This window comes from Microbacterium sp. KRD172 (assembly GCF_017168295.1).
GTDB classification, from domain to species: Bacteria; Actinomycetota; Actinomycetes; order Actinomycetales; family Microbacteriaceae; genus Microbacterium; species Microbacterium profundi.
Genome location: NZ_JABFAS010000002.1, coordinates 1,907,261 through 1,962,788 on the forward strand (window position 1 = coordinate 1,907,261; position 55,528 = coordinate 1,962,788).

The window sequence follows — 55,528 nt, forward strand, 5'->3', positions numbered from 1 at the left end:
CGACCGAGACCCCGTTGGCCTCGGCTGACAGCCATCCTCACGGTCCAACCGCCCCCGGCGCTACCAGACCAACCCACGAGTGCTACCAGAACGACCCACCCGCGCTACCGAACGACTCGGCTAAACACAGCACCTTGAGAACGCACTGCTCCTCCACGGTGAGGTACTTGCGGGGCCGCATCCGGCTCATCGCTCGGTGGACCGCGGGAATCGTCACGCCGTCCTCGAATGCGGCGAAGACGCGCGGGTCGATGTACGAGTCCTTCGTCACCGCAGGAGTGTTGCCGAGTCGGTCGGCCACCCGCTCCACGACGTCGCGGACCACCGCGGTGTCTTCTCCCGCGTCGCCCCGTTCGCGCTCGACCGCGAGCAAAGCGGAGGTGGCGAGCAGCGTGCCTCCCCACGTGCGGAAGTCCTTCGCAGAGAAGTCGCGGCCCATATGCCTCTTGACGTACGCGTTCACTCTCCTGCTGTCGATGTCGTGGATGGTCCCGTCCTCATCGAGGAAGCGGAAGATCTCGTGCCCCGGCATCTCGTTGAGTCGGCGTATCACGTTGACGAGCTGCGGATCGCGGACCGTCTTGACGTGGCGCTTACCGCTCTTGCCGATGAAGTCGAAGGTCACGCTGGTCGAGGAGACGTCGGTGTGCTTGCGCCGGAGCGTCGTGATCCCGTAGTGCTCGTACTTCCGGGCGTACTCGGGATTGCCGACACGGAAGAACTCCTGGTCGATCAGTTTGACGATGCAGGCGACGACCTTGTCCTCGCTGAGTCTGCGCCTGCGCAGGTCGTGGTCCAGCTGCTTCCGCAGCCGTGGTAGTCGTTCGGCGAACTGCAGCACGCGCGCGTACTTCTTCTTCTCCTGGTGGCGGACATACGCGGGGCTGTATACGGCCTGGTGGCGACCGGCCTCGTCCACTCCCCTGGCCAGCACCTTCGCCGATGATGAGCGCGAGATCTCGACGTCCGTCCACGCCGGCGGTATCGCCAGCGCCTCGATCCTGGCGATCTCGCGTGCATTCCTGATGCGACGCCCCGCATTGCGGTAGACGGTGTTCTCGCCATCCTGCTCACGGGTGACGGGCAGTCGTGACATGGGATCCTCACCTGTGAAGACGGCGCTCCGGATGCTTTCGCGATGGTGCTGTAAACCAAGAAAACCCCCGCACGAGCGGGGGTTTTTCTTTGGCTGGGGTACCTGGACTCGAACCAAGAACAACGGTACCAGAAACCGCCGTGTTGCCAATTACACCATACCCCAAGGGCAAAACCAGAGCCTCGCACCGAGAGACAACTCTACCCGATGTTCACGGTGCAGCCAAAACGCGAGGGGCTGTCCGGCGCGTCTTCATGACATCGCCTGGCTCCGCTTCGGTCGCGCTACGCGCCGAGCGCCTGCACAAGGGCTGCAAGACGCTGCAGCGTGATCTCCTTGCCGATCAGTTCCATCGATTCGAACAGCGGCGGCGAGATGCGGCGACCTGTGATCGCGACGCGCGGCGGCCCGTAGGCCACCCGCGGCTTGAGTTCGAGCTTCTCGACCAGTGCCGTGGCGAGAGCATCCTGGATCTTCTCCGGGGTGAACTCCGTCACCGGCTCGAGCGCTGCGATGCACGCCGCGAGCACCTCCGCGGCGTTGGCAGGCAGACCCTTGAGCGCGTCCGCGTCGTACGAGATCTCGTCCGTGAAGAGGAATCCGAGCATGCCGGGCACGTCTCCGAGGAGCTGAACGCGCTCCTGCACCAGCGGTGCTGCGCGGAACGCCAGCACGAGCTGTTCGTGAGTCGGCTCATCGAATAGTCCAGCTGCGGCGAGGTACGCGATCGTGCGCTCGGCGAAGTCCTTCACATCCAGCATCCGGATGTGGTCGCCGTTGATCGACTCGGCCTTCTTCTGGTCGAAGCGCGCGGGGTTCGGGTTGACATTCTCGATGTCGAACGCGGCGATGAACTCGTCGAGCGAGAAGATGTCGCGGTCCGGTCCGATCGACCAGCCGAGCAGCGCGAGGTAGTTGAGCAGTCCCTCGTGGATGAATCCGCGGTCGCGGTGCAGGAACAGATCAGCCTGCGGGTCGCGCTTGGACAGCTTCTTGTTGCCGGTCTCTCCCAGCACCAACGGCATGTGCGCGAAACGCGGGACGAAAGTGGTGACGCCCGCATCGATCAGCGCGGCGTACAGCGCAAGCTGGCGTGCCGTCGACGGCATCAGGTCTTCGCCGCGCAGCACGTGCGTGATGCCCATCAGGGCATCGTCGACAGGGTTCACGAACGTGTACAGCGGCACGCCGTTCGGACGCACGACCACGAAATCGGGGAAGGACCCTGCCGGGAAGGTCACTTCCCCACGGATCAGGTCGACGTACGTCAGATCCTCTTCCGGCACCCGCAGGCGCAGGGCGGGCTGACGGCCCTCCTCACGGAAGGCCGCCTTCTGCTCGTCTGTGAGGTCGCGGTCGAAGTTGTCGTAGCCGAGCTGCTTCGCGCGTCCGTTCGCCTCGTTGCGTGCGTCGATCTCCTCAGCATTCGAGTAGCTCTCGTACAGAGCACCTGACGCGAGGAGCTTCTCGATCACGCCGCGGTAGATGTCGTGACGCTGCGACTGGCGATACGGCTCGTGCGGTCCCCCGACCTGCACGCCCTCGTCCCAGTCGATCTTCAACCACGTCAGAGCGTCGACGAGCTGCCGGAAGCTCTCCTCGCTGTCGCGCGCCGCATCGGTGTCTTCGATGCGGAAGATGAGCTTGCCGCCGTTGTGGCGTGCGTACGCCCAGTTGTAGAGAGCGGTGCGCACCATCCCCACGTGCGGAAGGCCTGTCGGCGAGGGGCAGAAGCGGACGCGGACGTCGGCACCTGAAGCGGTCGTGGTGAGGGGATGCGGAGTAGCCATATCCCCTCAATCCTACGCGTGCGGCCGCCCGACGCTGAGCGGTCAGACGAGACGCCCCCTGTCGTGCGTCGGTCGAGAAACCCTGGTCCGCCCGAGCGGCGCGAGCACCACGATCACGAGGACGAGGACCGATGCCGCGATCCCCAGACCTGCGTACTGGAAGTTCGACAGCACCACGCCTGCGAGCACGGCGCCGGCCGCGGCGGAAAGGCTCATGAGCGAGTCGCTGCGCCCCTGGCGCCGTGTGCGCAGCTCTGGCGCACTCGCCTCAGTGAGCAGCGCCGCGCCCGCGACGGTCGCGGCACTCCAGCCGAGTCCGAGCAGGATCAGCGCCACCATCACGCCCCATGGCTGATCGTTCACGAAGATCGCGAACGCGAGTGCTGCAGCCAGCAGACCCTGTCCGAGCAGCACGACGCGCAGCCGACCCCACCGGTCGGCGAGGATGCCGAAGATCGGCGAGAGGCCGTACATTCCGGCGACGTGCAGAGCAATCGTGAAGCCGACCAGCAGCGAGACATCGGCTGCCGATGCGTTGCCGGCGTGCATCCCCTGCGCCATGTGCGACAGGTGGATGGGCGTCATCGCCATCACGGACGCCATGACGACGTGCGAGCCGGCGATCGCGAAGATCGCGTAGCGCGCGACTGTGGGTCGGTCGAGCACGATCAACGGCGCGGCAAGCGATGCCGCGGCATCCTTCGCGAGCCTCTGCGCGGTGAGAAGCGGATCCGGGCGCAGCGCGACGAGGTAGAGGATGAATGCCGCCGTCTGGGCGACCAAGGAGAAGAGGTACGAACCGGTCTGCGGCGGCATGCCGATCGCCTGGCCGACGATCTCTCCTGGCCCGAGCAGCAGAGGGCCCGACACGCCGCCGATCGTCGTCGCCCACACGACGACCGACAGGTCGCGTCCACGATGCTTCGGCGCGGCGAGATCGGTGGCCGCGAACCGCGACTGCAGGTTGCCGGCGTTACCCGCACCGATCATGAGGATGCCCACGAGCAGCAGCGGGAAGATCCTCAGCGCCGCGGCGAGGATGACGACGGCGATTCCGACGAGTGCGAACAGATTCCCGAGGGTCAGGGCCCGCCGCCGCCCGACGCGGCTCGCAAGTCGTGCGAGCGGTATAGCGCACAGTGCGGCGCCGAGCGTGACAGAAGCCGTCGCCAGGCCGGAGAGCGCATCATCGCCGGACAGATCCGCCGCGAGCAGCGCACCGAGGGAGACCGTCGCTCCGAACGCGATACCGCCGAGCACCTGTCCCAGCGACAGCACGAGGACCGTGCGGCGCTGGATCGCCGCCTGGTCCAGCGCCGGGAGAGTCGTCATGCCAGGGGTATCGCGTCGCGCACCGAGTTGCGCAGGATGCCGAGACCGGTGACCTCGACCTCGACCGTGTCGCCGGCCACGAACGGGCCGACACCGGCGGGCGTTCCGGTGAGGATCACGTCACCGGGGAGCAGCGTGAAGACGGCCGAGGCGTACTCGATGATCGCCGGGACCGAGTGGATCATGTCGCTGAGCGGCGCACTCTGGCGCACTTCGCCGTTCACGCGGGTCTCGATCGTGGCATCAGTCTGGTCGAAGTCCGTCTCGATCACCGGACCGAGCGGGCAGAAGGTGTCGAAGCCCTTCCCGCGCGTCCACTGGCCATCCTTCTTCTGAAGGTCCCGCGCCGTGACGTCGTTGCCGACCGTGTATCCGAACACGTAGTCGAGCGCGTTCTCCGCCTTGACGTTCTTCGCGATCCGTCCGATGACGACGGCGAGTTCACCCTCGTGCTCCGTGCGCTCCGAGATCGTCGGACGGACGATCGTGTCGCCAGGACCGATCACTGAGGTGTTGGGCTTGAGGAACAGCAGCGGCTCTTCGGGCGCCACTCCCCCCATCTCGGCGGCGTGATCGTGATAGTTCTTGCCTACGCAGACCACCTTCGACCGAGGGATCACGGGTGCGAGCAGCGCAGCATCCGCGAGCGGAACACGCTCACCGGTGGTCTCGTACCCCGCGAACATCGGGTCACCGGCGAGGACGACGAGCTCCTGCTCGTCGACGATGCCGTAGCGGATGGCGTCATTGTGGCTGAACCGAGCGATCTTCACCGCTCCAGCCTAGCGATCCGGCCCTCCATCCGCCGAGACCAGTGAGTCGGGTCTCGGCAGGGAGGTGGGGTCTGTGCGAAGGGACGGCGTCAGGCGTCGAGACGGTAGAGCCAGCCGTGCTTGTCCGTGGCGCGGCCGTACTGGATGTCGGTGAGCTCCTCGCGCAGCGACAGGGCGAGATCGCCGAGAGGCTGGACGTCCTCGTAGTCCGCCGTCACCAGCGCACCGATGGGCGTCACGACCGCAGCGGTGCCGCAGGCGAACACCTCGACGATGTCGCCGGAAGCGACACCGTCGCGCCACTCCTGCAGCGACACCGGACGGCGCTCGACGGTGTGGCCGCGGTCCTCGGCGAGCTGCAGCAGCGAGTTGCGCGTGATGCCCTCGAGGATGCTGTCGGATTCGGGGGTGACGATGCGACCGTCCTTGAACACGAAGACAACGTTCATTCCGCCGAGCTCTTCGACGTTGCCGTCCTGGTCGAGGAACACGACCTGATCGCAGCCCTTGTCGTACGCTTCGGACTGCGGCAGCAGACTGGACGCGTAGTTGCCTCCGGTCTTCGCCGCGCCCGTGCCGCCTCTGCCCGCACGGGCGTGTGTCTCGGAGAGCCAGATGCGCACCGGCTTCACGCCGCCCGTGAAATATGAACCGGCCGGGCTCGCGATCAGGTAGTACGCGACCTTCTGCGCAGGACGCACGCCGAGGAACGCCTCTTTGGCGAACATGAAAGGGCGCAGGTAGAGGCTCTGGTCCTCCCCTGACGGCACCCACGCCCCGTCGACTGCGATGAGTTCGCGCAGCGACTGGATGAAGTACTCGGCAGGGAGTTCCGGCAGCGCCATCCGGCGAGCACTGCGCTGGAGCCGGGCCGCGTTCTGGTCGGGACGGAACGTGTGGATCGAGCCGTCGGCATGGCGGTACGCCTTGATGCCCTCGAATATCTCCTGACCGTAGTGCAGCACCGCGGCCGCAGGGTCGAGCGAGATCGGACCGTACGGCTGCACGCGCGGGCGATGCCATCCGCCGCGTGCCGACCAGCAGATGTCGACCATATGGTCGGTGAAGATCGTCCCGAAGCCCGGGTTCGCGAGAGCTTCGTCGCGCTGCGCGGCGGAGCGTGCAGCGAGGTTCTTGGTCACAGAGAACTCGAGAGGAGCGAGTTCGGTCTCAGTCGTTGTCATGTCACATCCTGCGTTCGTTGCGGGCGGCGCGCGCGTGGTCTCAGACTACGCCTGGAGCGCTACGCCTGGAGTCTGGCGATGATGGCGTCGCCCGTCTGGCTTGTGGTGCGAGAACCGTCCCTTGCGGCGATGTCCGCCTCGACCGCGCGGGTGACGCGGATCGATTCCTCCGGGAGCCCGAGATGATCGAGCAGGAGCGCGATGGACAGGATCGCCGCCGTCGGGTCGGCTTTCTGCTGGCCTGCGATGTCGGGCGCTGAACCATGAACAGGCTCGAACATCGAGGGGAACGTGCCGTCGGGGTTGATGTTGCCCGATGCGGCGAGGCCGATGCCACCGGTGACGGCGCCTGCCAGATCCGTGAGGATGTCACCGAAGAGGTTGTCGGTGACGATCACGTCGAAGCGGGAGGGGTTCGTGACCAGGAAGATCGTGGCCGCGTCGACGTGGAGATAGTCTACGACCACGTCGGGGTGCTCCTGCGCCACCTCGTTGACGATGCGCTGCCACATGCCACCCGAGTGCACCAGCACGTTGGTCTTGTGCACCAGCGTGAGCTTCTGCCGACGACGCCCAGCGAGCTCGAACGCGTAGCGGACGACGCGCTCGATTCCGTAGGCCGTGTTCACACTCGTCTCGTTCGCGACCTCGTGCGGCGTGCCGACACGGATCGCCCCTCCGTTGCCGACGTAAGGACCCTCGGTGCCCTCGCGGACGACGACGAAATCGATATCGCCGGGCGCGGAGAGCGGCCCCGGAGCCCCGGAGTAGAGCTTCGAAGGACGCAGGTTCACATAGTGATCGAGGGTGAAGCGCAGCTTCAGCAGCAGTCCGCGCTCGATGTTCGCATCCTTCAGTCGCGGGTCGCCGGGTGTGCCGCCGACGGCTCCGAGGATGATCGCGTCGTTCGCACAGATCGCGGCGAGGTCGTCGTCGGTCAGCGTGTCGCCGGTCTCGAGGTATCGCCCGGCACCGAGCGAGAAGTGCTTCTTCTCGAAGGTGACATCGCTGTGGGCGGTGACGGCCTCGAGGACCTTCTCCGCCTCGGTGACGACCTCTGGTCCGATGCCGTCACCGGGGATGACGGCCAGCTTCACGACACGCGACATGACACTCCTTGCACCGGGATCGCCCATGGCGCGACTTCGCGCGGGCGCGTACTCACCAGCGTACTGGTCAGCGTGCGGCCTTCATGCGCAGTGTGACGGCCGCGATCGTCCCGGCCCCCACGACCAGCACGGCGCCGATCAGCGACGTCACCAGCACACCGGAATCGAATGCGGATGCCGCGGCCTCCCACAGCGCGGATCCCAACGGGGCCGGCAGATCCTGGGCTGCGGTGTAGGCGCCGGCGAGCGTCTCCCGCGCGGCTGCGGAGACGTCAGCAGGAACACCGTCCGGAACCACGAGCGCCGAGCGGTAGAACGCGGTGATGATGCCGCCGAGCACCGCGGTTCCGAGCACCGCGCCGAGTTCGTACGCGGTCTCGGAGACGGCACTCGCCGCACCCGCCTTCGCAGCCGGAGCGCTGGAGAGGATCAGCTCGTTCGAGATGGTCTCCGCGGCCCCGATGCCGATACCGAGCACGACGAAGGCGAGTATCAGCGGAAGGGCGCCGTGCCCAGCGGTCGTGAAGGCGACGAGCAGGTACCCGACGACGGAGAAGGCCAGGGCGGAAGGAACCAGCACATGAGGCGGAACCCGACGAGAGATCGGGACGACGCTCAATCCTGCGACGATCACCGCGAGCATTCCCGGTACGAGGGCGAGCCCCGCCATCATCGGCGAGAGCCCCAGAATCAGCTGCAGGTGCTGCGGCACGAAGTACAGGAACCCGACGAGCGCGACCACACTGAGCAGATTCACCAGGATCGCCCCGGAGAACGACCCCCGACGGAACAGCGCCATGTCGAGCATCGGCGTCTTCGCGCGCACCTGTCGGCGCACGAACAGCCAGCCCATCCCGACGCCCAGCAGAGCCCAGAGCACCGCGAACACCGTGACGCCGTCGACAGCCACCGCCTTGATCGCGTAGACCACCGGGATCATCGTCGCCATCGACAGCGCGATGCTGATGGGGTCGATCTTTCCCGGAGCCGGATCACGACTCTCGGGGACGAGCAACGGCGCCGCGATCAGCAGCGGGATCAGCACCGGCACGGCGATGAGGAACACCGAGCCCCAGGCGAAGTGCTCGAGCAGGAACCCGCCGACGATCGGCCCCAACGCGGAACCCGCTGAGAACGCAGAGGCCCACACGGCGATCGCCATGCGTCGCTGGTCGCGATTGAGGAAGATCGAGCGCAGCAGCGACAGGGTCGACGGCATCAGCATCGCTCCGAAGAACCCGAGCAGCGCTCGCGCGGCGATCAGAAGAGCGGCAGTCGGCGCGAATGCGGCGAGCACGGAGACCGCGGCGAATCCGGTGGAGCCGATCAACAGCATCCGGCGCCTGCCGAAACGGTCGCCCAGGGTACCCATCGTGACGAGCAGCCCCGCCAGCACGAGCGGATACACATCGATGATCCACAGTTGCTCCGCCCCCGACGGCGCGAGGGCGATCGCGATCTCGGGCAGCGCGAAACTCAGCACCGTGTTGTCGACTGAGACCAGCAGCACCGGCAGCATGAGCACGACGAGCGCGAGCCACGCCCGTGCGCCCGCACGCGGCGCATTGATCCCGCTCGTCTCGACCCCGATCTGGGCCATCGCATCCTCTTCCGATAGTAAACCGTCCAGATGGTATAGTAACAGACATGGCCCGACCTCCCCTCGCGCGCGAACGCGTGCTCGACGCCTTCGAGGAGATCCTCATCTCATCGGGCGAGCGCACCGCGACCCTGGATGCCACGGCGAAGGCCGCCGCTGTGTCCAAGGGTGGCCTGCTCTACCACTTCGCGTCGAAGGACGACCTCGCGGACGGAATGATCGAGCGATTGAAGCGTCTCGTCGACGACGACCTGTCGGACATGATCGAGGCACCGGATGGCCCCGTGGCGTACTACGTGCGCACCTCGGTCATGGAGAATGCGCCGCTCGACCGTGCGCTCATCGCCGTCTCACGACTCGCGCAGGGCGGCTCGAGCTCCGCAGGCGATGCGCTGCGCGAGACGCGAAGCAGTTGGGCGGAGACGATCCGCCCGCACGTGCGCGATCAGGCGTCGCTCGACCTCGTACTGCTCGTCGGCGACGGGCTGTACTTCAACAACTCGCTGGACATCAACGGTCCGGACCGGCTGGTCCCGCGAGACGACGAGCTGCGCGCGCTCGTGCAGCTCGTCGTGCTGGCGACGTCGTAACTCCGGCCCCGGCACGCCGAGAACGGCGCCCGCCGGTCAGACCTCGGTGATCTCGATCGAGCGCATCACCTTGGCGTCGATGGCCTCGCCGACCTCGGCCAGCAGCTCCTCCGGCACACGCGAGTCGACGGTGAGCACGGTGAGCGCCTGGCCGCCGGCCTCACGACGCGCGACCTGCATGCCGGCGATGTTGATACCCGCCTCGCCGAACTTCTGGCCGTAGACGGCCACGATGCCGGGGCGATCGGTGTACTGCATCACGATGTGGTGCGTCTCGATCGGCACTTCGATGTCGTGACCGTTGATTCCGACGATCTTCTGCACCATGCGGGTGCCGGCGAGCGTGCCGGCGACGGTGAGCACAGTGCCGTCGGCGAGAGCACCGCGAAGCGTGGTCAGGTTGCGGTACTCGGGGCTCTCCTTCTCGACGATCAGGCGGGCTTCGATGCCGCGCTGCTCGGCGAACAGCGGCGCATTCACGTACGAGACGTTCTCACTGACGACGTTGGAGAGCACGCCCTTGAGCGCGGCCAGGCGGTACACGCTGACGTCGTAGTCGGCGAGTTCCCCGCGCACCTCGATGTCGAGGCTCGTCAGGGCCGAGGTCGTCAGGCCGCTGAAGATCTGTCCGAGCTTCTCGACGAGCGCGATGCCGGGGCGGACGAACGGATCGATCACACCGCCTGCGACATTGACGGCATCCGGAACCAGGTCACCCTCGAGCGCGAGCTTCACGGAGCGGGCCACGGAGATGCCCGCTTTCTCCTGCGCCTCGTCGGTCGACGCCCCGAGGTGCGGGGTGACGACGACGTTGGGCAGATCCAGCAGCTCCCGCGCCGAGCCCCCCTCTGCCGGAGGCTCGGAGGTGAACACGTCGAGGCCGGCACCGGCGATCTCGCCGGCCACGAGCGCCTCACGCAGAGCCGCCTCGTCGATCAGGCCGCCTCGCGCGACGTTGACGACGTATGCCGTCTTCTTCATGGCCTTGAACTGCTCGGCGCCGATCATGCCGGTCGTCTCGGGCGTCTTCGGCATGTGGATGGTCAGGAAGTCGACCTCGGCGACGAGCTCGTCGAGAGTGCGCAGTTCGACACCGAGCTGCTGCGCGCGTGCGCCGGTGACGTACGGGTCGAACGCGACGATCTTCATGCCGAAGCCCTGCATACGGGCGGCGACGAGCGCGCCGATCCGGCCGAGGCCCACGATGCCGAGGGTCTTCTCGTACAGCTCGGTGCCCGTGTAGGCGCTGCGCTTCCACTGGCCGGCGGCCAGCGAGGCGTGCGCGGCCGGCACGTGGCGGGCGAGGCTGAGGATGTGGCCGCAGGTGAGTTCAGCGGCGGAGATGATGTTCGAGGTGGGCGCGTTGACGACCATGACGCCGGCCTTGGTGGATGCCTGGATGTCGACGTTGTCGAGTCCGACACCGGCGCGCGCGACGACCTTCAGCTTCGGAGCGTGGCTGAGCGCCTCAGCGTCGATCTTCGTCGCGGAGCGCACGAGCACGGCATCCGCGTCGGCCAGCGAGGAGAACAGCGCCTCGCGATCCGTGCCGTCGACCTGACGGACGTCGAAGTCCGGCCCGAGGGCCTCGATCGTGGCGGGCGAGAGAACTTCGGCAATGAGCACGACGGGCTTCGGCGCGGTTGTCTTCGGCACGGTTGTCTGCGGCACAGAGGATCCTTCGGGGTGAGCGTGGGTACGCGCGGGTGGGATCGATGCGCCGCACACCGTCGGGGCGCGATCGTCTCCACCCTACCCGAGGGCGCGCGCCGCCCCGTGCCGTGTGACGGGGATGATCAGAGCGGGAGGAACGAGGTGGTCAGCATGCTCAGCGCCGCGACGTTCATCCAGAACACGGCGACGAGGGCCAGCCCGGCGATCATCGCGATCGTCAGCTCGGCCGCGGTGCGCCGGCGCGCCAGCACGTACACGATGACGAACACGAGGATCGGGAACAGCACCGAGAAGATGAGCACGAACCAGCCGTACGCATTGATCCCGGCGGGAGCGACCGTGAACGTGTACGACAGGGCATTCCAGACCGCGTAGGCGTAGAAGAGGCCGGCGATGCCCACGATGATGCTCTTCCACAGCCCGAGCGGCTGCTTCGCTGCGACGATGTTCTCGGTCATGCGCCCACCGCCCCTGTCATCACGAAAGGCCACGGCACGAGCAGCAGCACCCCGGCGAGAAACCCCGCAACGCGCACCCAGGTCGCTGAGCGCCTCGTCAGCAACCACACAGCGCCGAACCAGAGCGCCGGCGCGAGCACGGCCGCCCACAGGGCGACCTGGTACATCACATCGGGGATGAGGAACATCGCGCTGCTCTGCAGCGTCAGCCCGCCGACGATCCAGCCGACCGTGTACAGAAGGTAGATGCCGCCGACGATGCCGACGAGCAGCAGCATGGGCGTACTGAGGGGTGGCTTCTCTGCAGGATCAAGGACGGTCCCGTCCTCTCGGATGCGGCCCACGGTCTCGCTGCGCTTGCCCACCGCGTTCCAGCCGCGCGGCAGCGCCGCTTTCTGCTCCGGCTCCGCAACAGGCTTCTGCGTCGGCCGATCGTCATCGCCCTCCCAGGAGAGGGCGTCGTCAGCATCCGATGTCATGACCCCAGCGTAGCGAGGCCTCGTCACGCCCGATATGCTCAGGGCGTTCACAGAAAGAGGGGAACTCACCGTGGCTGAGCGCAATGAGAAGTCCGTCGCATCGCCGGCGGCGGACGCCGACGGCGCGGCCGCAGCGGACTGGAAGCCGACTGCAGGCTCGAAGCAGAAGGCCACGACGCTGCGCTGGATCGCGGCGGTGCTCTGGTTCGTCGCCATCGCCGCCGAGGCCGTCGCGATCTTCTGGCTTCTTCGTCAGCGTGAGTTCGTCGGCGAGGACGGCGGACTCGTCCGCAACCCCGACACCGGCCTTCTGGAGGAGCAGAACGTCACAGCGGTGTTCCCGCAGTGGGCGTTCATCACGCTCATCGTGGCGCTCGTCGTCATCGCGGCACTGTCGATCACCGGATCCTTCCTCTGGAAGAAGGCGAACCGACTCGATCCCGCGAAGAAGTCCGACAAGCTGCGCTTCTTCGTGCAGAACCAGCTCGGCGCCATCATCGCCGTCGTGGCATTCCTTCCGCTCATCATCCTCATCTTCCTGAACAAGGACATGGACAAGGGCCAGAAGACCACGGCCGGGATCATCGGCGTCGTCCTCGCCGTCGTGGCCGTGGCGCTCGGCATCGACTACAACCCGCCGTCCGTCGAGCAGTACACAGCCGACCAGTCGACCGTCATCCAGCTGCTGGGTCAGGACGAGGTCGTCTGGGTCGACGGAGGCGCCGTCTACCACGTGTGCGACCAGGTCTCCGACATCCAGACCGGCAGCGAGAAGCGCACCGGCACCACCGCCGAGGCAGTCGAGGCGGGCAAGATCCGTCTGACGCTGAAGTTCGCCTCGGAGCTGAAGACCTGTGGCCTTGCCGTGCCGGAGAACGCCGACGAGATCGCCGACGCCCTGCGCGAGATCCAGGCCGGCGCCACCGACACGCTCCTGCCTGCGCCGGTGTGGGCCGACCCGGCCGACGCTCCGATTCAGGTGGAGGATGCAGCGCCGGAGTCGGACTCCGAGTAGCCCTACTCCCCCAGCAGTGCCTCGACGAGACGCTCTTCGACCGAACGCAGGTGGGCTGGCCCTACCGCCACGTGGTCGAGGTGCTGGAGGAGCTCACCCGGTGAAGTGACCGTTTCGACTCGCTCCGCTCGCTCAACGCGTTTCGTCTCGCTCCGCTCGCTCAACGACCCGCAGTGGCGGAACACGCGGGGCGTTGAGCGACGAGCGAAGCGAGGAGACGAAACGGGCTGAGCGAACGCAGTGAGTCGAAGCCGACTTCCCCCATGCAACAAGAACGGGCGCCCCGCAAGGGGCGCCCGTTCTGTGTGACGAAGGTCGGTCAGCGCGCAGCGCTGCCGTCGACGTAGTCCTCGTCCTGCTGCTTCCAGGCGAAGAGCGAACGCAGCTCCTTGCCGGTGACCTCGATCGGGTGCTGCTCTTCCTTGGCGCGCAGCTCCTGGAACTCCTTGGCACCGTTGTCCTGGTCATCGATGAAGCGCTTCGCGAAAGCACCCGACTGGATGTCGGCGAGCACGCCCTTCATGCTCTCCTTCACTGCCGAGTCGATGACGCGGGGGCCGGAGACGTAGTCGCCGTACTCGGCGGTGTCGGAGATCGACCAGCGCTGCTTGGCGATGCCGCCCTCCCACATGAGGTCCACGATGAGCTTGAGCTCGTGGAGCACCTCGAAGTAGGCGATCTGCGGCTGGTAGCCCGCTTCGGTCAGCGTCTCGAAACCGGCCTGCACGAGGTGGCTGACGCCACCGCAGAGCACGGCCTGCTCGCCGAACAGGTCGGTCTCGGTCTCTTCCGTGAACGTGGTCTTGATGACGCCGGCGCGGGTGCCGCCGATGGCCTTGGCGTACGAGAGCGCGAGCGCCCAGGCCTGGCCGGACGCATCCTTCTCGACGGCGATGATGTCCGGGATGCCACGGCCGGCGACGAACTCGCGGCGCACGGTGTGACCAGGCGCCTTCGGTGCGACGAGGATGACGTCGACACCCTCCGGCGCGTCGATGTAGCCGAAGCGGATGTTGAAGCCGTGCGCGAACGCGAGGGTCTTGCCCTCCGCGAGGTTCGGGGCGATCGATTCGGAGTAGATCGTGCGCTGGTGCTGGTCCGGCGCGAGGATCATGATCAGGTCGGCCCAGGTGGTGGCATCCGCGACGGACTTGACGGGGAAGCCCGCCTCCTCAGCCTTGGCTGCGGACTTCGAGCCGTCCTTCAGCGCGATCGCGACCTCGACACCCGAGTCGCGCAGGTTCTGCGCGTGGGCGTGACCCTGCGAGCCGTAGCCGACGATCGCGACCTTCTTGCCCTGGATGAGGGACAGGTCGGCGTCGGCGTCGTAGAAGATCTCAGTACTCACGTTGTGTTTCTCCTTGATTGTGGTTCGTGAAGTTCAGATGTGGTCAGCCGCGCAGGACGCGCTCGGTGATGCTCTTGCCGCCTCGGCCCATGGCGAGCAGCCCGGACTGTGCGAGTTCCTTGACACCGAACGGCTCGAGGGCTCGCAGGATCGCTTCGACCTTGCCCTTGTCGCCGGTGACCTCGATCACCAGCGCATCCGAGGCGTAGTCGACGACCGAGGCGCGGAACAGGTTCACGATCTCGATCACGTTCGAGCGGGTCGCGTTGTCCGTGCGCACCTTGACCAGCACATGATGACGCTGCACGGACGTGGCGAAATCGAGTTCCACGATCTTGATCACGTTGATCAGCTTGTTCAGCTGCTTCGTGACCTGCTCGAGCGGCAACTGGTCGACGTCGACGACGACCGTGATGCGGGACACACCCGGCACCTCGGTCACGCCGACGGCGAGAGACTCGATGTTGAAGCCGCGGCGCGCGAAGAGCCCCGCGACACGCGTCAGAAGACCAGGGGTGTCCTCGACGAGAAGACTCAGTACGTGGGTCGACATGGCTCAGATCTCCTCATCGAACGTGGGCGCATGATCACGCGCGTACTGGACGTAGCTGTTGCTGACGCCCTGCGGCACCATCGGCCACACCATCGCGTCGGCCGAGACGACGAAGTCGATCACGACCGGTCGGTCATTGGTCTCGAGTGCGAGCTTGATCGCGGCATCCACTTCCTCTTCCTTCTCCACCCGGATGGCGAGGCAGCCGTACGCCTCGGCGAGCTTGACGAAGTCGGGGATGCGGATCGTTCCGTGGCCGGTGTTGAGGTCGGTGTTGGAGTGGCGTCCGTCGTAGAACAGGGTCTGCCACTGACGCACCATGCCCAACGAGGAGTTGTTGATGATAGCGACCTTGATCGGGATGTTGTTGATCGCGCAGGTGGCGAGCTCCTGATTGGTCATCTGGAAGCATCCGTCGCCGTCGATCGACCACACGACGCGGTCGGGCTCGGCGACCTTGGCGCCCATGGCGGCCGGAACCGAGTAGCCCATGGTGCCGGCACCACCGGAGTTCAGCCACGCGTTCGGGCGTTCGTACTTGATGAACTGCGCGGCCCACATCTGGTGCTGTCCGACCCCGGCGACGTAGATGCCCTCGGGTCCGGTGAGCTCGCCGATCCGCTGGATCACGTGCTGCGGGGCGAGCAGGCCGTCCTCCGTGGGAGAGAACCCGAGCGGGAATTCCTCACGCAGTCCGTCCAGGTACGACCACCACTCGGCGATGTCCGGCTTCGTGGTGCCGACGGCTCCGCGGAATGCCGCGTCCAGGTCGATCAGCACGTCGCGGACATCGCCGACGATCGGCACATCCGCGTTGCGGATCTTCGAGATCTCGGCCGGATCGATGTCGACGTGCACGACCTTCGCGTTGGGAGCGAAGTCCGCAGCCTTACCGGTGACCCGGTCATCGAAGCGTGCACCGAGAGCCACGATGAGGTCGGACTCCTGCAGCGCGAGCACGGCGGGAACCGTGCCGTGCATGCCCGGCATGCCGAGATGCTGCTGGTGCGAGTCGGGGAAGACTCCACGTGCCATCAGTGTCGTCACGACCGGAGCGTTGGTCGACTCGGCCAGAGCGAGCAATTCGGCCGCGGCACGGCCGCGGACGACACCACCGCCGACATACAGCACCGGCTTCTTCGCCTCAGCGAGCAGCGCGGCAGCCGCCTGGATCTGCTTGCCGTGCGCCTTGGTCACCGGTCGGTAGCCGGGCAGGTCGATCTTGGGCGGCCACACGAACGGCGCCGACTTCTGCTGCGCGTCTTTCGTGATGTCCACGAGTACAGGACCGGGGCGGCCCGTCGAAGCGACCTCGAACGCCGCGGCAAGTGCCCCGGGGATGTCCTCCGGGTGCTTCACGAGGAAGGAGTGCTTCGTCACCGGCATGGTGATGCCGACGATGTCGGCCTCCTGGAACGCGTCCGTTCCCATCAGGTGGCTGAACACCTGACCCGTGATGGCCACCAGCGGCACCGAGTCCATGTAGGCGTCCGCGATGGCGGTCACGAGGTTGGTCGCACCGGGGCCGGAGGTCGCGATCGCCACGCCCACTCGGCCGCTCGCCGCGGCGTATCCCTCTGCCGCATGGCCTGCGCCCTGCTCATGGCGGACGAGGATGTGCCGGACGGTGTCGTCGTCGAGGAGCGGATCGTAGACGGGCATGATCGTGCCGCCGGGGATGCCGAACACATCGGTGACGCCGAGGAGCCCGAGAGCGCGGACGACGGCTTCAGCCCCCGTGATCTCGGGAGCGGCGGCCTTCTGGGACGGTGGCCGTGGAACGGCCGAAACAGAATCAGCAGTCATGTCTTTCCTTGGTGATCTGAGAAGTCGTCAGGCAAACCAGAATTCGGTCACTGAGCCTGTCGAAGTGTCAACCGGTCGTCGCGCCTTCTGCAGCGGAACGCACGAGTCGCGAGTACTTGGCAAGAACGCCACGGGTATAGCGCGGGGGAAGCGGCTCCCAGCCAGAGCGGCGGGAGGCGAGCTCTGCCTCATCGACGAGTAAGTCAAGAGAGCGAGCTGCGATATCGACCCGTATCAGATCACCATCGCGCACGAAGGCGATAGGACCTGCGTCCACCGCTTCGGGTGCTATGTGGCCGATGCACAGGCCGGTTGTGCCGCCTGAGAATCGTCCGTCAGTCAAGAGTAGTACATCTTTTCCGAGCCCAGCGCCCTTGATGGCCGCGGTAATCGCGAGCATCTCCCGCATGCCGGGGCCGCCCTTGGGGCCCTCGTAGCGGATGACGATGACCTCACCGGCGTTGATCTCGCCGTTCGCGACGGCATCCATCGCCGCGCGCTCGCGCTCGAACACGCGCGCGGGGCCCTCGAACACCGTGGCGTCGAAGCCGGCGGTCTTCACGACCGCGCCTTCGGGGGCGAGGGATCCGTGCAGGATCGTCAGGCCGCCGGTGGCGTGGATCGGGTTGTCGAAGGTGTGGATGACCTCGCCGTCGATCGGCTGCGGGTCGAGGTCTGCGAGGTTCTCGGCGAGCGTCTTGCCCGTGACGGTGAGGGCGTCGCCGTGCAGCAGTCCCTCGTCGAGCATGGCCTTCATGATGACGGGGATGCCGCCGTGACGGTCGACGTCGTTCATGACGTACTTGCCGAACGGCTTCATGTCGGCCACGTGCGGGACCTTGTCGCCGATGCGGTTGAAATCGTGCAGATTCAGTTCGACATCCGCCTCGCGGGCGATCGCGAGCAGGTGCAGCACGACGTTGGTGGAGCCGCCGAGGGCCATGGCGAGTGCGATCGCGTTCTCGAACGCCTCCTTGGTGAGGATGTCCCTGGTGGTGATCCCCTGACGCAGCAGGTTCACGACGGCCTCACCCGAACGGTGCGCGAAGTAGTCGCGGCGGCGGTCGGCGGCGGGCGGTGCGGCGGAGCCGGGCAGGCTGAGTCCGAGCGCCTCGGCCACGGACGCCATGGTGTTGGCGGTGTACATGCCGCCGCAGGCACCCTCGCCCGGTGCGATCGCGCATTCGATGCGCTTGAGGTCCTCTTCGCTCATGAGGCCCGCGCGGCAGGCGCCGACGGCCTCGAACGAGTCGATGATGGTGACGTCCTTCTCGGTGCCGTCCGAGAGCTTCACCCAACCCGGTGCGATGGAGCCGGCGTAGAGGAACACGCTGGAGAGGTCGAGGCGCGCGCTGGCCATCAGCATGCCGGGGATCGACTTGTCGCATCCTGCCAGCAGCACGCTGCCGTCGAGTCGCTCCGCCATCATGACGGTCTCGACCGAGTCGGCGATGACCTCACGGGAGACGAGCGAGAAGTGCATGCCCTCGTGGCCCATCGAGATGCCGTCCGAGACGGAGATCGTGCCGAACTGCAGCGGGTAGCCGCCACCGGAGTGCACGCCCTCCTTCGCCCCCTGGGCGAGCCTGTCCAGGCTCAGGTTGCACGGCGTGATCTCGTTCCAGCTCGATGCGATGCCGATCTGGGGCTTGTCCCAGTCCGCGTCGCCCATGCCGACGGCACGGAGCATTCCTCGCGAGGTGGTGGCCTCGATGCCGTCGGTGACGACTCGGCTTCGGGGCTTGATGTCGATGGGCGCGTTCGAAGAAGGATCTTGCGGGGACATGACGGCAGTCTATTCCCGTCCGGCAGCCCGCTCGGCCACGAGCGCCCCCAGAAGCGCAGCCATCTGTTGTGGGTTCTCCACACGCAGGGTCGCGGCGCTCTCCCCCGGTCCGACGCGCACGCCGAGGTCGCCCGGCTGCAGTACGCGCATCGCGTCTTCGTCGGTGACGTCGTCGCCCGCGAATACGATGCCGGTGGCGTCGTAGTGCCCCCGCAGGGCATGTATCGCGGCGTCTTTGCCTTCGGCCCGCGAGGAGAACTCCAGCACCCGGTGCCCTGCCCTGCGGCGCCAATGCGGGAATCGCTCGGCCATCATCGCGTCGATCTCGGCGAAGGCCGCGGTCTCGGCCTCTGGCGTCGCCAGGCGGGTGTGGATGCCCATGCCGAAGGTCTTCCGCTCCAGCCGCACGTTCTCGTGGCGATCCACGATCGGCTGCGCAGCGGCCCAGAGTGCGTCAAGCGCGCCTTCTGCGGCGGGGACCTCTGGCACGTCCGCGTCGCCGACCCCCGGGAACCAGTACTGCGCGCCGTGCGATCCGGCGAGGGCGACGAGCGAATCGGCCGTGTGCTCACTGATCTCCTGCAGATCGTTCATGCTGCGGCCGGAGACGTAGGCGATGAAGGTGTCGGGAAGCGCCGCAAGCCGGTCGAGCTGGGTCTTCACCTCTGGCAGAGCGCGTGCGGCCATGGGCTCGTCGACCAGCGGCGACGCGGTGCCGTCGAAGTCGAGCGCGATGACCAGTCGCGGCGTGCCGGCGATGGCCGTCAGTGCGTCGTCGGCGGATCCGGGTGTCCAGGTGCGGGTCACAGCGTCTCTCCTCGTCGGGATCGGTGCGGGTGCCGGTGTTGTGACGGTCGGGAAGCTCGCGCGGCGGACAGCGCCTCGAGGAACGACGCGGACCATGCGACGACGTCGTGCTCGAGCACACGGCGCCGCAACGAGCGCATCCGCTTGCCCTGCTCCCCCGGCGTCATCTCGACGGCCGTGATGATCGCATCCTTCAGATCCTCGATGTCGTGCGGGTTGACGCGCACGGCCTGCCGCAGTTCGTCCGCCGCGCCGGTGAACTCGCTCAGCACGAGCACGCCACGATTGTCGATGCGGGACGCGACGTATTCCTTGGCGACGAGATTCATGCCGTCCCTGAGGGCCGTGACGAGCATCACGTCCGCTGCGAGATAGAGGGCCACCATCTCTTCGCGCGGGTACCCCTGGTGCAGGTAGCGGATGGCCGTGTGCTCCATCGTGTCGGTGTCGCCGTTGATGCGACCGACCGCGAGCTCGATCTCGTCGCGAAGGTGGATGTACGCGTCCACGCGCTCGCGGCTCGGGCTCGCCACCTGGATGAGGGTGACGTCCTCGACCTTCAGCCTCCCCGCCGCGAGGAGCTCGCCATACGCCTTGATCCGATGCCGGATGCCCTTGGTGTAGTCGAGACGGTCGACGCCGAGCAGGATGCGCTTCGGATTTCCGAGACTCTCACGTATCTCGAGTGCGCGGGCCTGCACGTCCGGCCGTGCTGCGAGCTCGAGATACGGAGAGGTGTCGATCGAGATGGGGAAGGCCTTGGCGATGACCGTGCGGTGGCCGTTCTCACCCGGCACTGCGACTGTCGTCGCCTTCACCTCGTACTTGAGCCGGCGGCGCACCGCGGCGAGGAAGTATGTCGCGTCCTGTGCGCGCTGGAAGCCGACGACGTCCGCCCCGAGCAGTCCGCGCAGCACCTGATCACGCCACGGGAGCTGGGCGTAGAGCCCGTGCATCGGGAACGGGATGTGGTGGAAGTATCCGATCGTCACGTCGGGCCGCAGCGCCCGCACCATCTCGGGGACGAGCTGCAGCTGATAGTCGTGCACCCACACCGTGCCGTTCTCTGCCGCCGCGGCGGCCGCGGCCTCTGCGAATCGCCGGTTGACCGCGACGTACGCGTCCCACCACTCACGGTGGAACTGCGGTGGCGCGATGACGTCGTGATAGAGCGGCCAGATCGTGTCGTTCGCGAAGCCCTCGTAGTACTCGGCGACCTCCTGAGCACTCAACGAGATCGGGATGAGTCGGATGTCGTTCGCCGTGAAGGGCGCGAGTTCGAGATCGGCCTGACCGGGCCACCCGACCCATGCGCCGTCGACCTGTTTCATGACGGGCTCGAGCGCCGCGACCAGTCCACCGGGGGACGTCCGCCAGTTCTCCTCGCCGTCGGCGCTCACCACGCGATCAACAGGCAGCCGGTTGGCGACGACGACGAAATCAGCGGTGGTCATGGGGACTCCTCACGTCGGCGGTCGGTTTCTCCCAGGCTATCGACTGCGCGGACGCTTATGGCTGAGGTGCCAGTTCAGGATGCCGGCGGCGAATGTGATGACGGCGGCGAGCATCGGCAGCAGCAGCGCAGAGGAAGTGCCGGCGGACTCGGCGATCTCGCCCGCGGCGGCCGCGCCGATCGACTGTCCGACGATCACGCCGGAACCCAGCATCGTCATGACGGTGGCTGTCCGTCCGAGCGGACTCCGCGCCGCACCGAAGCTGAACTGCGTGACCAGCGTCGGCCCGATGCCGACACCCATGATCGCCAGCGCCGCCGTCATACCTGCCGTCGTGTCGACCAGGGTGAGCAGCAGCGAGCCGAGCAGGAGCGTTCCGGAGAACACCAGCCAGCGGGCCCGCAGCGAGAAGCGCGGTGGCAGCCAGGCCATGCCAAGCGCGAGGATCGCCGATCCCACGCCCATCACGCCGTAGAGCAGTCCCGCCTGTTCCGGCACTCCGCGATCGGCCATGAACGACGTCAGGGAAGTGAGCATGGTGCCGAAGAACATGCCCACCCCGAGGATGCCGGCCACGACGACCAGCAGCTCCGGCCTGAACAGCTCGGTCACGCGCGACGGGGCGCGTCCGTCCGCGTCGCGGTGGCTGGAGATGTACCTGCCGCTCGGGTGCAGCGCGAATGCGCCGACGAAGATCACGGTGAGCGCCGCGGCTCCGACGAGCGGGGCCCACGGTGCGATCCACGATGCGAGCACTCCGACGATGAACGGACCGAACACGAACACGGTCTCATCTGCGGCGGACTCGTAGGCCATGGTCGTCGACACAGTGCGGGGGCGCAGAGCCTCCGGCATCCGCTCCGAGATGATGGTGACGAGGCGAGAACGTGACATCGGAGCGACCTGCGGCGCTGTGGCCCCGATCCCGAATGCGGCTACCAGCACCACGAGATCGGCGGTCGCGCTGTAGATGACGACCGTGAAGACGACGAGCATCGTGGCGTTCGCGATCGCGAGCGCGAGCAGCACGGGACGCTGCCCGAAGCGATCTGCTGCGGCGCCGAGCAGCGGGCCGAAACACGCGGTGCCGATGCCCACCGCTGCGGATGTGAGTCCGCCGAGCGAGAGCGACCCGCGGGCCGAGACCGCAACTGTGAGCACGCCCACGACCATCATCGCGAAGGGAAGACGGGCGACGAACGCGACTATGAAGTATGCGAGACCGGCCTCGCGCAACAGGTTCGTCGGACCGACGGGGTGTGTCTGGGTCATGACTCTCGCACGCATCGATTCTATCGAAGCGAGTGCGAGTAGGTTGGACGGTATGCGCTACGTCTTCAGCACTGGACTTTTCGGAGCGATCTCCACCGGTGTGTCTCTGATCCGCGGCACACGCGAGACGCCGATCACCTGGCGTGCGGCGCTCGCCTGGTTGAGCTGGGGGATCAGCCTCGCCCTGGCGATCGGCGCCGCGGTCGATATGCGCCGCGATGAACGCGGTGTCGAGGTCGCCGCAGACTCCCCCTTCGCCAAGGTGCAGTCGAAGCGGTCGAAGAAGGAATCGAAGCAGCTCGAGAAGCGGCTCAAGGCCGCGCAGAAGCGCTGACCTCTTCCTGGCCCTCCGCCTTCGATGGTCAGCGCGTGAGGATCAGCGCCTCGCCCTGACCGCCGCCGCCGCACAGACCGACAGCCGCCGTGCCGCTGCCACGACGTGCGAGCTCGTGAGCCATGTGCACGACCAACCGGTTGCCCGATGCGCCGATCGGGTGTCCGATCGCGATGCCGCCACCATGGATGTTCACGATGTCGTCCGAGATGCCGAGCTCGGCCGTGGAACGGGCAACGACAGCACCGAATGCCTCATTGATCTCGACGAGATCGAGATCGGCCACGGCGATGCCCTGCTTCTCGAGTGCGCGCTCGATCGCGCGAGCCGGCTGCGCCTGCAGCGAGTTGTCGGGCCCGGCGGTCTGCCCGCTTGCGCCCACGGTCACGAGCACCGGCCATCCCTGCGCCTCGGCGTTCTCGCGCGTGGTCACGACGACCGCTGATGCGCCGTCCGAGATCTGCGAAGAGTTGCCCGCGGTGATCGAGCCGCCCTCTGCGAACGCCGCCCGCAGCTTTCCGAGCGTCTCGACGGTGGTCTCCGGCCGGATGCCCTCGTCCTTCGTCAGCAACGTCGGTCCCTGATCCTGTCGAAGGGCGCCCTTGCGCTGCGGCACCTCGACGTGCACGATCTCGGCGTCGAAGGCACCGGAATCGGTGGCTTCCGCCGCGCGCTGATGCGAGGCGGCTGCCACAGCATCCTGCGCCTCGCGCGTGAGTTCGTAGCGCTCGTTGTGACGCTCGGTCGACGCGCCCATGCTCTCCTTGTCGTAGGCGTCGGTGAGTCCGTCGAAGGCCATGTGGTCGAGTACCTCGACGCTGCCGTAGGTCCAGCCGTCGCGCGAGCCCATGAGCAGATGCGGTGCGCGCGTCATCGACTCCATTCCGGCGGCCACCACGGTGGTGGCATCGCCGGTGCGGATCATGCGCGCGGCGTCGATGATGGCGGTGAGTCCTGACAGGCACACCTTGTTCACCGAGTGCGCAGGGACGTCCCATCCGATGCCGGCGCCGATCGCGGCCTGACGGGCGGCGTTCTGACCGGAGCCGGCGGACAGTACCTGTCCGACGATGACGGCGTCGATGGCGGACGGGTCGACGCCGGCTTGCGTGAGAGCACCCTTGATCGCGAAGGCGCCGAGCTGGGGTGCGGTGAAGGAGGACAACTGTCCCTTCAGACGCCCCTGCGGGGTGCGTGCCGCCGCGACGATGACGATGTCGGTCATGAGTTCTCCTTGAGTTCGTCCGCGATGATCAGCGGGGGTTCGGTGGCGTCGATGACCTGCTGCACGCTCACTCCGGGTGCCGTCTCGACCAGCACGAGTCCGGCGTCGGTGACGTCGATCACGGCGAGGTCGGTGATGATCCGGTGTGCCACTCCCCTGCCGGTCAATGGCAGAGAGCATTCATTCACGATCTTCGCCGAGCCGTCTCTGGCGACGTGCTCCATGAGGATGATGAGGCGGTCAGCGCCGTGCACGAGGTCCATGGCGCCGCCTGGCCCCTTGACCATCTTCCCCGGGATCATCCAGTTCGCGAGGTCGCCCGTCGCCGACACCTGCATGGCGCCGAGGATCGCGGCGTCGATCTTGCCTGCTCTGATCATTGCGAAGCTCGTGGCCGAATCGAAGAAGGCGGTGCCGGGGAGCGTCGTGACCGTCTCCTTGCCCGCGTTGATGAGGTCGGGGTCGACGTTCTCCTCGGTCGGGTAGGGACCGACTCCGAGGATGCCGTTCTCGGACTGCAGCACAAGGGTTACGCCGTCCGGCACGTAGTTCGGGACAAGGGTGGGCAGGCCGATGCCGAGGTTCACGTAGGAGCCGTCGGTGAGTTCGGCCGCGGCGCGCGCGGCCATCTGCTCGCGGGTGAGTGCCATGTCAGGCCCCTTCCGTGGTGTCTGCGGACTTCGTCACGGTGCTCTTGGAGACGGTGCGACGCTCGATGCGCTTCTCGATGTCGGTGCCGACCTCGACCATGCGGTGCACGAAGACGCCAGGCAGGTGCACCCGGTCGGGGTCGATCTCGCCCGGTTCGACGAGCTGCTCGACCTGCGCGATGCACACGCGGCCCGCCATCGCCGCGAGCGGGTTGAAGTTGCGAGCGGCCTTGTTGAAGACGAGGTTGCCGTGCCGGTCCCCCGCCATCGCGTGCACGAGCGCGAAGTCGGTCGTGATCGCCTCTTCGAGGACGAACTCCTTGGGAGTGCCGTTCACATCGAACGTGCGGACGTCCTTGACGGGAGACGCGACAGCGATGGATCCGTCCGAGTTGTAGCGCCGAGGCAGCCCACCTTCTGCGACCTGAGTGCCAACGCCCGTCTGGGTGTAGAACCCGGCGATGCCTGATCCACCTGCCCGCAACTTCTCGGCGAGAGTGCCCTGGGGCGTGAGTTCGAGTTCGAGCTCACCGGAGAGGAACTGACGCTCGAACTCCTTGTTCTCGCCGACATAGGACGACGTCATCTTGCGGATGCGCTGCGCGTTCAGCAGGACGCCGAGACCCCAGTCGTCGACTCCGCAGTTGTTGCTGACGACGCTGAGGTCAGTGGTCCCCTGGGCGAGCAGCGCCTGGATGAGGGCGATCGGATTGCCGGAGAGCCCGAACCCTCCGACCGCGAGAGATGCGCCGTCGGGGATGTCGGCGACGGCCTCTTCAGCCGATGCCCATTGCTTGTCGATCACGCAGCACTCCTTCGTGTGAGGTCTTCTTCCAGCATCCGCCTGTCTCCAGTGGAATCGAAACCCGGTCTTGCGATGTGGGCGATTGCATCGATAGCGTCCACATTATGAACACATCCCGATCTGTTCCCGGTGCGCAGGCCGTCGCTCGTGCCGCGAGTCTGCTGCGTCTTGTGACAGCGAGCGGCGAGGAAGGCGCGAACCTGCACGAACTCGCGCAGTCCGCCGGGCTCTCCCGCTCGACGACCCACCGGCTGCTCAGCGCACTGCGCGCGGAGGGGCTCGTCGACCGCGATGAGGACACTGCCAGATGGATGCCGGGACCGGAGCTGTTCCTCATGGGATCCGTGGCGGCCGCCCGATACGACATCACCGCGCTGGCGCGTGACATCGTGCGTTCCCTTGCGGTGAAGACCGAGGAGAGCGCCTTCCTCTCGGTGCGGCGCGCGGATGAGACGGTGTGCCTGCTTCGCGAGGAGGGGTCGTTCCCGATCCGCTCGTTCGTGCTCAGCGAGGGTGTCCGCTTCCCGCTCGGGGTCGCGAGTGCCGGCCTCGCGATCCTATCGTTCCTGCCTGACCACGATGTGGATGCGTATCTGGATCGGCATCCCGAGCTCAGCGAACGCTGGGGCCGCACCCACGGGGTGAAGCCGCTGCGCACCAGGCTCGTCGAGACCAAAGAACGCGGGTACGCGATCAACCCCGGCCTCATCGTGGAGGGCAGTTGGGGAATGGGCGCCGCCGTGTTCGATCGCGCGGGCCGCCCGGAGTGGGCACTGAGCCTGACAGGCGTGGAGTTCCGATTCGGCCCCGATCGGATCGCGCACCTCGGGCGTACGCTGTTGGCGCACGCCCACCAGCTCTCGTCGCGCATCGCGAGCTCTCGGCGCTGAAGCAGATACATACCTCATGGTATATACTTGCGGATATGAATCGTGACGAGATCATCCCTTCGATCGTCATCTCCGCTCATGCGCTCGCGCGGATCGCGGCGCGGCAGGCGCACAATGACACCCCTTCCGCCCAGTGGCGTGTGCTCAGCATCCTGGAACGCGAGAACGGCCAGCGCGTCGGCACGCTCGCAACCGCCGCCCGCACGACGCAACCGGGCATGACCCGACTGCTCGGCGATCTCGAACGCACCGAGCTCGTCACCCGCACGGCAGACGCCGGGGACTCACGGGCGACCGTGGTGCACATCACTGATGCCGGACTCGCCGCCCTGCGGGGATGGCGGGATGAATTCCGCATCACGCTCGCGCCGCACTTCGACGACCTCGACGTCGTCGACTGGGCGACGCTGGCACGCGCCGCCGAGATCCTCACCACCCACAGCAGAGAGACCCTCACGACCAAGGAGGCAGGCGAGTGAGCGGCGGCAAGGCCGTCACCTCCGTCTGGAAACAGCCCGCGCAGGTCTGGGCCGTGGCGTTCGCCAGTGTCGTCGCGTTCATGGGCATCGGCCTCGTCGACCCCATCCTTCCCGCGATCGCCGACTCCCTCCAGGCGAGCCCGACACAGACCGAACTGCTGTTCACCAGCTACCTGCTGGTCACCGGAGTCGCGATGCTGTTCACCAGCTGGATCTCGAGCCGCATCGGGGCGAAGGCGACGCTGATGATCGGGCTCGCACTCATCGTCGCCTTCGCACTCGCGTGCGCGTTGAGCGGCAGCGTGGATGCGATCATCGGCTTCCGCGCCGGCTGGGGTCTGGGTAACGCGCTGTTCATCTCGACAGCGCTCGCAACGATCGTGGGCTCAGCCTCGGGTGGCAGCGGTGCCGCGATCGTGCTGTACGAGGCCGCGCTCGGTCTCGGAATCGCGATCGGGCCGCTTCTCGGCGGACTCCTCGGCGAAGTCAGTTGGCGCGGTCCGTTCTTCGGCGTGGTCGCACTCATGGCGATCGCATTCATCGCGATCCTCACGCTGCTGCGAGGCCCGCAGGAGAAGCGCCGACCAGTTCCGTTCTCCGCGCCGTTCACGGCGCTGCGCCGCCCGGCCCTGGCGATCCTGGCCGTCACAGCCCTGTTCTACAACATCGGCTTCTTCGTGCTGCTGGCGTTCTCGCCGTTCCCGCTCGGCTTCGGCGCGATGGGCATCGGCTTCACCTTCTTCGGCTGGGGTGTCGCGCTGGCGATCACCAGCGTGTGGGTCGCCCCGTGGATGATGCGGCGGATGCGCCGGACGACTGTCATCATGACCGTGCTGCCGCTGCTCGCATTGGACCTGATCGTCGCTGGCCTCGTGGCACAGATCGCCCCCGCGCTCGTCACCTGCATCATCGTGGGTGGACTGCTGCTCGGCGTGATGAACACAGTGCTCACCGAAGCCGTGATGGAAGCGACCGATCTGCCTCGTTCAGTCGCATCGTCGGCGTACTCGGCCGTGCGCTTCATCGGCGGCGCGATCGCACCGCCGGTGGCCGCGCTGCTGTGGCACGCGTTCGACTCGACCGTGCCGTATCTCTTCGCCGCCGCATCGGTATTGGTGGCGACGCTGACGATCTTCCTCGGTCGTGGAACGCTCGCTCACATCGATGACGAACCGGCGGATGCCGCGACAGAGGATGCTGAGGCGATCACGGTCGGGGACGCCGCCTGACCGACGCGCACTGCGTCTGATTCGGTACGGTTGGGCCCATGAGCGACCCAGAACTTCCTGAGCGCAGCATCATCGTCACACAGCGCCTCGCTGCAGCCAGTGTGGACCGCGAGAGTCGCGGGCGAGCCGAAGGAGAGCAGTTTGCGCGAGCAGAAGACGGTCGTCATCACCGGAGCGAGCGGCGGGATCGGTGCGGCCGCTGCGCGGCGACTACGTGCTGATGGGCACGAGGTCGTCATCGTGGGGCGCTCGCCGGCCAAGACCCGCGCGATCGCCGCGGAGCTGTCGGCGGATCACGTCGTGGCCGACTACACGCGGTTGGATGATGTGCGCGAACTCGCTGCCACGCTCGCCTCGAGGTATCCGCGGATCGATGTTCTCGCGAACAACGCGGGTGGCATGTTCGGTGCGAGAGTCGAGACGGTCGACGGCTTCGAGCAGACCTTCCAGGTGAACCACCTGGCCCCGTTCCTGCTCACCAATCTGCTGCAGGACGTGCTGCTCGCGAGCGGCGCCACGATCATCCAGACCTCGAGCGTTGCGGCACGCCTGTTCGGCAGTATCGATCTGAGCGACCTCGACAACCCTCGCGACCACACGCCGACGAAGGCGTACGGCGCAGCCAAGCTGGCGAACATCCTCTTCACGCGCGAACTGCACAACCGCTTCCACCCGCTGGGGCTGAACGCGGCGGCCTTTCACCCCGGGGTGATCGCCTCTGCGTTCGCCGCCGATACGAGCAGCAGGGCGATGGGCTTCCTGTACAACAACTCGTTCACACGCAGATTCCTCGGCACTCCGGCATCCGGCGCCGACCAGCTCGTGTGGCTGGCCGAGACGACTCCAGGCGAGGCGTGGGTGCCGGGCCTCTACTACGAGAAGCGCTCGATCGCGGCGCGAGTGAACCCGCAGAGCACGAGGGACGATCTGGCTCGTGAGCTCTGGGAGCGAAGCGCCGCGATGACAGGTCTGAGGAGCTGACCGCATGGACGATCTGGCCAGCGGAACCTGGCACATCGTGGAACTGCCGGACGGCTCGCTCATCGACGTCGTCGCCTTCAGATCCCGGAGGGGTGCGTCGCGCCGGATCATCGGAATCGATCGCCCCGTGGCACCCGACAAGCAGAAAAGCCTCAGACTCTGGCGAGAGAGTCTGAGGCTGATCCGTGCACCCCCAGGGACTTGAACCCTGAACCCATTGATTAAGAGTCAATTGCTCTGCCGATTGAGCTAGAGGTGCGTGGCCCGGTTTCCCCGGCCGAGGAATTACATTACCAGTTGCGGCGCATCATGCGAAATCGAACCAGCGTTCGCAGGCACGTGGCGCCGACTATCCTGAAGGGGTGACCGACTCCCCCGCAGCCGCCGATTTCACGAACGATCTCGCACTCGCCCTCCGGCTGGCAGACGTCGCCGACGAGCAGTCGCTCCCCCGATTCGATGTGAGCGACCTGAAGGTGTCGACGAAGGCGGACCGCTCCCATGTGACGGATGCCGATCTCGCGACGGAACGCGCCATCCGCGCCCTCCTCGCCCAGGAGCGTCCCGACGACGGCATTCTCGGCGAGGAGTTCGGGACAGAGGGCGACGCCCATCGCCAGTGGATCATCGACCCGATCGACGGCACGGCGAACTTCATGCGAGGGGTTCCGCTCTGGGGCACGATGATCTCGCTCGCGGTCGACGGCGTACCTCAGGTTGGCGTCGTCAGCATGCCTGCGCTGAGCCGCCGATGGTGGGCATCGACCGGAGCCGGCGCATGGACGGCGACCGATGCCGCACCTCGGCGCCTTGAGACGTCGGCGGTCTCATCCCCGGATGACGCGTCCGTGAGCTTCCAGAGCATCACCCAGTGGGCGGATGCCGGACAGCTGCCCGCGTTGCTGCGCATCGCGGACCGCGTCTGGCGAGACCGCGCCTACGGCGACGTCTACTCGTACATGCTGCTTGCCGAGGGCCGTCTGGAGATGGTCGCGGAGTTCGATGTCAAGGAATACGACATCGCCGCCGCAGTGCCGATCGTGCGCGAAGCGGGCGGGAGGTTCACGTCGTTCGACGGCGTCGACACGATCGCGGCCCGTTCGACACTGGCCAGCAACGGTCTGCTTCACGAAGCCTTCCTCCGACTCGCTCACTCCCCCACGAACACCTGACCCGAAAGCAGCGATGATCCGCCGTACCTCCCTTGCCGTGCTCGCGGCCGTGACGATCGCCCTGACGCTGTCGGCATGCTCCGCCGCGGCCGACCCCGTAACTACTCCGACGACCACGCCGAAGCCCACAGAGACCACAAGCCCGTCGCCCGAACCGACGCCGACCACGACACCAGAGCCGGAAGAGACTCCCGGCGCCGCGCCGACGTGCGAGACGATCATCGCGCCCAGCACGGTCGCGGCGCTGACCGAGCAAGGCTGGACCTACCGGGAACACGAATTCCGCTTCGGCGAGCACATAGTCGAAGGCGGCATCCAGTGCGTCTGGGGCGACTACACGGTGCCGTCGGACCATGTTCAGGTGTTCGGATGGGCGCCGCTCGATCAGGCGGCATCCGGCGACGGGCAGCAGAAGCTTCTCGACGAAGGCTGGCAGCGCGCGGATTCCGACGGCCGCGTGTACATCACCGAGAACCCCGATACCGCGATGGCGCCGGACGAGGACGGCTTCGGGATGACGTACGAGTTCGGTGACGGCTGGGTGAAGGTCGCCGACACGCGGCGGAGTCTCATCCTCGTCGATTTCGAGTGAACCGGGCCGAGCCCGCGCGAGAACACGAACAAGCCCCACCATCCTGGTACGGATGGTGGGGCTTCTTCTGTGACAGCGGCTTTGTGGAGCTGGGGGGAATCGAACCCCCGTCCAACGCTGAGTATCCACGGCTTCTCCGGGCGCAGTCTGTGCAGACGTTCTACTCGGCTCCGACCTTTGTCACAGACACCTAAGTCGACAAGCCCAGCCTGGGAAGAGTCCCGTGTGACGTCCAGACGCCGTCACACAGCAAGATTCCTAGATGACGCCAGGATCCGTATCGGAATCACATACGGCCTGACGGACTCGGGCTCGCTTATGCAGCGAGGGCGAAGTCGTTGCGCTTTGTTTCGGCAACTATAGTTTTGCAGGGAGCGTTCACGAGATAACCCTGCATCCTCGGCCCGCTTCACGTGAATTCACAAGCACTGTCGAAACCGATCAGCCCCGTGTGTCTTCTTTCGAAGGAACCACTGTCACTCTGTGGATTTATCAGCTCGGATGTCGAAACACCCGAGCATCACAGGATACAACGGATCCGGGCTTCATGCTATTCCGCGACCGGTCTGAACAGGATGCTCTGGCGTAGAGTCGCTCTCATGAGCGATGTCGTCATCACAGTCCGCGGCGAGAACGAGTCGCGCCTTGCCCCGGAGCGCGCCACGATCCGCGTCACGGTACGAACCGAAGGCGCGGAGCGCGCATCGGTGGTCGACCAGGTGATGCGACTGTCCGAACCGCTGCGGAAGAGCATCACCGACCGCAAGGATGCCGGGACCGTGGCCGAGTGGACCAGCAAGCGTCTCGCGGTGAGCGCAGAACGCCCCTGGAACAACGAAGGCAAACGCCTGGCGCTGGTCTACCGCGCGAGCGTCGACTTCAGCGCCACGTTCACCGATCCATCCGAGCTCTCCATCTGGGTGTCGGACATCTCCGCCTGGGACGGCGTCGAGGTCGGCTGGGTGAACTGGCATCTCACGCCGGAGACGCGTGCTCGCGTCGAACGCGACGTCGCCTCCTCAGCCGTGAGCGTGGCCGTCGCACGCGCGGAGGCATACGCCGCCGCGTTGGGTCTCACCGACGTCACACCCATCGAGATCGCCGATGTCGGACTCATCTCTCAGGGCCAGGCACCAGGCGCACCACAGATGCTCAAGGCGCGCGGCGCCGCATTCGCCGCGGCGGATTCCGCACCGTCGATGGAATACGAACCCGACGAGATCGTCGTCTCAGCGACCGTTGAGGCCCGCTTCAACGCCCACTGAACGACGACGCTCAGACCGCGAACTGCGCCAGTTCCGCTGCCAACCGCTCTGAGACGTGCGCACGGACATCCGTGCCTTTCTCGCCGTGCTCCGCCGACAGCAGCATCCCGGTCTCGTGAATGGCCGCAACCAGGTCACCGCGGTCGTACGGGACGAGTGCGTGCACCTCGACGGCCGGTTTCGGCAGCGCCTCGTCGATCGCGGCCCGTAACTCTTCGATCCCCTCACCGGATCGTGACGACACGAAGTGCGCGCGTGGCTCGAGGCCCTGCAGCACCAGTCGATCGTCGTCCGAGATGAGATCGGCCTTGTTGAAGACGACGATCTCGGGAAGTTCGCGTGCTCCGACGTCGCCCATCACATCACGGACAGTCTGCAGCTGACCCGCTGGGTCTGGGTGCGCCCCGTCGACGACGTGCAGCACGATGTCGGCCTCACCGACCTCCTCCAGCGTGGAGCGGAACGCCTCGACGAGCTGATGCGGCAGGTTGCGTACGAAGCCGACCGTGTCGGTGAACGTGTAGACACGTCCGTCGGAGGTCTCGGTGCGTCGCACCGTGGCATCCAGCGTCGCGAACAGCGCGTTCTCGACCAGGACGCCTGCGCTCGTCAGCGCATTGAGCAGGCTCGACTTGCCGGCGTTGGTGTATCCGGTGATCGCCACCGAGGGGATCGTGTTGCGCTTGCGTTCGGCGCGCTTGGCCTCTCGTGCCGGGCCGAAATCACGGATCTGACGGCGCAGCAGCGCCATCTTCGTGCGGATGCGGCGTCGATCGAGCTCGATCTTGGTCTCACCTGGACCGCGCGAACCCATGCCGGCGCCGCCGGCTCCGACCTGTCCACCGGCCTGGCGGCTCATCGAGTCACCCCAGCCGCGCAGACGCGGAAGCAGGTACTCGAGCTGCGCCAGCTCGACCTGCGCCTTGCCCTCCCGGCTCTTGGCGTGCTGGCTGAAGATGTCGAGGATCACGGTGGTGCGGTCGATGACCTTCACCTTGACGACATCTTCCAGAGCACGCCGCTGGCTGGGTGCGAGTTCGGTGTCGGCGATCACGGTGTCAGCACCGGTGGCTGCGACGAGATCCTTGAGCTCCTGCGCCTTGCCACGGCCCAGATATGTGGCCGGGTCCGGATTCGGACGCCGCTGCAGCACGGCGTCGAGGACGACCGCTCCTGCCGTCTCGGCAAGCGCTGCGAGTTCGCGAAGCGAGTTCTCGGCATCCGTCTGGGCACCCTGCGGATACACGCCCACGAGCACGACGTTCTCGAGTCGCAACTGTCGATACTCGACCTCGGTGACGTCTTCGAGTTCCGTCGAGAGGCCGGCGACACGACGCAGGGCGTGACGATCCTCCAGATCCCACTGATCGCCGTCTCGATCCGAATACGCCGCCGTGGCGGAGTCCTGCAGCGCCTGTGCGGCGCCGAAGACCCGCGCCTGGGTGCGCGGCTGCGCGCTTGCGAGCACTCGATCCAGTCTCTCGTCGTCGAGTGTCTGCTCAGTGCTTGTCTCGTCTGTGGCTTTCGTCATCCTCTGCCTTCTGTGTCCGACGCCTTAACCTTAACCCTGCTGTCCGGTACGCTCGCCGTATGGGGTCTGATCACTACTTCACTGCGGCCCCGGCAAGCGCGGAGAACCTGCGAACCATTCGCGTGACGCTCGCAGATCGTGAACTCGAAGTGACCACCGCCGGTGGCGTCTTCAGCCCCGACCGCGTCGATGCCGGCACCGCAGTCCTCTTCGCCAACATGCCTCCGCTGCCGCCGAGCGGTAATTTCCTCGACCTCGGAAGCGGCTGGGGCCCCATCAGCATCACGATGGCTCTCACCTCGCCGCACGCCACGGTGTGGGCTGTCGACGTGAATGAGCGGGCGCTGGACCTCGTCCGTCGAAATGCCGAGGCTCTCGGCATCACCAATGTAAACGCCGTACTGCCCGACGATGTTCCCGATGACGTCGTGTTCCGGACGATCCGCTCGAATCCGCCGATCAGAGTGGGCAAGGACGTGCTGCACGACATGCTCGAGCGGTGGATACCCCGTCTGGACGAGCGCAGCGATGCATGGTTGGTGGTGCAGCGAAACCTCGGCGCCGATTCACTCCAGCGATGGCTCGGATCGACGTTCCACCCCGGGTACAGCGTCTTCCGCACCGCGACGGGCAAGGGATATCGCGTGCTCAAGGTGCGAAAGCACGGCAATCCTCCGACGGAACCGATCTCCCTCACCTGAGCGCACCGGACGGACTCACCGGCCGAGCGGGCCGAGCGCGTCAGACCTTGGCGATGCGGCGCACGCTGTAGCCCGCACCGCGATGCTCATCGGGCAACCGGTCGCCGCGTCCGTGCAGCTTGTGACGAAGCGTCCCCGGAACGTACTCGGTCTGATACACGCCACGGCGCTGCAGTTCGGGCACGATGAACTCGACGATGTCCTCGAACGTTCCGGGCGTGATCGCGTAGGCGAGGTTGAATCCGTCGACGTCGGTCTCGTCGACCCAGTCCTGCAGGAAATCGGCGACCTCTTCAGGCGAGCCGACCACGCGCGGGCCGAGACCGCCGATGTTGCCCAGTCGGGCGATGTCGCGCACCTTCCATTCCTTGCCGTCGTCGTTCGCCTGCTGGAAATTCGCCACGGTCGACTGGATCGCGTTGCTCTTGACGTTGCCGATCGGCTCGTCGAGGTCGAACTGCGACAGGTCGATGCCCATCCATCCCGACATGAACACCAATGCGCCCTCATCGCTGGCGTACTGCAGGTAGTCCTCGTGCTTGGCGTGCGCCTTCTCGCTCGTCTCGTCGGTGATGATCGTCAGAAGCGTGTAGATCTTCGCGGAGTAGCGGTCGCGCCCCGCCTCTTCGAGGGCGTCGCGGATGCGCTTCACTGTTCCAGCGAGCACCGTCTTGGTGGGTGCGGCGACGAAGATCGCCTCCGCGTTGCCCGCCGCGAACGCGATACCGCGCGGTGATGCGCCGGCCTGGAAGATCACCGGCGTTCGCTGCGGCGACGGTTCGGAGATGTGGATGCCGGGAACAGTGAAGTGCTCACCGTGATGGCCGATGTCATGAACCTTGGACGGATCGGTGAAGACCCCGGACTCACGGTCGCGGATGACCGCGTCGTCTTCCCAGGAGCCCTCCCACAGCTTGTACGTGACCTCGAGGTACTCGTCGGCCACGTCGTAGCGCTGATCGTGCTCGAGCTGGTCGTCATGCCCCATGTTCCGGGCTGCGGAGGGCAGGTATCCGGTCACGACGTTCCAGCCGACCCGGCCGTTCGTGAGGTGATCGAGGGTCGACATGCGCCGGGCGAAGGGGTACGGGTGCTCGTACGCGGTGCCAGCGGTCACGCCGAAGCCGAGGTGATCGGTGACAGCGGCCATGGCGCTCACCAGCAGTACGGGATCATTGACGGGCACCTGGGCGCCGTGGCGGACCGCGGCTTCGTTGGAGCCGCCGTACACGTCATACGTACCGAGTACGTCGGCGATGAACAGGCCATCGAAGTTGCCGCGCTCGAGGAGCTGTGCGAGCTCAGTCCAGTAGCCGAGCTCTTTGTAGCGCGCCGACTGATCGAGCGGATGCCGCCACATGCCGGAGGACTGGTGCGCCACGCAGTTCATGTCGAACGCGTTGAAGCGGATCTGCTTGCTCATACGCACCATGGTGAACCACGACGCGCCTCGATCTCTTGTCGGCTGTAACGCGACGACTCAATCGCAGGCGAACGGGCGACTCACACGAGGTCGACTGTGCCGCTGTAGACGAGCTGCGCCGGCCCTGAGAGTGCGACGTGCTCGCCGTCTTCTGCGGGGAACATCCGCACGCCCAGTGTGCCCCCTGGCACTTCGACGCTCCAGTTGTCCGGGGCGCGGTCACCCGCCCAGTACCGCACGGCGAGAGCGGCAGCCGCGACACCGGTGCCGCAGCTGAGCGTCTCCCCCACCCCTCGCTCGAACACCCGCATCCTGACGTGCCCGATCCCGTCGCGCACGAGGGGTTCTCCCGGCACGACGAACTCCACGTTCGCGCCGGAGGGCAGGGGCGGCTCGAGTTCGGGGATGTATTCGAGTTCGAGACCGTCGAGTTCTTCGTCCGATGCGAGAGCGACGACGACATGCGGGTTGCCCACGTCGATTCCGAGCCCGGGGCGAGCGACATCAAGGCCACGCGCCTTTGCGAGCGGGTCGTCGCCGGACAGGCGCCAGCGTCCCAGATCCACCTGATACCCGGTGCCGCTGGCCGTCACATCCCGCACACCGGCGCGGGTGCCGATCGGCAGAGTCGTACCTGGTTCGATCACCGCGAGGCCGGCACCGACCAGATAGTGCGCGAAGACACGGATGCCGTTGCCGCACATCTCGGCGATCGATCCGTCGGCGTTTCGATAGTCCATGAACCATTCAGCAGCAGGTTCCTCAGCGAGCGCTGCCGCGCCCTCCGGAAGAGCTGCCGAGCGCACCACACGGAGGACGCCGTCAGCGCCGATGCCGAAGTGGCGGTCGCAGAGCACCGCGACCTGCGCGGCCGTGAGATCCAGCTCACCGTCGGCGTCAGGGATGATGACGAAATCGTTGCCGGTACCGTGCCCCTTGGTGAATGCGACCATGCGAACAGTCTAGAGAGATCGGCGGCGATCGATCAGCCACGAACCACGCGGTAACGGCCGCACATGAAGTTGCGATTGCGCGCCACGTCGAGCAGCTCGAGGTCGAGAGTTCGCGGCAGCAACGGCGCTCCACCGCCGAGAGTGACCGGCGCGAACTGCACCCAGACCTCATCGAGGAGCCCGGCGTCGGCGAACTGGCCGGCCAGATCACCACCGCCGACCACCCACAGGTCTTTACCGCCTGCGGCCGCGGTCATCGCGGCGTGCACCTCGGAGATCGCGTCCCTGGTGAGTGTCACCTCGGCCCCGTCGGGAATCGCCAGCTCGCGATGGGTGAACACCCACGTCGGCTGCGAGTACCCCCAGACACCCTGCTCGTGATCGAGTACCCATTCGTACGTGGATGCCCCCATCGCCAGGGCGCCGATCGTCTTCTCGAACTGCTGATAGGCCATCGGTCCTTCGGCATCGATGTCCTGTGTCAGCAGCCAATCGAGCGAGTGCTCTGGCGTTGCGATGAAACCGTCGAGACTGGAGGCGGTGAAGAAATGCGTGCTCATGACTCCATGATGAACCCGGGCACCGACATCGCTCAGAGCAGTTCTGCGGGATCACTTCCCGGAGCGAGCCAGGTGAGCTCCGGATAGCGTTTGAACCACGACACCTGGCGGCGCGCGTAGCGACGGGTGAGTGCCTGAGTCGACGCCACGGCCTCAGCCTCGGTCAGCTCACCCCTCAGCTGTGCGAGCGCCTGCGCATAGCCGATCGCGCGACTCGCCGTGACGCCTTCCTCCAGCCCCCTCTGACGCAGGTGCTCGACCTCTTCCAGCATCCCGTCCGCCCACATCCGCTCGACTCGCCTGTCCAGACGCTCGACCAGTTCGGGTCTGTCGACGTGGAGCCCCAGGATACGAGTGGTCGGATGCCAGAGCTCAGGAGTCTCCGGCAGAGCAGCACCGTGAGTCTTCTCCCCCTGCTCGAGAACTTCCAGTGCACGGACGACGCGGCGGCCGTTCTTCGGATCGATCCGTGCGGCAGCGGCAGCGTCCGCCGCCTCCAGACGCGCGAAAAGTGCAGCGGCACCGTGCGTCTCGAGGTCGCGCTCGAGACGCGCTCGCGTCTCGGCGTCGCGTGGAGGGAAGCGGAAGTCGAAGATCACGCTGGAGATGTAGAGGCCGGAGCCGCCCACCAGGATCGCGTCGCCACCGCGGGAATGGATGCCCTGGATCGCGGTGCGCGCGAGCGGCTGATACCAGGCGACAGCGGCCTCATCGCGGATATCGCGGACGTCGAGCAGGTGGTGGGGAACGCCGCGACGCTCGGCCCCCGAGAGTTTGGCCGTGCCGATGTCCATGCCCCGGTACAGCTGCATCGCGTCGGCATTGACGATCTCGGCCGGATTGCCGCGTTCGCGCAGCAGCTCTGCGAGGTTCAGCGCCAGGTCGCTCTTGCCGGTTCCCGTCGCGCCGACGATCGCCCACAGGCGGGTTGCGGGCGAATCAGACACCGACGCGGAGCGTGGGGAGACCGAGCGAAACCGCTCGCGGTGCACCGGTGTCTCCGGACGGGGCCGGGACGCCGCACGACTCCGCCTGCGCGCGATCCCACGCGTCTCCACCGCGCGTGCGCCGGATACGCAGCGGAGCGCCGCTCGCGTCGTCGGCGAGAAGGTGGAAGGGCGCGCCGTGCGTGATCGTGACCGTCACCACGTCGCCAGGACGCGGGATGTCAGAACCCTCGGTGACCTCGAAGTGCACGAGGCGGTTGTCTTCGGCGCGCCCCGTGAGCCGATGCGTCTCGGCGTCCTTCTTGCCCTCGCCGACGGAGACGAGCACCTCGACCTCGCGGCCGACCTGCTTCTGATTCTCTTCCAGAGAGATGCGTTCCTGGAGGGCGAGGAGCCGGTTGTACCGCTCCTGCACCACCTCTTTGGGGACCTGGTCCTCCATGGTCGCCGCAGGCGTGCCCTCGCGGATGGAGTACTGGAATGTGAAGGCATTGGCGAAACGGGCCTGCTCCACGACGCGCATGGTGTCTTCGAAGTCCTCGTCGGTCTCACCAGGGAAACCGACGATGATGTCGGTGGAGATCGCCGCGTACGGCATGCGCTCACGAACGCGATCGAGGATGCCGAGGAACTTCGAACTGCGATACGAGCGGCGCATCGCCTTGAGTACGCGGTCGCTGCCCGACTGCAGCGGCATGTGCAGCTGTGGCATGACCGCCGGTGTCTCCGCCATGGCGTCGATGACGTCGTCGGTGAAGGCGGCGGGGTGCGGGCTGGTGAACCGGATGCGCTCGAGTCCGTCGATCTCGCCGGCGGCGCGCAGCAGTTTGCCGAAGGCCTGACGATCCCCGAATTCGACGCCGTACGAGTTCACGTTCTGACCGAGCAGCGTGACCTCGATCGCGCCGTCTTCCACGAGCAGGCGGATCTCGTTCAGGATGTCGCCGGGGCGACGATCCTTCTCCTTGCCGCGCAGGCTCGGCACGATGCAGAAGGTGCAGGTGTTGTTGCAGCCGACCGAGATCGACACCCATCCGCTGTGAGCGGAGTCGCGCTTGGTCGGCAGCGTCGAGGGGAAGACCTCGAGGGATTCGAGGATCTCGAGTTCGGCGTCGCCGTTGTGGCGTGCGCGTTCGAGTAGTCCGGGCAGCGAGCCCATGTTGTGGGTGCCGAACACGACGTCGACCCAGGGCGCCTTGTCGAGGACCGCGTCTTTGTCCATCTGGGCGAGGCAGCCGCCGACGGCGATCTGCATGCCCTCCTTGCGACGCTTGACGGATGCCAAGTGCCCGAGCGTGCCGTAGAGCTTGCCCGCAGCGTTGTCACGAACGGCGCAGGTGTTGATGATGACGACATCCGCCTCCGCGCCGGAATCGGCTCGGAGGTAGCCTGCGCTCTCCAGCGAGCCGGAGAGACGTTCGGAGTCGTGCACATTCATCTGGCACCCGAAGGTGCGCACCTCGTACGTCCGCTGACGTCCGTCGGCGTCGACGGCCGCCGACGAGGCCTGGATGATCGTCGGTTCGCTGCTGAGGATAGTCATGGTGAACCCATTCTACGAGCGTTCGGGCCGGGTCACTCCGAGTCGACGAACCGCACGCCGCTTGTCGGCTTGCCCAGCGACGTCTCGGTCAGCGCCGTCCTCGCCGCGTTCATGGCGACGGAGCCGCCGTATCCGCGTCGCGCGAGCTGGCCCATGAGTCGCCGAAGCGCGGTCTCGAAGTCGAGCCGGGTCATCGAACGCGCCTTGGTCCTGGCGAACTCCAGCGCCCGTTCGGCATCGTCATCCGGCAGATCCCCGAGCGCGGTGTCGATGACGTCGCGCGGAATGCCACGCTGTGCCAAAGCCCTCGACAGTGCGACGCGCCCCTGTCCCTTGCGCTCGATGCCCGATATCACCAGCTGCTCAGCGAGGATCAGGTCGTCGAGGTAGCCACGCCTGCAGAAGTCGTCGACCGCGTCGTCGATCTGCGAGAGGTCCAGATCATGGCCGCGCAGCACCTGCCGTGCCTCGGAGATCGACAGAGAGCGCGCCCGCAGCTTGCGCAGCAGTGACTCCTCACCGGTTGCACGGATCTGATCCGGGTCGCGCTCTGGTGGCTGCTCCCCCGCGACCGCAACCTCTGAGCGGTGCAGAACTTCCGATCGCTCGTTCACGGCAGCCGCCTCGTGCGAGGGCCCGTGCGAGGGCTGGTGCGGCAGTGCAGACGCCGGCGCCACCTTGTCCCCGAAGAGTGGGATCACGGGAGCGAGGCGCGCCTCGCCCCCGTCACCGACAGTCATCAGGCCGGAATACGCTGCGTGAGCTCGGCCGCAGCTTCAGGAGCCTCGTCGGCGACCGCTCCGCCGATGCCGAGCTTCTGCTTGATCTTCGTCTCGATCTCCAGGGCGACGTCAGCGTTCTTGATGAGGAACGAACGTGCGTTCTCCTTGCCCTGACCCAGCTGATCGCCGTCGTAGGTGTACCACGAACCCGACTTCTTCACGAGCCCATGCTCCACACCGAAATCGATGAGGCTGCCTTCACGCGAGATGCCAGTGCCGTACAGGATGTCGAACTCCGCCTGCTTGAAGGGCGGTGCCATCTTGTTCTTCACGACCTTGACGCGGGTGCGGTTTCCCACCGCTTCGGTGCCATCCTTCATGGTCTCGATGCGACGGATGTCGAGGCGGACGGAAGCGTAGAACTTCAGCGCCTTACCACCGGCCGTCGTCTCGGGGGACCCGAAGAACACGCCGATCTTCTCGCGCAGCTGGTTGATGAAGATCATGGTGGTGTTGGTCTGACTCAGACCGCCCGTGAGCTTGCGGAGCGCCTGCGACATGAGTCGCGCCTGCAGACCCACGTGCGAGTCGCCCATCTCGCCCTCGATCTCGGCGCGCGGGACCAACGCAGCGACGGAGTCGATGACGATGAGGTCGATGGCACCGGAACGCACGAGCATGTCGGCGATCTCGAGTGCCTGCTCGCCTGTGTCCGGCTGAGACACAAGGAGTGCGTCGATGTCGACGCCGAGTTTCTTCGCGTACTCAGGGTCGAGCGCGTGCTCGGCGTCGATGAAGGCGGCGATGCCGCCGCCACGCTGGGCGTTGGCGATCGCGTGCAACGTCAACGTCGTCTTACCCGACGACTCAGGGCCGTAGATCTCGACGATTCGGCCGCGCGGCAGGCCGCCGACGCCAAGAGCGACGTCGAGGGCGATGGAGCCCGTCGGAATGACAGCAACAGGGGCGCGCTCATCGCTGCCCAGTCGCATGACCGAGCCCTTCCCGAACTGCCGGTCGATCTGGGCGAGGGCTGATTCCAGGGACTTCTCGCGGTCTGCGGGTGATGGCATGACGTGCTCCTATTTGTTCGCATGGTGCCGCCTGTAGGCTGTCGCGGCCACCCCGACTGGGGCGAACTCTCCGACAAGGCGTATGGCTTTTTCGGCCTGTCATCACCGTACGAGCGACCTCCGACATTGCATCGGCTGCCCCACGAATCGGGGATGACTTCACCTCGAAACCACTTGTGCAGAACGTTACGCGCACTTCGAACACATATTCGACGACACGCCGATCCGGCACAGAGCGGACGCGATCAGAGAATCGAGTGCAGCTCCGCGCCCTCAGTGCCTGCGCGGCTCGAGCCGTCCGACTCCGTAGCGACGCTCCGCCGGCACATCGGTCTCGGCGCAGAGGGCGAGCCAGATCTCACGCGGCGCGACGCCTGCATCCAGGGCCTCTGCTGCCGTCCGATTGCCGAGAGCATCCAGGACGAGATCCGTCGTCAGCATCGCGGCGCGCGCACCGAATTCGTCGTCGACCGCGCGAAGGAACTCACTGCGCCGCATTGAAGGTCTACCCGAGGAGCCGCAGGTCAGTGCAGTGAGAGTTCGGGTTCGATGGACGCGACCAGGTCGTCCGGAACGACATCAGGGAACACCTGGATGCCCTCGAGGACGGAGATGCGGTCGCCCACCTCACGCATGATGATCGAGATGGGCACGTCGAGCGCTTCGGCGACCGAAGCGAGGATCTCGCTCGAGGCCTCCTTCTGACCGCGCTCGACCTCGCTGAGATATCCGAGCGCCACGGAGGCCTTGCCCGCGACCTGCCGGAGCGTACGCCCCTTCTGCAGGCGGAAGTCCCTCAGCACATCGCCGATTTCCTGTCGTACAAGAATCATCGGAACCTCCTCTCGATTCCCCTCATCGGAGCGTGCTCCGAACGGATCGCCAGTCTAACCCGACTCTCTGAATAAAAAACTACCGTTTCACGCTGTGCTTTCGTTGTGAGCACATCTTCCATCGCCACACTTCTCACAACGATCATGGGCGGTGTGCTATTCCCCCATCTCTTCGAGCAGCTTCTCGATCGCCGCATCCACGGTCTGAGCTCTGATCGATGCGCGATCGCCATCGAGCCGCAGCGAGAACGCACGCACGCGCATGGGCGTGGCGATGCCGATGTGCACGGTTCCCACCGGTTGCCCGTCAGGCGAATCCGGACCGGCGATCCCCGTCGTGGACAGACCCACGTCCGCTGATCTGCCTGCGACGCTCACGGCATCGCGCACGCCACCGGCCATCTGCTCCGCGACGAGCGGATGAACCGGCCCGTGCTCCTCGAGCAGCGCGGCATCCACTCCGAGCAGCGAGGCCTTCACGGGCGTCGCGTATGCGACGACCCCTCCGAGCAGGGTCGCCGATGCACCGGGCACCGACACGATCTCGGCCGCCAGCGCCCCGCCGGTGAGCGATTCGGCGATTCCCAGTGTCCATCCGCGGGCGGTGAGCGCGGCCACCAGCTCCGCCGCCGCGGTCATGATCTGTCGGCGCGCGATCCGCGCACCTGTGAGAGCACGTAGTCGACTCCGCTGACGACGGTGAGCGCAAGTGTCACGTACATCAGCACGATGCCGACGCCGATCCACCAGTCCATGCCGATCAGCTGGTGAAGAGGCAGCAGCCACCAGCCGAGCGCGATGCCCTGCACCGCGGTCTTGACCTTCCCCAACCACGCGGCGGCCACGATGTGGCTGCTGGCGACTATGAAGCGATGGATCGTGATGCCCCATTCACGGATGAGGATGATGATGACGATCCACCAGGGCCATTCGGCGAGGATCGCGAGTCCGACGAAGCCTGCGCCGGTGAGCAGCTTGTCGGCGATCGGATCCCAGAGCTTTCCGAAGTCGCTGACGATGTCGTACTTGCGGGCGAGATATCCGTCGACCCAGTCCGTCGAGATGGCCACGATGAACAGGACACCGGCGATCCAGCGGATCACGAGGTCGTCGAGGCCGTACGTCCCGCCGAGGAGCAGCAGGACGAAGAAGACCACGGCGAGCGGGATCCGTGCGATCGTGATCGCGTTCGGCAACTGCCGCGGAATCGCCATCAGTCGCGACCCGTCAATCCCCAGGCGTCTTCGCCGGCATCGTCCTCATCGACCACGGGCAGTCCGCGGAACTGCTCTTCGATCGGGTCGTGAGCGGGTCCTGGCTGCGCCGCAGCCGGCGAGGGTGCCGGCGCAGCGGCCGGAGGGTCATCGCCGCGCAGTTTCGCCATGACGTCCGGCAACTGCTCGGCCGTCACAAGCACATCGCGCGCCTTCGAGCCCTCGGACGGGCCGACGATCTCGCGGGACTCGAGGAGATCCATCAGACGCCCGGCCTTCGCGAAGCCGACGCGCAGTTTGCGCTGCAGCATCGAGGTCGAGCCGAACTGGGACGAGACGACGAGCTCTGCGGCGGCGAGCAGCACCTCGAGGTCGTCGCCGATGTCCTCGTCGACTTCCTTCTTCCTGGTCGGCTCCAGCGCCTCCTGCACATCCACCCGGTACTCGGGCCGAGCCTGAGCAGTGACGTGCTTGACCACCGCGTCGATCTCGCTCTCCTCGACCCACGCGCCCTGCAGTCGGAACGGCTTGGATGAGCCCATCGGCGAGAAGAGCGCATCGCCCTGGCCGATCAGCTTGTCGGCGCCGGGGCTGTCGAGGATGACGCGGCTGTCGGTGACGCTGGTCACCGCGAAGGCGAGACGCGAGGGCACATTGGCCTTGATCAGACCGGTGACGACGTCGACGCTCGGACGCTGGGTCGCGAGCACTAGGTGGATGCCGGAGGCACGGGCGAGCTGCGTGATGCGCACGATCGAGTCCTCGACGTCACGAGGGGCGACCATCATGAGGTCTGCGAGCTCGTCGACGACGACCAGCAGGTACGGGTACGGCTTGAGCACGCGTTCGCTGCCGAGGGGAACCTCGACCTCACCGGCGCGCACGGCCTTGTTGAAGTCGTCGATGTGGCGGAATCCGAACGACGCCAGGTCGTCGTACCGCATGTCCATCTCCTTCACCACCCACTGGAGTGCCTCTGCGGCCTTCTTCGGGTTGGTGATGATGGGCGTGATCAGGTGCGGCACACCGGCGTAGCTCGTGAGCTCGACGCGCTTGGGGTCGATCAGCACCATGCGCACGTCGGACGGACGCGCCCGCATCAGCAGGCTGGTGATCATCGAGTTGACGAAGCTCGACTTACCGGATCCGGTGGATCCGGCGACCAGCAGGTGCGGCATCTTCGCGAGGTTCGCGACGACGAAGTTTCCGCCGACGTCCTTGCCGACGCCGACCGTCAGCGGATGAGTGCTCTTGTGCGCAGCCGCGGAGCGGATGACGTCACCGAGGGCGACCGTCTCGCGGTCGGTGTTCGGGATCTCGATGCCGATCGCGCTCTTGCCGGGGATCGGCGAGAGGATGCGAACATCGTTCGACGCCACCGCATAAGCGATGTTGTTGCTCAGCTGCGTGATCTTCTCGACCTTGACCCCGTGGCCCACCTCGACCTCGTACTGCGTGACCGTCGGTCCGCGCGAGAATCCGGTCACCTTGGCGTCGATCTTGAACTGCGAGAGCACGCTCGTGATCTGCTCGACGATCTTGTCGTTCGCCTCGGAGCGGGCGACCGAGGGTGGACCGGCGCTGAGCACGCCGGGCGACGGCAGGGAGTACGGAGCGCTCGGAGCCTGCAGACCGCGCTCTCCCGGACCGTCGGTCCCGAAGCCGGAAAGTCCTGGCAGCTCTGGCTGCTCGCCAGTGTCGCCGGAGTCGTCGAGCAGTGCGGTGCTCCCCTGGGCGCCGAGCTTGTCCATCACGCTCTGCACGTCGGTGAGCACCTCGGTGGCGGCATCCGCGGGGTCGGCGACGATGACAGCCTGGTCATAGGCGGTGTTGTCGACCGGCCCGTCATTCGGCGACAGCAGCTCGGTGAGGTCCTGCGAGCCGATCCCCTCGTCGGGATCCTCTTCGCGACCGGTCTTGTTCCGGCGCCACCACGGGAGGACGTTCGGATCGTCGTCCTCGTCGAACGAGCCCTCCCCCTTGTCTGCGGCGGCCTTCTCGTCGACAGCGGGCTTCTCGACGCGCTCCGCGCCGAACATCCAGGCGTACAGGTCTCCGAGCCTCGCGCCGATGCGGTTCGGCGGGGTCTTGGTGATGATCAGGATGCTGAGCGCGGCCAGCAGCCCCAGCACGATGTAGGCGACGATGTCGGTGAGATACGACAGCGGCTCCCCCAGCATCCAGCCGAAGAGTCCCCCGGCCGCGCTGAGTGCCGGCATACCCGATTTCGGCTCCGGCTGCCCGCCCGCGACGTGGCAGATTCCGGCGATCGTGAGCACGAACAGGCCGAAGCCGATCCCGATGCGTCCGTTGTCGTGCACTGACGAGGGATGCCGGAACAGCCAGCCCGCGAGGATCAGCAGCAGCACCGGCATCAGGAAGGCGGTACGACCGATCAGACCGCCCACCGAGTAGGCGCTGATGTTCTGAGCGATCTCGTTGCCGATGAAGAACCACTCGGTGACCGCGCCCAGGCACGCCAGCAGCACCAGGAACAACGGGAACCCGTCGCGCCGCTGGTCCTTCTCGAGCGCCTCTGGCCCGAAGGCGCGGAAGAGCCCACCGACGCCGTGCGCCAGGCCGAGCCAGGCGCGCACGGCGACCGGGGGCCTGTCGACATCGTCGATGTACTTCTTCGGGGTCGCCGGCAGCTTCTTGGTAGGGGCCGTCTGCGCCTTCGAGCGCGCGGGAGACTTCTCGGACGCGCGCGAGGTCTTGGTGGTGCTCCTGGCCATGGTGAAAGCCTACGGCGAGGCGCCGACAAGCCGCGTAATGACGCGGCTTTCCCGCCGAATGACCTACGCCTCGATGACGAGCGGGACGATCATCGGACGGCGGCGGAGCTTCTGATTCACCCAGCGACCGATCGTGCGCCGAACCACCTGGGAGAGCGCGTGGGTGTCGCGCACGCCGTTGCCGGAGGCCTCCTTGAGCGCCGCCACGATCTTCGGGACCACGTCGTCGAAGACCGAGTCGTCCTCGGCGATGCCACGGGCGTGGATCTCCGGTCCGGTGATGATGCGTCCGGTCGCGGCATCCACCACGATGATGATCGAGACGAAGCCCTCCTCACCGAGGATGCGACGGTCCTTGAGATCGGCATCCGTGATCTCACCGACGGTCGAGCCGTCGACGTACACGAAGCCGATGTCGAGCTGACCGGCGATGGTCGTCCGGCCGTCCTTGAGGTCGATGATCGTGCCGTTGGACGCGAGGATCGTGTTCGCCTCGGGAATACCCGTGTCCTGTGCGAGCTTGGCGTTCGCCACCAGGTGACGGTATTCGCCGTGCACGGGCAGCACGTTCTTCGGTCGCAGGATGTTGTAGCAGTACAGCAGTTCGCCCGCTGCTGCGTGCCCTGAGACGTGCACCTTGGCGTTGGCCTTGTGCACGACGTTCGCGCCGAGCTTGGTGAGTCCGTCGATCACGCGGTATACGGCGTTCTCGTTGCCGGGGATCAGGCTGGAGGCGAGGATGACCGTGTCGCCCTCGCCCACTTCGATCGCGTGGTCGAGGTTGGCCATGCGGCTCAGCACCGCCATCGGCTCGCCCTGCGAGCCGGTGGACATGTAGACGATCTTCTCGTCGGGAAGGTCGCGGGCCTTCTTGTAGTCGATCAGCACGTTCTCCGGCACCTTGAGGTAACCGAGATCGGCGGCGATCGTCATGTTGCGCACCATGCTGCGCCCGAGTAGCGCGACGCGGCGACCGTTGGCGTGCGCGGCGTCCAGAACCTGCTGGACGCGGTGCACGTGGCTCGAGAAGCTGGCGACGATGACGCGGCGCGGCGCCTTCGCGATCACCTGATCCAGCACCGGGCCGATCGAACGCTCTGTGGGTGTGAATCCGGGTACGTCGGCGTTCGTGGAGTCGACGAGGAACAGGTCGACGCCCTCTTCGCCGAGGCGGGAGAACGCGCGCAGGTCGGTGATGCGACCGTCGAGTGGCAGCTGATCCATCTTGAAGTCGCCGGTCGCCAGCGCCATACCGGCCGGGGTGCGGATGGCGACGGCCAGGGCATCGGGGATGGAGTGGTTGACCGCGACGAACTCGAGATCGAAGGGGCCGACCTTCTCTTCCTGGCACTCCTTCACGGTGAGCGTGAACGGTCGGATGCGGTGCTCCTTGAGCTTCGCCTCCACGAGCGCCAGCGTGAGGCCCGATCCGATCAGCGGGATGTCGCTCTTCAGACGCAGCAGATAGGGCACGGCGCCGATGTGGTCCTCGTGGCCGTGCGTGAGCACGACACCGACGATGTCGTCGAGGCGGTCCTTGATCGGCTCGAAGTCCGGAAGGATCAGGTCGACGCCCGGCTGGTGCTCCTCGGGGAACAGCACGCCGCAGTCGACGATCAGGATCTTGCCGTCGTACTCGAAGGTCGTCATGTTGCGACCGATCTCGCCGAGACCACCCAGAGGGATGACACGGAGCGCGCCTTCGGCGAGCGGTGCGGGGACGGAGATGGGAATGGACATTGATGTCTCCTCAGTCGGACACTCGTCGTGCCCGTTCGTGCTTATGGGCGCGCGACGCGCCCGTAGTCTCAGCGCGTCGTGCCATGCACCTTCGGCAACGCGCCGCCGGCGGCCGCGTTGCGGTCGGGGCGGAAGTTCGAGAAATCGGCGCCTGGCACATCGGTGACGAGGGCGAGCTCGTCTTCGATGAGCGCGGCTTCCCACTCCTCCGGCCCCACCAGGGGCAGGCGGACGCGGGGGCTGGAGATACGGCCGAGGCCGTGCAGGATGTACTTCGCCGACACCGTGCCGGGCACGTGGGTCATGGTGGCTCGCACGAGCGGCTCGAGACGCTTGTGCTCGGCGGTCGCGGCCGCGAGATCACCGCGGTTCACGGCATCCACGATGGTGCGGTACGGCGTCGCCGTGATGTTCGCGGTGACGCCGACCAGTCCGGTGGCCCCGATCGCGAGGTGCGGCAGCGCGTTGGCGTCATCGCCGGAGAAGTACATCAGATCGGTCTGGTTCAGCACGCGGCTGACCTCGCTGAAGTCGCCCTTGGCGTCCTTCACGGCGAGGATGTTGGGGTGCTTGGCGAGACGCAGGATGGTCTCGTACTTGATCGGCACTCCGGTGCGGCCGGGGATGTCGTACAGGATGACCGGGAGGCCGGTGGCATCAGCGACGAGGCGGAAATGCGTGAGGATTCCGGCCTGTGTCGGCTTGTTGTAGTAGGGCGTGACGATCATGATGCCGTCCGCGCCGGCCTTCTCGCTGGCCTTGTACAGCTCGATCGCGTGCGCGGTCTCGTTCGAGCCGCCACCTGTGATGATCTTGGCGCGTCCGGCAGCCACTGACTTGCCGACCTCGACGAGCTTGAGCTTCTCGGGGTCCGTGAGGGTCGAGGTCTCGCCGGTCGTTCCCGTCACGACGATGCCGTCCGCACCCGCGGTGATGACGTCATCCATGTGCTTCTCGACGGCGGGCCAGTCGACTTCGCCGTCGGCCGTCATCGGAGTGACGAGCGCGACGAGAACCTGTCCGAAAGGATTGCCCGAGTGCGTCATTGCTCCAGCGTATCGGTTCGCGTCCCGTCGCATCGCGCCGGATAGGCTCCTGGGCATGACGTGGCGGACCGATGACTCCCGAATCATGTACGAGAACGCATGGATCTCGGTTCGCGAGGACGCGGTGACCGGCCCCGCAGGCGCCGGCGTCTACGGTGTTGTGACGCTGCGCCATCCCGCGGTCTTCATCGTCGCCCTCGATGAGCACGAGCGGGTGTGCCTGGTGTCCCTCGACCGCTACACGGTCGGGCGATCCATCGAGGTTCCCGCCGGTGGCAGCGACGGTGAGGACCCCCTGACCGCGGCACAGCGAGAACTGCTCGAGGAGACCGGGATGCGCGCCGACGAGTGGCGCATGATCGGCACGATGAATGCCCTGAACGGTGTGACCGTCGCACCCGAGCACGTCTTCCTCGCCCGCGGACTGCATGACGCCGAAGGCGAGGCCCGCGAGGAGGAGGGCATCGACGAAGTCTCTTGGGTGCCGTTCGCCGAAGCGATCACGATGGTCGCGGACGGCCGGATCAGCGATGGCGAGACGGTTGCCGCACTCGCATATGCGGGTATCCACCTCGGCCGCTTCGGCTGATCGGTCCCGCTCTCGGGCCTTGCTCAGACTCGTCCGCGCCTGGCTGCGCGCGCGGTGAGGGATGACGGCAGCACCTTGGTGACCGCCACGACGAGCTTGTACCTCAGCGACGGAACGCACACGGCCTGGCCGCGGGAGGCCGCGCTCAGCCCTTCCCGCACCACGTCGCGCGCCTGCAACCAGCCGATCTCCGGAATGCCCTCATGGCCCTTCTGCAGGCCCATGCGCTCGTGGAACGTCGTGTGCGTGAAGCCGGGGCACACGGCCGTCACCGTCACGCCGTCCGATGCGTACTCGGAGTTCGCCCACCGGCTGAACCCGATGAGCCACTGCTTGCATGCCGAATAGGTCGAGCGCGAGATGAAACCCGCCACCGAGGCGACGTTGATGATGCGCCCGCCGCGGCCGCGCATCGTGCCGAGAGCGGCATGCATGAGCCTCATCGGAGCTTCGACGTGGATGCGCAGATGGCGCACCTCGTCCTCGATGTCGTTGTCGGCGAACTGGAGCGGCAACCCGAAACCGGCATTGTTCACGAGCAGGTCGATCGGATGCTCCGGCGCCGAGATCCGCGCGGCCACTCGCTTCACGTCGTCCTCGACGACCAGATCCGCCGTGACGACTTCGACGACGACACCGTAGGCCGCTCGCAGCTCAGCGGCGAACGTGTCCAGCGCGTCCTGAGAACGGGCCACGAGCACGAGGTCAGCACCGCGCTCGGCGAGCTGGTGAGCGAACTCCGCACCGAGGCCCGCGCTGGCACCCGTGATCAGCGCGGTGGGCATCAGCGCTCGTATCCGAGGAAGCGGAATCGGATGCCGGTGCGCGAGGTCTGCCACTCCCCCTCATCGACGAGACGCCAGCCCTCCTTGGAGGGCGCGTAGGCGTCTCCGTCGACCTCGAGATCGAGTTCGGTGACCTCCAGCCGATCCGCGTGGGCGATCACCTGTGCGAAGATCTCCGCGCCGCCGATGATCCAGACCTTGTCCAGGCCTCGAACGGCGTCAGCCGCATCAGCCGCGCGACGCGCTCCGTCTGCCGTCCAGTCCTGCTGGCGCGTGATGACGACGTTGTCGCGATCGGGCAGCGGACGGAAGCGCTCCGGAAGTGAGTCCCAGGTCTTGCGTCCCATCACGACGGGAGCGCTGAGAGTGATCTCCTTGAAGTGAGCGAGGTCTTCCGGCACATGCCACGGCATACCGCCCGATGCGCCGATCACACCGCCCGCTGCCTCGGCCCAGATCAGACCGACCCACGGGAGCTCCAGAGGCACCGCGTTCACACCGCCACCGCCGCGCGGATCGGCGGGTGGTGCTGGTAGTCCTCGACGACGAAGTCCGAGAAGTCGTAATCGAGGATCGACTCGGGCTTCCGCGCGAAGCTGAGCGTCGGATACGGGTACGGCTCGCGGGTGAGCTGCTCGCGCACCTGCTCGACGTGGTTGTCGTACACATGGCAGTCGCCGCCGGTCCAGACGAAGTCGCCCGGTTCCAGGCCGACCTGCTGAGCGATCATCATGGTCAGCAGCGCGTAACTGGCGATGTTGAACGGCACGCCGAGGAACATGTCGGCGCTGCGCTGATAGAGCTGGCACGACAGTCTGCCGTCGGCGACGTAGAACTGGAACAGGGCGTGGCAGGGTGCCAGAGCCATGTCGGGGATGTCTGCCGGATTCCAGGCGGAGACGATGAGGCGCCGCGAATCGGGAGTGGCCCTGATCTGTTCGATCACCTGCGACAGCTGGTCGATGTGGCCGCCGTCCGGCGTCGGCCACGAGCGCCACTGCACGCCGTACACCGGTCCGAGATCGCCGTCGGCATCCGCCCACTCGTCCCAGATCGTGACGCCGTTGTCCTGCAGCCACTTGACATTCGATTCGCCGCGCAGGAACCACAGCAGCTCGTACGCGATCGACTTGAAGTGCACGCGCTTGGTCGTGATGAGAGGGAAGCCCTTCGACAGATCGAAGCGGATCTGACGGCCGAACACGCTGGTCGTGCCAGTGCCTGTTCGGTCGTCCTTGTGCGTGCCGCTCTCGAGCACTTCGCGGAGCAGATCTTCGTACGGCGTGGGGACGGCTGCGCTCATATCTGCCACGATACCCGGCTCGCAGGCAACGCAGGCGGATGCCGTCGCGAGGGTCGTGCGTCATCCTCCGTCATATCCGCCGCAGCCGTGGCCGGGCGGCATATTCTCATGGAATGCCCGTCTCCATCGCGCTCCTGATCACCGGCGCCGTCGTCGCGCTTGCGATCGCCGGCGGACTCATCGTGCGCGCGCAGGACGGTCGGCGGCGCTCCGGCGGACACCTCGCGGTCCGATCGGAGGATCTCAGCGGGCGATCGCTCGCGGAGACGGCGACGCTGGTGCAGTTCAGCACCGAATTCTGCGCTCGGTGCCCGCAGGTGCGGCGACTGCTCGGCCAGATCGCAGACGAGCACCCCGGCGTCGAACGCGTCGAGATCGATCTCACGAATCGCAACGACCTCGCGACTCGCTATCACGTGCTGCAGACGCCGACGACCTTCCTCGTCGACGCATCCGGGACGGTGCTCTCGCGCTGGGGCGGAGTTCCGCAACGAAGCACGATCGAAGATGCGCTGGCGAACGTTCTCACCCTTCAACCTCAGGAGCAGGCATGACCGCGCCCGCCGGCATCGACCCACGAGGGCCGCGCTTCGCCGCCTCCATCACCGCGACGCTCTTGCTGATCGCTCTGGTGCTGAGCCTGATCGGGATCTCCACGGCACGGGCGGACGCCACCTGGTTCGCGTACCAGCCGCTCGCTGACGCCGTCTTCGTGCCCGACACCAGCGGCTGGGCGCTTCCGGCCTCAGCACTGGCACAGCGTGCCCTTGATCCCGGCTTCCTGCTCCTCGTCGTGATCGCGCTGCTCTTCCTGTGGGGCGTGCTCTCGCCGCGCACCGCCCCCTGGGGCGTGCTGTACCGTCGCGCCGTGCGGCCGCGACTCACTCCCCCGACCGAGTTGGAGGATCCGCGCCCGCCTCGCTTCGCGCAGGGCGTCGGCCTCTTCGTCGTCGGCATCGGTCTGGGACTGCACCTGGCCGGCGTGCCATGGGCGCTGCCCGTCTCGGCGGGTGCGGCGTTCATCGCCGCGTTCCTCAACGCCGTGTTCGACTTCTGCCTCGGCTGCCAGATCTACCTGGTCCTTCAGCGAGCAGGCATCATCGGCAGAGCGGCTGCCGCCTGAGCCGAAGGTTCCCCACCGGGCTCCTGGTCGATAGGCTGGCCGCACACCCCGCCACGAACCTTGGAGGAACCATGCCTGTGACCAGTGAAGCCACCACCACCTGGAACGGTTCCCTGATGGAGGGTTCAGGCAACGTCGCCTTCTCCTCCTCGAATCTCGGAACCTTCCCGATCAACTGGAAGGCCCGCAGCGAGGGCTCCGACACGACGACCACGCCGGAAGAGCTCATCGCCGCCGCGCACTCGTCGTGCTTCAGCATGGCGCTCTCCAACGCCCTGGCTGACAACGGCACCCCGCCGGAGCGCGTCAACACGACGGCATCCGTCACGTTCAAGCCCGGCGTCGGCATCACCGGCAGCCATCTCAACGTGAACGCGTCCGTTCCGGGTCTGACACCGGAGAAGTTCCAGGAGATCGCCGAGGGCGCGAAGACCGGCTGCCCGGTGTCTCAGGCGCTCGCCAGCATCGACATCACCCTCGAGGCGACGCTCGCCTGACGAGCTCCGCTCAAGCCTTCTGCTTGGCGAGGCGGATCGCCGCACGGATGCTCGCACGAGCGTCTTTGCGGCGGCCCGCCGCATCCTGGACGACGCCGAGTCGGTAACGCGCTCGCCAATCGTCGTCGGCGGCATCCGCCTCGGCCGTATAGCGCTGGATCAGCGGTTCGGCGTCGCCCTTCGCGATGCGACCACTCGGAGTGAGGTCTGTCTCCGCCGCCGGCATCCCGCCCTCGGAGTCGAGTCTCGTCCCCAGCCGCTCCGCCTGAATGCCGAACTGGATCTCGCGCGCGAGTGCCCAGACCCCGATCAGCGGAAGCACGATCAGGGCGACCCCCATGGCGACGCCGACCGGTTCCCCGCTCGCGATCAACAGGATCGCCTTCTGCCCCATGAGCACGAAGTAGAGGATCAGCGCCGCCCCGATGAGGACGACCCCGATGCGCGTCATCACGATCGGGCCTGGATCCCGATGTCGATCATGTTCTCGAGCCCGACGAACACGCCGCGCGCGTCGAGCGCGAACGGGACGGCGAGCCGGATGCCTGGCGCATAGGCCTCAGCGGAATCCACCGTGTCGTGCGTGAACGTGAGCGACTCACCTGCGCCGGAGAGGACGATGTCCTGGCGAGCGATCACGCCGGGGCGTCGGAGCGAGTGGATCGGCACGCTGGCGACCTGCTGCCCACGGGCACGCTGGTCCGCGTGCGGGGCGTTGACGGGGCCCAGATCCGCGCGCGCGGCGGCGATGAGCTCTGCGGTGCGCACTGCGGTGCCGCTCGGCGAATCGGTCTTGGTGTCGCGATGCGCCTCGATGATCTCCGCCGAAGGGAAGAAGGGTGCCGCGGCAGCCGCCAAAGCGGAGCCCAGGACTGAGCCGAGCGAGAAGTTCGGGATGAAGACGGCACCGGTCTCCGCTGCGTCGACCAGCGGACGCATGAGTGCGATGCGCTCAGCGGACCAGCCGGAGGTGCCGACCAGGACGTTGATGCCGCGCTCGACTGCTGCGCGCACGACGTCGATGCTCACCTGCGGCGTCGACGCGTCCACGACGAGGTCCGCTCCATCGAGCTCTGCCAGGTCGCTGGACGAGGTGAGCACGCGAACGACTTCGAAGCCCTCGAGCTCGTCGATCACCTGGCCGATGATCGTGCCGAGTCTGCCGGTTCCACCGACGAGTGCCACCTGCTTGGTCATGCCTCCAGTCTATTCAGCGACTGATCGCCGAGTGACACTCGGGCACGGCGCGGCGGGTAGCGTTGAGTCCATGCTCGAGTTGCGCCCGGCCTCACCCGCGACAGCCGAATCCCATGCGATCCTCGCCGAGTACTTCGCGCTGCGCGCAGAGGAGTTTCCCGGAGGTTCGTACACCACGGTGTTCCCGAGACCAGAGGCGTTCGAGCCGCCGGCGGGCGTCTTCCTGCTGGCCGGGCCTGAAGGCGCACCGGTGGGCTGCGGCGGCATCCGACGTCTCGACGACGGCGATGCCGGCATCCGCTACGAGGTGAAGCACCTCTTCCTCAAGCCGGAGACGCGAGGCCAGGGGTGGGGGCGTGCGATCCTGGGCGAACTCGAACGCCGCGCCCGCGAGTGGGATGCTGCGGAGCTCGTGCTCGACACGCACCACACGCTCGAGGCCGCAGGCGGTCTGTACGCCAGGAGCGGCTTCGCGCAGATCGACGCCTACAACGACAACCGGAACGCGACGCGCTGGTACAGCAAGATGCTCTGAAGCTCGAGGCAGCTCACACCGGCATCGGGTCGGGCAGGCCGGTGCGAAGCTCGACCGGCAGGTGCGCGAGATCGTTGTGAGTGAGCATCGTCCACGGACGGCCCTGCTTCTGCGCGATGATGCTGAGTCCGCCGTTGGCCTGGTTCATCGTCATCCATCGCCACGCCGGTGCACCGAGCACCTCGCGGATGAACCACGAGATCACGAAGTTGTGCGTGATGAGCACTTCGTGCACATCGCCCTGCTTGCGAATGAGGAACTCGTTCACGGCGTCTGCCATCTGAGCGCTGCCCGCCTCGATCTCCGCATCCGTCACCGATCCGAAGAACGGCTCGTACGCCGCCGGGGTCTCGTCTGTCATACCCGTCGGCACGCAGTCGAACAGCAGTGCCGAGGGCTTCGGAGTCACCGCCGGCAAACGCTCTGCGATCGTCCGAGCCGTCTCCGTCGCGCGGATCAGAGGAGAATGCCACACCGCATCCAAAGGGAGACCGGAGAGCCGGTCGGCGATCAGCTCCGCCTGACGAACGCCCCGAGGCGAGAGGGGTCCGTCATCGAGTCCGTGTTCCGCGTCCTGCTGTTCACCATGTCTGACCAGGTATAGGTAATGCGTCAAGACCCACTCGCTTCGTCGTCGTTGGCTTTCGCCCAGGCGTCATTCCACCCTATGTCACCCCTGTGACAAGCGGCTACGAATCGACGCGCGTCAGTTCCCGGCGCGCGTCAGGTC

Annotated in this window: 58 protein-coding genes, 2 tRNA genes and 1 other RNA gene (1 of these 61 only partly in view); 16 read left to right on the top strand and 45 right to left on the bottom strand. The window is 66.6% G+C overall.

Annotation, left to right across the window (positions count from 1 at the left end; all coding sequences use genetic code 11):
• Positions 1-82 precede the first annotated feature (82 nt).
• The 8 genes from J1M43_RS09605 to J1M43_RS09640 all read right to left on the bottom strand — a co-directional run bounded on the left by J1M43_RS09605 (position 83) and on the right by J1M43_RS09640 (position 8,884).
• Positions 83-1,096 (bottom strand): DNA topoisomerase IB, encoded by a 1,014-nt coding sequence (locus J1M43_RS09605; protein WP_206476553.1) that lies wholly within the window; start codon positions 1,094-1,096, stop codon positions 83-85.
• Positions 1,097-1,186: 90 nt separating this feature from the next.
• Positions 1,187-1,261: transfer RNA gene (locus J1M43_RS09610), tRNA-Gln, on the bottom strand.
• Positions 1,262-1,380: 119 nt separating this feature from the next.
• Positions 1,381-2,886, bottom strand: coding sequence for a glutamate--tRNA ligase (gene gltX, locus J1M43_RS09615; protein ID WP_206476554.1), 1,506 nt, complete (start codon positions 2,884-2,886; stop codon positions 1,381-1,383).
• Positions 2,887-2,928: 42 nt separating this feature from the next.
• Complete coding sequence (locus J1M43_RS09620) at positions 2,929-4,218, bottom strand: MFS transporter (protein WP_206476555.1); 1,290 nt, start codon at positions 4,216-4,218, stop codon at positions 2,929-2,931.
• The gene (locus J1M43_RS09625) at positions 4,215-4,991 is read right to left on the bottom strand and encodes a fumarylacetoacetate hydrolase family protein (RefSeq protein WP_206476556.1); all 777 of its coding nucleotides are present in this window, start codon (positions 4,989-4,991) and stop codon (positions 4,215-4,217) included. The genes J1M43_RS09620 and J1M43_RS09625 overlap by 4 nt, the downstream gene beginning before the upstream one ends.
• A gap of 89 nt (positions 4,992-5,080) precedes the next feature.
• The gene (locus tag J1M43_RS09630; protein ID WP_033104561.1) at positions 5,081-6,175 is read right to left on the bottom strand and encodes a branched-chain amino acid aminotransferase; all 1,095 of its coding nucleotides are present in this window, start codon (positions 6,173-6,175) and stop codon (positions 5,081-5,083) included.
• Between the two features lie 59 nt (positions 6,176-6,234).
• Positions 6,235-7,284 (bottom strand): 3-isopropylmalate dehydrogenase, encoded by a 1,050-nt coding sequence (locus tag J1M43_RS09635; protein ID WP_206476557.1) that lies wholly within the window; start codon positions 7,282-7,284, stop codon positions 6,235-6,237.
• A 67-nt stretch (positions 7,285-7,351) separates the two neighbouring features.
• Entirely contained in the window at positions 7,352-8,884 is a 1,533-nt protein-coding gene (locus tag J1M43_RS09640; RefSeq protein WP_033104563.1) for an MFS transporter, read from the bottom strand.
• 47 nt (positions 8,885-8,931) lie between these two features.
• Between J1M43_RS09640 and J1M43_RS09645 the strand changes: the two genes are divergently transcribed.
• Entirely contained in the window at positions 8,932-9,474 is a 543-nt protein-coding gene (locus tag J1M43_RS09645) for a TetR/AcrR family transcriptional regulator (protein ID WP_206476558.1), read from the top strand.
• Positions 9,475-9,510: 36 nt separating this feature from the next.
• Here J1M43_RS09645 and serA read toward each other — a convergent pair whose 3' ends face one another.
• From serA to J1M43_RS09660, 3 genes are all read right to left on the bottom strand, one after another.
• Positions 9,511-11,145, bottom strand: coding sequence for a phosphoglycerate dehydrogenase (gene serA / locus J1M43_RS09650; protein ID WP_307823375.1), 1,635 nt, complete (start codon positions 11,143-11,145; stop codon positions 9,511-9,513).
• A gap of 125 nt (positions 11,146-11,270) precedes the next feature.
• Positions 11,271-11,606, bottom strand: coding sequence for a hypothetical protein (locus J1M43_RS09655; RefSeq protein ID WP_206476559.1), 336 nt, complete (start codon positions 11,604-11,606; stop codon positions 11,271-11,273).
• Complete coding sequence (locus J1M43_RS09660) at positions 11,603-12,085, bottom strand: hypothetical protein (RefSeq protein ID WP_206476560.1); 483 nt, start codon at positions 12,083-12,085, stop codon at positions 11,603-11,605. Before J1M43_RS09660 ends, J1M43_RS09655 begins: the two co-directional genes overlap by 4 nt.
• 70 nt (positions 12,086-12,155) lie before the next feature.
• Between J1M43_RS09660 and J1M43_RS09665 the strand changes: the two genes are divergently transcribed.
• A complete protein-coding gene (locus J1M43_RS09665) occupies positions 12,156-13,100 on the top strand; it encodes a hypothetical protein (protein ID WP_241245212.1) in 945 nt (314 codons plus the stop codon).
• Between the two features lie 319 nt (positions 13,101-13,419).
• Here the strand turns inward: J1M43_RS09665 and ilvC are convergent, their stop codons facing one another.
• The 7 genes from ilvC to J1M43_RS09700 form a co-directional block, all read right to left on the bottom strand.
• A complete protein-coding gene (ilvC, locus tag J1M43_RS09670; RefSeq protein ID WP_327036967.1) occupies positions 13,420-14,466 on the bottom strand; it encodes a ketol-acid reductoisomerase in 1,047 nt (348 codons plus the stop codon).
• Positions 14,467-14,491: 25 nt separating this feature from the next.
• On the bottom strand, positions 14,492-15,001 hold the full coding sequence (gene ilvN, locus J1M43_RS09675) for an acetolactate synthase small subunit (RefSeq protein ID WP_033104568.1): 510 nt from the start codon (positions 14,999-15,001) through the stop codon (positions 14,492-14,494).
• Positions 15,002-15,004: 3 nt separating this feature from the next.
• Positions 15,005-16,807 carry an acetolactate synthase large subunit gene (locus tag J1M43_RS09680; protein ID WP_206476561.1) on the bottom strand — a complete coding sequence of 601 codons (1,803 nt, stop codon included), beginning with the start codon at positions 16,805-16,807 and terminating at the stop codon, positions 15,005-15,007.
• Between the two features lie 67 nt (positions 16,808-16,874).
• Positions 16,875-18,593 (bottom strand): dihydroxy-acid dehydratase, encoded by a 1,719-nt coding sequence (gene ilvD, locus J1M43_RS09685; protein WP_033104570.1) that lies wholly within the window; start codon positions 18,591-18,593, stop codon positions 16,875-16,877.
• Between the two features lie 9 nt (positions 18,594-18,602).
• Complete coding sequence (gene otsB / locus J1M43_RS09690; RefSeq protein ID WP_052166644.1) at positions 18,603-19,400, bottom strand: trehalose-phosphatase; 798 nt, start codon at positions 19,398-19,400, stop codon at positions 18,603-18,605.
• Positions 19,397-20,854, bottom strand: a complete 1,458-nt coding sequence (locus J1M43_RS09695) for a trehalose-6-phosphate synthase (RefSeq protein ID WP_206476562.1) — start codon at positions 20,852-20,854, stop codon at positions 19,397-19,399. Before J1M43_RS09695 ends, otsB begins: the two co-directional genes overlap by 4 nt.
• Positions 20,855-20,890: 36 nt before the next feature.
• Positions 20,891-22,126 carry an MFS transporter gene (locus J1M43_RS09700; protein WP_206476563.1) on the bottom strand — a complete coding sequence of 412 codons (1,236 nt, stop codon included), beginning with the start codon at positions 22,124-22,126 and terminating at the stop codon, positions 20,891-20,893.
• 52 nt (positions 22,127-22,178) lie between these two features.
• Between J1M43_RS09700 and J1M43_RS09705 the strand changes: the two genes are divergently transcribed.
• Positions 22,179-22,460, top strand: a complete 282-nt coding sequence (locus J1M43_RS09705) for a hypothetical protein (RefSeq protein ID WP_033104573.1) — start codon at positions 22,179-22,181, stop codon at positions 22,458-22,460.
• A gap of 28 nt (positions 22,461-22,488) precedes the next feature.
• Here the strand turns inward: J1M43_RS09705 and J1M43_RS09710 are convergent, their stop codons facing one another.
• From J1M43_RS09710 to J1M43_RS09720, 3 genes are read right to left on the bottom strand one after another with little or no spacing between them, the layout of a single operon-like run.
• Positions 22,489-23,685 (bottom strand): acetyl-CoA C-acetyltransferase, encoded by a 1,197-nt coding sequence (locus J1M43_RS09710; protein WP_206476564.1) that lies wholly within the window; start codon positions 23,683-23,685, stop codon positions 22,489-22,491.
• Positions 23,682-24,335 (bottom strand): 3-oxoacid CoA-transferase subunit B, encoded by a 654-nt coding sequence (locus J1M43_RS09715; RefSeq protein ID WP_033104575.1) that lies wholly within the window; start codon positions 24,333-24,335, stop codon positions 23,682-23,684. Before J1M43_RS09715 ends, J1M43_RS09710 begins: the two co-directional genes overlap by 4 nt.
• Position 24,336: 1 nt before the next feature.
• The gene (locus J1M43_RS09720) at positions 24,337-25,140 is read right to left on the bottom strand and encodes a CoA transferase subunit A (protein ID WP_033104576.1); all 804 of its coding nucleotides are present in this window, start codon (positions 25,138-25,140) and stop codon (positions 24,337-24,339) included.
• A gap of 104 nt (positions 25,141-25,244) precedes the next feature.
• On the opposite strand from J1M43_RS09720, the gene J1M43_RS09725 reads away from it, so the two are divergent.
• From J1M43_RS09725 to J1M43_RS09740, 4 genes are all read left to right on the top strand, one after another.
• Positions 25,245-26,030, top strand: a complete 786-nt coding sequence (locus tag J1M43_RS09725) for an IclR family transcriptional regulator (protein ID WP_206476565.1) — start codon at positions 25,245-25,247, stop codon at positions 26,028-26,030.
• 35 nt (positions 26,031-26,065) lie between these two features.
• On the top strand, positions 26,066-26,509 hold the full coding sequence (locus J1M43_RS09730; protein WP_033104578.1) for a MarR family winged helix-turn-helix transcriptional regulator: 444 nt from the start codon (positions 26,066-26,068) through the stop codon (positions 26,507-26,509).
• On the top strand, positions 26,506-27,738 hold the full coding sequence (locus tag J1M43_RS09735) for an MFS transporter (RefSeq protein WP_206476566.1): 1,233 nt from the start codon (positions 26,506-26,508) through the stop codon (positions 27,736-27,738). Before J1M43_RS09730 ends, J1M43_RS09735 begins: the two co-directional genes overlap by 4 nt.
• A 141-nt stretch (positions 27,739-27,879) precedes the next feature.
• Positions 27,880-28,719, top strand: coding sequence for an SDR family NAD(P)-dependent oxidoreductase (locus J1M43_RS09740; protein WP_206476567.1), 840 nt, complete (start codon positions 27,880-27,882; stop codon positions 28,717-28,719).
• Positions 28,720-28,905: 186 nt separating this feature from the next.
• Here the strand turns inward: J1M43_RS09740 and J1M43_RS09745 are convergent.
• A tRNA-Lys gene (locus J1M43_RS09745) sits at positions 28,906-28,978 on the bottom strand.
• Positions 28,979-29,081: 103 nt separating this feature from the next.
• On the opposite strand from J1M43_RS09745, the gene J1M43_RS09750 reads away from it, so the two are divergent.
• Positions 29,082-29,891, top strand: a complete 810-nt coding sequence (locus tag J1M43_RS09750) for an inositol monophosphatase family protein (protein ID WP_033104581.1) — start codon at positions 29,082-29,084, stop codon at positions 29,889-29,891.
• Positions 29,892-29,904: 13 nt separating this feature from the next.
• Positions 29,905-30,483, top strand: coding sequence for a hypothetical protein (locus J1M43_RS09755; protein WP_206476568.1), 579 nt, complete (start codon positions 29,905-29,907; stop codon positions 30,481-30,483).
• 81 nt (positions 30,484-30,564) lie between these two features.
• Here J1M43_RS09755 and ssrA read toward each other — a convergent pair.
• Positions 30,565-30,932, bottom strand: a transfer-messenger RNA (tmRNA) gene (gene ssrA, locus J1M43_RS09760).
• A gap of 150 nt (positions 30,933-31,082) precedes the next feature.
• Between ssrA and J1M43_RS09765 the strand changes: the two genes are divergently transcribed.
• A complete protein-coding gene (locus J1M43_RS09765; protein ID WP_206476569.1) occupies positions 31,083-31,748 on the top strand; it encodes an SIMPL domain-containing protein in 666 nt (221 codons plus the stop codon).
• Positions 31,749-31,758: 10 nt separating this feature from the next.
• Here the strand turns inward: J1M43_RS09765 and hflX are convergent, their stop codons facing one another.
• Positions 31,759-33,087, bottom strand: a complete 1,329-nt coding sequence (gene hflX / locus J1M43_RS09770) for a GTPase HflX (RefSeq protein ID WP_374058530.1) — start codon at positions 33,085-33,087, stop codon at positions 31,759-31,761.
• 251 nt (positions 33,088-33,338) lie between these two features.
• On the opposite strand from hflX, the gene J1M43_RS09775 reads away from it, so the two are divergent.
• The gene (locus J1M43_RS09775) at positions 33,339-33,980 is read left to right on the top strand and encodes a class I SAM-dependent methyltransferase (protein WP_206476571.1); all 642 of its coding nucleotides are present in this window, start codon (positions 33,339-33,341) and stop codon (positions 33,978-33,980) included.
• A gap of 40 nt (positions 33,981-34,020) precedes the next feature.
• Here the strand turns inward: J1M43_RS09775 and J1M43_RS09780 are convergent, their stop codons facing one another.
• The 14 genes from J1M43_RS09780 to dapA all read right to left on the bottom strand — a co-directional run bounded on the left by J1M43_RS09780 (position 34,021) and on the right by dapA (position 48,769).
• A complete protein-coding gene (locus J1M43_RS09780) occupies positions 34,021-35,403 on the bottom strand; it encodes an LLM class flavin-dependent oxidoreductase (protein WP_033106118.1) in 1,383 nt (460 codons plus the stop codon).
• An 80-nt stretch (positions 35,404-35,483) separates the two neighbouring features.
• Positions 35,484-36,356 (bottom strand): diaminopimelate epimerase, encoded by an 873-nt coding sequence (gene dapF / locus J1M43_RS09785; RefSeq protein WP_033104586.1) that lies wholly within the window; start codon positions 36,354-36,356, stop codon positions 35,484-35,486.
• Between the two features lie 32 nt (positions 36,357-36,388).
• Positions 36,389-36,916 (bottom strand): dihydrofolate reductase family protein, encoded by a 528-nt coding sequence (locus J1M43_RS09790; protein ID WP_033104587.1) that lies wholly within the window; start codon positions 36,914-36,916, stop codon positions 36,389-36,391.
• A 32-nt stretch (positions 36,917-36,948) separates the two neighbouring features.
• Positions 36,949-37,863, bottom strand: a complete 915-nt coding sequence (miaA, locus tag J1M43_RS09795) for a tRNA (adenosine(37)-N6)-dimethylallyltransferase MiaA (RefSeq protein WP_033106119.1) — start codon at positions 37,861-37,863, stop codon at positions 36,949-36,951.
• The gene (miaB, locus tag J1M43_RS09800; RefSeq protein ID WP_033104588.1) at positions 37,856-39,406 is read right to left on the bottom strand and encodes a tRNA (N6-isopentenyl adenosine(37)-C2)-methylthiotransferase MiaB; all 1,551 of its coding nucleotides are present in this window, start codon (positions 39,404-39,406) and stop codon (positions 37,856-37,858) included. Before miaB ends, miaA begins: the two co-directional genes overlap by 8 nt.
• Positions 39,407-39,438: 32 nt before the next feature.
• Entirely contained in the window at positions 39,439-40,146 is a 708-nt protein-coding gene (locus J1M43_RS09805; RefSeq protein ID WP_033104589.1) for a regulatory protein RecX, read from the bottom strand.
• Positions 40,146-41,201 carry a recombinase RecA gene (gene recA, locus J1M43_RS09810; protein ID WP_033104590.1) on the bottom strand — a complete coding sequence of 352 codons (1,056 nt, stop codon included), beginning with the start codon at positions 41,199-41,201 and terminating at the stop codon, positions 40,146-40,148. The genes J1M43_RS09805 and recA overlap by 1 nt, the downstream gene beginning before the upstream one ends.
• A gap of 273 nt (positions 41,202-41,474) precedes the next feature.
• The gene (locus J1M43_RS09815; RefSeq protein ID WP_033104591.1) at positions 41,475-41,699 is read right to left on the bottom strand and encodes a DUF3046 domain-containing protein; all 225 of its coding nucleotides are present in this window, start codon (positions 41,697-41,699) and stop codon (positions 41,475-41,477) included.
• A 26-nt stretch (positions 41,700-41,725) separates the two neighbouring features.
• Positions 41,726-42,034: a helix-turn-helix domain-containing protein gene (locus tag J1M43_RS09820; RefSeq protein WP_033104592.1), complete on the bottom strand. Its 309-nt coding sequence runs from the start codon at positions 42,032-42,034 to the stop codon at positions 41,726-41,728.
• A 156-nt stretch (positions 42,035-42,190) separates the two neighbouring features.
• Positions 42,191-42,673, bottom strand: a complete 483-nt coding sequence (locus J1M43_RS09825) for a CinA family protein (RefSeq protein WP_206476572.1) — start codon at positions 42,671-42,673, stop codon at positions 42,191-42,193.
• Complete coding sequence (gene pgsA / locus J1M43_RS09830) at positions 42,670-43,248, bottom strand: CDP-diacylglycerol--glycerol-3-phosphate 3-phosphatidyltransferase (protein ID WP_206476573.1); 579 nt, start codon at positions 43,246-43,248, stop codon at positions 42,670-42,672. Before pgsA ends, J1M43_RS09825 begins: the two co-directional genes overlap by 4 nt.
• Positions 43,248-45,983: a DNA translocase FtsK gene (locus J1M43_RS09835; protein ID WP_206476574.1), complete on the bottom strand. Its 2,736-nt coding sequence runs from the start codon at positions 45,981-45,983 to the stop codon at positions 43,248-43,250. The genes pgsA and J1M43_RS09835 overlap by 1 nt, the downstream gene beginning before the upstream one ends.
• Positions 45,984-46,046: 63 nt before the next feature.
• Complete coding sequence (locus J1M43_RS09840; RefSeq protein ID WP_206476575.1) at positions 46,047-47,723, bottom strand: ribonuclease J; 1,677 nt, start codon at positions 47,721-47,723, stop codon at positions 46,047-46,049.
• Positions 47,724-47,791: 68 nt separating this feature from the next.
• Positions 47,792-48,769: a 4-hydroxy-tetrahydrodipicolinate synthase gene (gene dapA, locus J1M43_RS09845; RefSeq protein WP_206476576.1), complete on the bottom strand. Its 978-nt coding sequence runs from the start codon at positions 48,767-48,769 to the stop codon at positions 47,792-47,794.
• Positions 48,770-48,824: 55 nt separating this feature from the next.
• On the opposite strand from dapA, the gene J1M43_RS09850 reads away from it, so the two are divergent.
• On the top strand, positions 48,825-49,358 hold the full coding sequence (locus J1M43_RS09850; RefSeq protein WP_206476577.1) for an NUDIX domain-containing protein: 534 nt from the start codon (positions 48,825-48,827) through the stop codon (positions 49,356-49,358).
• 23 nt (positions 49,359-49,381) lie between these two features.
• Here J1M43_RS09850 and J1M43_RS09855 read toward each other — a convergent pair whose 3' ends face one another.
• The 3 genes from J1M43_RS09855 to J1M43_RS09865 form a co-directional block, all read right to left on the bottom strand.
• Positions 49,382-50,143: an SDR family oxidoreductase gene (locus tag J1M43_RS09855; RefSeq protein ID WP_033104599.1), complete on the bottom strand. Its 762-nt coding sequence runs from the start codon at positions 50,141-50,143 to the stop codon at positions 49,382-49,384.
• Complete coding sequence (locus J1M43_RS09860) at positions 50,143-50,556, bottom strand: dihydrofolate reductase (protein WP_234000296.1); 414 nt, start codon at positions 50,554-50,556, stop codon at positions 50,143-50,145. Before J1M43_RS09860 ends, J1M43_RS09855 begins: the two co-directional genes overlap by 1 nt.
• A gap of 80 nt (positions 50,557-50,636) precedes the next feature.
• A complete protein-coding gene (locus J1M43_RS09865; protein ID WP_206476578.1) occupies positions 50,637-51,446 on the bottom strand; it encodes a thymidylate synthase in 810 nt (269 codons plus the stop codon).
• Between the two features lie 113 nt (positions 51,447-51,559).
• On the opposite strand from J1M43_RS09865, the gene J1M43_RS09870 reads away from it, so the two are divergent.
• From J1M43_RS09870 to J1M43_RS09880, 3 genes are all read left to right on the top strand, one after another.
• On the top strand, positions 51,560-52,000 hold the full coding sequence (locus tag J1M43_RS09870) for a thioredoxin family protein (RefSeq protein ID WP_033104601.1): 441 nt from the start codon (positions 51,560-51,562) through the stop codon (positions 51,998-52,000).
• Positions 51,997-52,569: a DUF4395 domain-containing protein gene (locus J1M43_RS09875; protein WP_206476579.1), complete on the top strand. Its 573-nt coding sequence runs from the start codon at positions 51,997-51,999 to the stop codon at positions 52,567-52,569. The genes J1M43_RS09870 and J1M43_RS09875 overlap by 4 nt, the downstream gene beginning before the upstream one ends.
• 71 nt (positions 52,570-52,640) lie before the next feature.
• Complete coding sequence (locus J1M43_RS09880; protein ID WP_206476580.1) at positions 52,641-53,066, top strand: OsmC family peroxiredoxin; 426 nt, start codon at positions 52,641-52,643, stop codon at positions 53,064-53,066.
• Positions 53,067-53,076: 10 nt separating this feature from the next.
• Here the strand turns inward: J1M43_RS09880 and J1M43_RS09885 are convergent, their stop codons facing one another.
• Together J1M43_RS09885 and dapB are read right to left on the bottom strand one after the other, a co-directional pair.
• A complete protein-coding gene (locus tag J1M43_RS09885; RefSeq protein ID WP_206476581.1) occupies positions 53,077-53,517 on the bottom strand; it encodes a hypothetical protein in 441 nt (146 codons plus the stop codon).
• On the bottom strand, positions 53,517-54,263 hold the full coding sequence (dapB, locus tag J1M43_RS09890) for a 4-hydroxy-tetrahydrodipicolinate reductase (protein ID WP_206476582.1): 747 nt from the start codon (positions 54,261-54,263) through the stop codon (positions 53,517-53,519). The genes J1M43_RS09885 and dapB overlap by 1 nt, the downstream gene beginning before the upstream one ends.
• 70 nt (positions 54,264-54,333) lie before the next feature.
• On the opposite strand from dapB, the gene J1M43_RS09895 reads away from it, so the two are divergent.
• Positions 54,334-54,798: a GNAT family N-acetyltransferase gene (locus J1M43_RS09895; protein WP_206476583.1), complete on the top strand. Its 465-nt coding sequence runs from the start codon at positions 54,334-54,336 to the stop codon at positions 54,796-54,798.
• A 13-nt stretch (positions 54,799-54,811) separates the two neighbouring features.
• Here the strand turns inward: J1M43_RS09895 and J1M43_RS09900 are convergent, their stop codons facing one another.
• Entirely contained in the window at positions 54,812-55,414 is a 603-nt protein-coding gene (locus J1M43_RS09900; protein ID WP_033104607.1) for a histidine phosphatase family protein, read from the bottom strand.
• Between the two features lie 90 nt (positions 55,415-55,504).
• On the bottom strand, positions 55,505-55,528 hold the end of the coding sequence (locus J1M43_RS09905) for an aldo/keto reductase (RefSeq protein WP_206476584.1). 1,005 nt of this gene lie beyond the right edge of the window; the window shows 24 of its 1,029 coding nt (coding positions 1,006-1,029); its start codon lies beyond the right edge, outside the window; it ends in the stop codon at positions 55,505-55,507.

Coding starts and splice junctions, on each gene's coding strand:
- J1M43_RS09605 (WP_206476553.1), bottom strand. CDS start 1,096: ATGTCACGACTGCCCGTCACCCGTGAGCAGGATGGCGAGAACACCGTC.
- gltX (WP_206476554.1), bottom strand. CDS start 2,886: ATGGCTACTCCGCATCCCCTCACCACGACCGCTTCAGGTGCCGACGTC.
- J1M43_RS09620 (WP_206476555.1), bottom strand. CDS start 4,218: ATGACGACTCTCCCGGCGCTGGACCAGGCGGCGATCCAGCGCCGCACG.
- J1M43_RS09630 (WP_033104561.1), bottom strand. CDS start 6,175: ATGACAACGACTGAGACCGAACTCGCTCCTCTCGAGTTCTCTGTGACC.
- J1M43_RS09635 (WP_206476557.1), bottom strand. CDS start 7,284: ATGTCGCGTGTCGTGAAGCTGGCCGTCATCCCCGGTGACGGCATCGGA.
- J1M43_RS09640 (WP_033104563.1), bottom strand. CDS start 8,884: ATGGCCCAGATCGGGGTCGAGACGAGCGGGATCAATGCGCCGCGTGCG.
- J1M43_RS09645 (WP_206476558.1), top strand. CDS start 8,932: ATGGCCCGACCTCCCCTCGCGCGCGAACGCGTGCTCGACGCCTTCGAG.
- J1M43_RS09655 (WP_206476559.1), bottom strand. CDS start 11,606: ATGACCGAGAACATCGTCGCAGCGAAGCAGCCGCTCGGGCTGTGGAAG.
- J1M43_RS09660 (WP_206476560.1), bottom strand. CDS start 12,085: ATGACATCGGATGCTGACGACGCCCTCTCCTGGGAGGGCGATGACGAT.
- ilvN (WP_033104568.1), bottom strand. CDS start 15,001: ATGTCGACCCACGTACTGAGTCTTCTCGTCGAGGACACCCCTGGTCTT.
- J1M43_RS09680 (WP_206476561.1), bottom strand. CDS start 16,807: ATGACTGCTGATTCTGTTTCGGCCGTTCCACGGCCACCGTCCCAGAAG.
- ilvD (WP_033104570.1), bottom strand. CDS start 18,593: ATGTCCCCGCAAGATCCTTCTTCGAACGCGCCCATCGACATCAAGCCC.
- J1M43_RS09695 (WP_206476562.1), bottom strand. CDS start 20,854: ATGACCACCGCTGATTTCGTCGTCGTCGCCAACCGGCTGCCTGTTGAT.
- J1M43_RS09700 (WP_206476563.1), bottom strand. CDS start 22,126: ATGACCCAGACACACCCCGTCGGTCCGACGAACCTGTTGCGCGAGGCC.
- J1M43_RS09705 (WP_033104573.1), top strand. CDS start 22,179: ATGCGCTACGTCTTCAGCACTGGACTTTTCGGAGCGATCTCCACCGGT.
- J1M43_RS09710 (WP_206476564.1), bottom strand. CDS start 23,685: ATGACCGACATCGTCATCGTCGCGGCGGCACGCACCCCGCAGGGGCGT.
- J1M43_RS09715 (WP_033104575.1), bottom strand. CDS start 24,335: ATGGCACTCACCCGCGAGCAGATGGCCGCGCGCGCCGCGGCCGAACTC.
- J1M43_RS09725 (WP_206476565.1), top strand. CDS start 25,245: ATGAACACATCCCGATCTGTTCCCGGTGCGCAGGCCGTCGCTCGTGCC.
- J1M43_RS09730 (WP_033104578.1), top strand. CDS start 26,066: ATGAATCGTGACGAGATCATCCCTTCGATCGTCATCTCCGCTCATGCG.
- J1M43_RS09755 (WP_206476568.1), top strand. CDS start 29,905: ATGATCCGCCGTACCTCCCTTGCCGTGCTCGCGGCCGTGACGATCGCC.
- J1M43_RS09765 (WP_206476569.1), top strand. CDS start 31,083: ATGAGCGATGTCGTCATCACAGTCCGCGGCGAGAACGAGTCGCGCCTT.
- J1M43_RS09775 (WP_206476571.1), top strand. CDS start 33,339: ATGGGGTCTGATCACTACTTCACTGCGGCCCCGGCAAGCGCGGAGAAC.
- J1M43_RS09780 (WP_033106118.1), bottom strand. CDS start 35,403: ATGAGCAAGCAGATCCGCTTCAACGCGTTCGACATGAACTGCGTGGCG.
- dapF (WP_033104586.1), bottom strand. CDS start 36,356: ATGGTCGCATTCACCAAGGGGCACGGTACCGGCAACGATTTCGTCATC.
- J1M43_RS09790 (WP_033104587.1), bottom strand. CDS start 36,916: ATGAGCACGCATTTCTTCACCGCCTCCAGTCTCGACGGTTTCATCGCA.
- miaB (WP_033104588.1), bottom strand. CDS start 39,406: ATGACTATCCTCAGCAGCGAACCGACGATCATCCAGGCCTCGTCGGCG.
- J1M43_RS09805 (WP_033104589.1), bottom strand. CDS start 40,146: ATGACTGTCGGTGACGGGGGCGAGGCGCGCCTCGCTCCCGTGATCCCA.
- recA (WP_033104590.1), bottom strand. CDS start 41,201: ATGCCATCACCCGCAGACCGCGAGAAGTCCCTGGAATCAGCCCTCGCC.
- J1M43_RS09815 (WP_033104591.1), bottom strand. CDS start 41,699: ATGCGGCGCAGTGAGTTCCTTCGCGCGGTCGACGACGAATTCGGTGCG.
- J1M43_RS09820 (WP_033104592.1), bottom strand. CDS start 42,034: ATGATTCTTGTACGACAGGAAATCGGCGATGTGCTGAGGGACTTCCGC.
- J1M43_RS09825 (WP_206476572.1), bottom strand. CDS start 42,673: ATGACCGCGGCGGCGGAGCTGGTGGCCGCGCTCACCGCCCGCGGATGG.
- pgsA (WP_206476573.1), bottom strand. CDS start 43,248: ATGGCGATTCCGCGGCAGTTGCCGAACGCGATCACGATCGCACGGATC.
- J1M43_RS09835 (WP_206476574.1), bottom strand. CDS start 45,983: ATGGCCAGGAGCACCACCAAGACCTCGCGCGCGTCCGAGAAGTCTCCC.
- J1M43_RS09840 (WP_206476575.1), bottom strand. CDS start 47,723: ATGTCCATTCCCATCTCCGTCCCCGCACCGCTCGCCGAAGGCGCGCTC.
- dapA (WP_206476576.1), bottom strand. CDS start 48,769: ATGACGCACTCGGGCAATCCTTTCGGACAGGTTCTCGTCGCGCTCGTC.
- J1M43_RS09850 (WP_206476577.1), top strand. CDS start 48,825: ATGACGTGGCGGACCGATGACTCCCGAATCATGTACGAGAACGCATGG.
- J1M43_RS09855 (WP_033104599.1), bottom strand. CDS start 50,143: ATGCCCACCGCGCTGATCACGGGTGCCAGCGCGGGCCTCGGTGCGGAG.
- J1M43_RS09860 (WP_234000296.1), bottom strand. CDS start 50,556: ATGCCGTGGCATGTGCCGGAAGACCTCGCTCACTTCAAGGAGATCACT.
- J1M43_RS09865 (WP_206476578.1), bottom strand. CDS start 51,446: ATGAGCGCAGCCGTCCCCACGCCGTACGAAGATCTGCTCCGCGAAGTG.
- J1M43_RS09870 (WP_033104601.1), top strand. CDS start 51,560: ATGCCCGTCTCCATCGCGCTCCTGATCACCGGCGCCGTCGTCGCGCTT.
- J1M43_RS09875 (WP_206476579.1), top strand. CDS start 51,997: ATGACCGCGCCCGCCGGCATCGACCCACGAGGGCCGCGCTTCGCCGCC.
- J1M43_RS09880 (WP_206476580.1), top strand. CDS start 52,641: ATGCCTGTGACCAGTGAAGCCACCACCACCTGGAACGGTTCCCTGATG.
- J1M43_RS09885 (WP_206476581.1), bottom strand. CDS start 53,517: ATGACGCGCATCGGGGTCGTCCTCATCGGGGCGGCGCTGATCCTCTAC.
- dapB (WP_206476582.1), bottom strand. CDS start 54,263: ATGACCAAGCAGGTGGCACTCGTCGGTGGAACCGGCAGACTCGGCACG.
- J1M43_RS09895 (WP_206476583.1), top strand. CDS start 54,334: ATGCTCGAGTTGCGCCCGGCCTCACCCGCGACAGCCGAATCCCATGCG.